The sequence below is a fragment of the Pseudomonas sp. JUb52 genome, from assembly GCF_004341115.1.
GTDB classification, from domain to species: domain Bacteria; phylum Pseudomonadota; class Gammaproteobacteria; order Pseudomonadales; family Pseudomonadaceae; genus Chryseomonas; species Chryseomonas oryzihabitans.
In genome coordinates, this window is record NZ_SLYS01000011.1 from 1 (window position 1) to 56,592 (window position 56,592).

The 56,592-nt window shown below is 68.0% G+C and carries 48 protein-coding genes and 2 pseudogenes; 23 read left to right on the top strand and 27 right to left on the bottom strand.

The features are described 5' to 3' along the window. Positions 1–177: 177 nt before the first annotated feature. Together EC839_RS17775 and quiC are read right to left on the bottom strand one after the other, a co-directional pair. Positions 178–834, bottom strand: coding sequence for a TetR/AcrR family transcriptional regulator (locus EC839_RS17775; protein ID WP_007160977.1), 657 nt, complete (start codon positions 832–834; stop codon positions 178–180). Between the two features lie 54 nt (positions 835–888). After that, positions 889–2,790, bottom strand: a complete 1,902-nt coding sequence (gene quiC / locus EC839_RS17780; RefSeq protein ID WP_007160978.1) for a 3-dehydroshikimate dehydratase QuiC — start codon at positions 2,788–2,790, stop codon at positions 889–891. Positions 2,791–3,236: 446 nt separating this feature from the next. On the opposite strand from quiC, the gene EC839_RS17785 reads away from it, so the two are divergent. The 5 genes from EC839_RS17785 (at position 3,237) to EC839_RS17805 (ending at position 10,156) form a co-directional block, all read left to right on the top strand. After that, on the top strand, positions 3,237–4,634 hold the full coding sequence (locus EC839_RS17785; protein WP_007160979.1) for an MFS transporter: 1,398 nt from the start codon (positions 3,237–3,239) through the stop codon (positions 4,632–4,634). A 252-nt stretch (positions 4,635–4,886) separates the two neighbouring features. Next, positions 4,887–6,152 (top strand): OprD family porin, encoded by a 1,266-nt coding sequence (locus EC839_RS17790; RefSeq protein WP_007160980.1) that lies wholly within the window; start codon positions 4,887–4,889, stop codon positions 6,150–6,152. 114 nt (positions 6,153–6,266) lie between these two features. Then, entirely contained in the window at positions 6,267–7,331 is a 1,065-nt protein-coding gene (locus tag EC839_RS17795; protein ID WP_007160981.1) for a PA0069 family radical SAM protein, read from the top strand. Between the two features lie 183 nt (positions 7,332–7,514). After that, entirely contained in the window at positions 7,515–9,332 is a 1,818-nt protein-coding gene (locus tag EC839_RS17800; RefSeq protein ID WP_007160982.1) for a S9 family peptidase, read from the top strand. A gap of 86 nt (positions 9,333–9,418) precedes the next feature. Next, complete coding sequence (locus EC839_RS17805) at positions 9,419–10,156, top strand: DUF502 domain-containing protein (protein WP_007160983.1); 738 nt, start codon at positions 9,419–9,421, stop codon at positions 10,154–10,156. A 134-nt stretch (positions 10,157–10,290) separates the two neighbouring features. On the opposite strand, the gene EC839_RS17810 is transcribed toward EC839_RS17805, so the two are convergent. After that, a complete protein-coding gene (locus EC839_RS17810; protein ID WP_007160984.1) occupies positions 10,291–11,088 on the bottom strand; it encodes an SDR family NAD(P)-dependent oxidoreductase in 798 nt (265 codons plus the stop codon). A 152-nt stretch (positions 11,089–11,240) separates the two neighbouring features. Here EC839_RS17810 and EC839_RS17815 point away from each other — a divergent pair, with 152 nt between their 5' ends. Both EC839_RS17815 and EC839_RS17820 read left to right on the top strand, forming a co-directional pair. After that, positions 11,241–11,684: a thiol-disulfide oxidoreductase DCC family protein gene (locus EC839_RS17815; RefSeq protein ID WP_132832944.1), complete on the top strand. Its 444-nt coding sequence runs from the start codon at positions 11,241–11,243 to the stop codon at positions 11,682–11,684. Between the two features lie 129 nt (positions 11,685–11,813). Further along, positions 11,814–13,079: an Hsp70 family protein gene (locus EC839_RS17820; protein WP_007160986.1), complete on the top strand. Its 1,266-nt coding sequence runs from the start codon at positions 11,814–11,816 to the stop codon at positions 13,077–13,079. A gap of 37 nt (positions 13,080–13,116) precedes the next feature. Here the strand turns inward: EC839_RS17820 and EC839_RS17825 are convergent, their stop codons facing one another. The 4 genes from EC839_RS17825 to EC839_RS17840 all read right to left on the bottom strand — a co-directional run bounded on the left by EC839_RS17825 (position 13,117) and on the right by EC839_RS17840 (position 17,089). Continuing rightward, the gene (locus EC839_RS17825; protein ID WP_007160987.1) at positions 13,117–13,695 is read right to left on the bottom strand and encodes a hypothetical protein; all 579 of its coding nucleotides are present in this window, start codon (positions 13,693–13,695) and stop codon (positions 13,117–13,119) included. A 191-nt stretch (positions 13,696–13,886) separates the two neighbouring features. Next, the gene (locus tag EC839_RS17830; RefSeq protein WP_039975910.1) at positions 13,887–14,717 is read right to left on the bottom strand and encodes an oxidoreductase; all 831 of its coding nucleotides are present in this window, start codon (positions 14,715–14,717) and stop codon (positions 13,887–13,889) included. A 31-nt stretch (positions 14,718–14,748) separates the two neighbouring features. Continuing rightward, positions 14,749–16,173: an MFS transporter gene (locus EC839_RS17835; protein ID WP_237709558.1), complete on the bottom strand. Its 1,425-nt coding sequence runs from the start codon at positions 16,171–16,173 to the stop codon at positions 14,749–14,751. Between the two features lie 169 nt (positions 16,174–16,342). Continuing rightward, positions 16,343–17,089: a glucose 1-dehydrogenase gene (locus tag EC839_RS17840; RefSeq protein WP_007160990.1), complete on the bottom strand. Its 747-nt coding sequence runs from the start codon at positions 17,087–17,089 to the stop codon at positions 16,343–16,345. Positions 17,090–17,239: 150 nt separating this feature from the next. On the opposite strand from EC839_RS17840, the gene EC839_RS17845 reads away from it, so the two are divergent. Further along, entirely contained in the window at positions 17,240–18,097 is an 858-nt protein-coding gene (locus EC839_RS17845; RefSeq protein ID WP_027600020.1) for a LysR family transcriptional regulator, read from the top strand. A 69-nt stretch (positions 18,098–18,166) separates the two neighbouring features. Here the strand turns inward: EC839_RS17845 and bdcA are convergent, their stop codons facing one another. Beyond that, positions 18,167–18,880, bottom strand: a complete 714-nt coding sequence (bdcA, locus tag EC839_RS17850) for an SDR family oxidoreductase (protein WP_007160992.1) — start codon at positions 18,878–18,880, stop codon at positions 18,167–18,169. Positions 18,881–18,952: 72 nt separating this feature from the next. On the opposite strand from bdcA, the gene EC839_RS17855 reads away from it, so the two are divergent. Next, positions 18,953–19,552 carry a TetR/AcrR family transcriptional regulator gene (locus EC839_RS17855; protein ID WP_007160993.1) on the top strand — a complete coding sequence of 200 codons (600 nt, stop codon included), beginning with the start codon at positions 18,953–18,955 and terminating at the stop codon, positions 19,550–19,552. Between the two features lie 15 nt (positions 19,553–19,567). Here the strand turns inward: EC839_RS17855 and fdhE are convergent, their stop codons facing one another. From fdhE to fdnG, 4 genes are read right to left on the bottom strand one after another with little or no spacing between them, the layout of a single operon-like run. Further along, on the bottom strand, positions 19,568–20,491 hold the full coding sequence (gene fdhE, locus EC839_RS17860; protein WP_007160994.1) for a formate dehydrogenase accessory protein FdhE: 924 nt from the start codon (positions 20,489–20,491) through the stop codon (positions 19,568–19,570). Further along, the gene (locus EC839_RS17865; RefSeq protein ID WP_007160995.1) at positions 20,491–21,198 is read right to left on the bottom strand and encodes a formate dehydrogenase subunit gamma; all 708 of its coding nucleotides are present in this window, start codon (positions 21,196–21,198) and stop codon (positions 20,491–20,493) included. Before EC839_RS17865 ends, fdhE begins: the two co-directional genes overlap by 1 nt. Continuing rightward, positions 21,195–22,115, bottom strand: coding sequence for a formate dehydrogenase subunit beta (gene fdxH / locus EC839_RS17870; protein ID WP_007160996.1), 921 nt, complete (start codon positions 22,113–22,115; stop codon positions 21,195–21,197). Before fdxH ends, EC839_RS17865 begins: the two co-directional genes overlap by 4 nt. Positions 22,116–22,125: 10 nt before the next feature. Beyond that, positions 22,126–25,191 carry a formate dehydrogenase-N subunit alpha gene (gene fdnG, locus EC839_RS17875; protein ID WP_138956550.1) on the bottom strand — a complete coding sequence of 1,022 codons (3,066 nt, stop codon included), beginning with the start codon at positions 25,189–25,191 and terminating at the stop codon, positions 22,126–22,128. Between the two features lie 264 nt (positions 25,192–25,455). On the opposite strand from fdnG, the gene EC839_RS17885 reads away from it, so the two are divergent. Beyond that, positions 25,456–25,905 (top strand): GyrI-like domain-containing protein, encoded by a 450-nt coding sequence (locus tag EC839_RS17885; protein WP_007160999.1) that lies wholly within the window; start codon positions 25,456–25,458, stop codon positions 25,903–25,905. Positions 25,906–26,008: 103 nt separating this feature from the next. Then, the gene (locus tag EC839_RS17890; RefSeq protein ID WP_007161000.1) at positions 26,009–26,911 is read left to right on the top strand and encodes an NAD-dependent protein deacetylase; all 903 of its coding nucleotides are present in this window, start codon (positions 26,009–26,011) and stop codon (positions 26,909–26,911) included. On the opposite strand, the gene EC839_RS17895 is transcribed toward EC839_RS17890, so the two are convergent. The 3 genes from EC839_RS17895 to EC839_RS17905 all read right to left on the bottom strand — a co-directional run bounded on the left by EC839_RS17895 (position 26,838) and on the right by EC839_RS17905 (position 33,056). After that, a complete protein-coding gene (locus EC839_RS17895; RefSeq protein WP_007161001.1) occupies positions 26,838–27,983 on the bottom strand; it encodes an acyltransferase in 1,146 nt (381 codons plus the stop codon). The genes EC839_RS17890 and EC839_RS17895 overlap by 74 nt on opposite strands. Before the next feature lie 307 nt (positions 27,984–28,290). Beyond that, positions 28,291–30,723, bottom strand: coding sequence for a glucan 1,4-alpha-glucosidase (locus EC839_RS17900; protein ID WP_007161002.1), 2,433 nt, complete (start codon positions 30,721–30,723; stop codon positions 28,291–28,293). Positions 30,724–30,824: 101 nt separating this feature from the next. Then, entirely contained in the window at positions 30,825–33,056 is a 2,232-nt protein-coding gene (locus EC839_RS17905) for an FUSC family protein (RefSeq protein WP_007161003.1), read from the bottom strand. 164 nt (positions 33,057–33,220) lie between these two features. Here EC839_RS17905 and EC839_RS17910 point away from each other — a divergent pair, with 164 nt between their 5' ends. Continuing rightward, positions 33,221–34,153 (top strand): LysR family transcriptional regulator, encoded by a 933-nt coding sequence (locus tag EC839_RS17910; protein ID WP_039975951.1) that lies wholly within the window; start codon positions 33,221–33,223, stop codon positions 34,151–34,153. A 171-nt stretch (positions 34,154–34,324) separates the two neighbouring features. Here the strand turns inward: EC839_RS17910 and EC839_RS17915 are convergent, their stop codons facing one another. The 7 genes and pseudogenes from EC839_RS17915 to EC839_RS25070 form a co-directional block, all read right to left on the bottom strand. Continuing rightward, entirely contained in the window at positions 34,325–34,861 is a 537-nt protein-coding gene (locus EC839_RS17915; protein ID WP_007161005.1) for a cytochrome b, read from the bottom strand. A 78-nt stretch (positions 34,862–34,939) separates the two neighbouring features. Beyond that, positions 34,940–36,208 carry an arsenic transporter gene (locus EC839_RS17920; protein WP_007161006.1) on the bottom strand — a complete coding sequence of 423 codons (1,269 nt, stop codon included), beginning with the start codon at positions 36,206–36,208 and terminating at the stop codon, positions 34,940–34,942. Between the two features lie 48 nt (positions 36,209–36,256). After that, positions 36,257–37,360 carry a metallophosphoesterase gene (locus EC839_RS17925; protein ID WP_007161007.1) on the bottom strand — a complete coding sequence of 368 codons (1,104 nt, stop codon included), beginning with the start codon at positions 37,358–37,360 and terminating at the stop codon, positions 36,257–36,259. Position 37,361: 1 nt separating this feature from the next. Beyond that, a complete protein-coding gene (locus EC839_RS17930; RefSeq protein WP_007161008.1) occupies positions 37,362–38,666 on the bottom strand; it encodes an MFS transporter in 1,305 nt (434 codons plus the stop codon). Positions 38,667–38,917: 251 nt separating this feature from the next. Beyond that, a complete protein-coding gene (locus EC839_RS17935; protein ID WP_007161009.1) occupies positions 38,918–39,871 on the bottom strand; it encodes a bestrophin family protein in 954 nt (317 codons plus the stop codon). A gap of 284 nt (positions 39,872–40,155) precedes the next feature. Continuing rightward, the gene (locus EC839_RS25065; RefSeq protein WP_372237671.1) at positions 40,156–40,869 is read right to left on the bottom strand and encodes a methyl-accepting chemotaxis protein; all 714 of its coding nucleotides are present in this window, start codon (positions 40,867–40,869) and stop codon (positions 40,156–40,158) included. Positions 40,870–41,025: 156 nt separating this feature from the next. Then, positions 41,026–41,778 (bottom strand): annotated as a pseudogene (locus tag EC839_RS25070) (HAMP domain-containing protein); the annotation flags it as partial. A gap of 237 nt (positions 41,779–42,015) precedes the next feature. Here EC839_RS25070 and EC839_RS17945 point away from each other — a divergent pair. From EC839_RS17945 to EC839_RS17955, 3 genes are read left to right on the top strand one after another with little or no spacing between them, the layout of a single operon-like run. Continuing rightward, on the top strand, positions 42,016–44,844 hold the full coding sequence (locus EC839_RS17945; protein ID WP_007161011.1) for a DUF748 domain-containing protein: 2,829 nt from the start codon (positions 42,016–42,018) through the stop codon (positions 44,842–44,844). Between the two features lie 17 nt (positions 44,845–44,861). Further along, positions 44,862–45,146, top strand: a complete 285-nt coding sequence (locus EC839_RS17950) for a DUF2845 domain-containing protein (protein WP_007161012.1) — start codon at positions 44,862–44,864, stop codon at positions 45,144–45,146. Continuing rightward, positions 45,143–45,442 carry a DUF2845 domain-containing protein gene (locus EC839_RS17955; protein WP_007161013.1) on the top strand — a complete coding sequence of 100 codons (300 nt, stop codon included), beginning with the start codon at positions 45,143–45,145 and terminating at the stop codon, positions 45,440–45,442. Before EC839_RS17950 ends, EC839_RS17955 begins: the two co-directional genes overlap by 4 nt. A gap of 190 nt (positions 45,443–45,632) precedes the next feature. On the opposite strand, the gene EC839_RS17960 is transcribed toward EC839_RS17955, so the two are convergent. Then, complete coding sequence (locus EC839_RS17960; RefSeq protein WP_007161014.1) at positions 45,633–46,142, bottom strand: nucleoside 2-deoxyribosyltransferase; 510 nt, start codon at positions 46,140–46,142, stop codon at positions 45,633–45,635. 246 nt (positions 46,143–46,388) lie between these two features. On the opposite strand from EC839_RS17960, the gene EC839_RS17965 reads away from it, so the two are divergent. Further along, positions 46,389–48,107, top strand: a complete 1,719-nt coding sequence (locus EC839_RS17965) for a diguanylate cyclase (protein ID WP_132832945.1) — start codon at positions 46,389–46,391, stop codon at positions 48,105–48,107. Here the strand turns inward: EC839_RS17965 and EC839_RS17970 are convergent. Next, a complete protein-coding gene (locus EC839_RS17970; protein ID WP_177416767.1) occupies positions 48,104–49,549 on the bottom strand; it encodes a PLP-dependent aminotransferase family protein in 1,446 nt (481 codons plus the stop codon). The genes EC839_RS17965 and EC839_RS17970 overlap by 4 nt on opposite strands. Positions 49,550–49,717: 168 nt before the next feature. Between EC839_RS17970 and EC839_RS25075 the strand changes: the two are divergent. Further along, positions 49,718–49,825 (top strand): annotated as a pseudogene (locus EC839_RS25075) (hypothetical protein); the annotation flags it as partial. Positions 49,826–49,911: 86 nt separating this feature from the next. Here the strand turns inward: EC839_RS25075 and EC839_RS17980 are convergent. After that, the gene (locus EC839_RS17980) at positions 49,912–50,958 is read right to left on the bottom strand and encodes a metal-dependent hydrolase (RefSeq protein ID WP_132832946.1); all 1,047 of its coding nucleotides are present in this window, start codon (positions 50,956–50,958) and stop codon (positions 49,912–49,914) included. A gap of 3 nt (positions 50,959–50,961) precedes the next feature. Beyond that, entirely contained in the window at positions 50,962–51,711 is a 750-nt protein-coding gene (locus tag EC839_RS17985; protein WP_007161018.1) for an alpha/beta fold hydrolase, read from the bottom strand. 142 nt (positions 51,712–51,853) lie between these two features. Between EC839_RS17985 and EC839_RS17990 the strand changes: the two genes are divergently transcribed. Beyond that, positions 51,854–52,558, top strand: coding sequence for a glutathione S-transferase N-terminal domain-containing protein (locus EC839_RS17990; protein WP_007161019.1), 705 nt, complete (start codon positions 51,854–51,856; stop codon positions 52,556–52,558). Between the two features lie 83 nt (positions 52,559–52,641). On the opposite strand, the gene EC839_RS17995 is transcribed toward EC839_RS17990, so the two are convergent. After that, positions 52,642–52,908 carry a DksA/TraR family C4-type zinc finger protein gene (locus EC839_RS17995; RefSeq protein ID WP_007161020.1) on the bottom strand — a complete coding sequence of 89 codons (267 nt, stop codon included), beginning with the start codon at positions 52,906–52,908 and terminating at the stop codon, positions 52,642–52,644. Between EC839_RS17995 and EC839_RS18000 the strand changes: the two genes are divergently transcribed. From EC839_RS18000 to EC839_RS18020, 5 genes are all read left to right on the top strand, one after another. Continuing rightward, positions 52,907–53,743: a CDP-diacylglycerol diphosphatase gene (locus EC839_RS18000; protein WP_237709559.1), complete on the top strand. Its 837-nt coding sequence runs from the start codon at positions 52,907–52,909 to the stop codon at positions 53,741–53,743. The genes EC839_RS17995 and EC839_RS18000 overlap by 2 nt on opposite strands. A 22-nt stretch (positions 53,744–53,765) precedes the next feature. Then, entirely contained in the window at positions 53,766–53,978 is a 213-nt protein-coding gene (locus EC839_RS18005; protein ID WP_007161022.1) for a hypothetical protein, read from the top strand. A gap of 235 nt (positions 53,979–54,213) precedes the next feature. Further along, positions 54,214–54,861 (top strand): TIGR04211 family SH3 domain-containing protein, encoded by a 648-nt coding sequence (locus EC839_RS18010; RefSeq protein WP_007161023.1) that lies wholly within the window; start codon positions 54,214–54,216, stop codon positions 54,859–54,861. 114 nt (positions 54,862–54,975) lie between these two features. Continuing rightward, the gene (locus EC839_RS18015; protein WP_007161024.1) at positions 54,976–55,563 is read left to right on the top strand and encodes an NUDIX domain-containing protein; all 588 of its coding nucleotides are present in this window, start codon (positions 54,976–54,978) and stop codon (positions 55,561–55,563) included. A 3-nt stretch (positions 55,564–55,566) separates the two neighbouring features. Then, positions 55,567–56,439 (top strand): oxygenase MpaB family protein, encoded by an 873-nt coding sequence (locus tag EC839_RS18020; protein ID WP_007161025.1) that lies wholly within the window; start codon positions 55,567–55,569, stop codon positions 56,437–56,439. The last annotated feature ends 153 nt before the right edge of the window (positions 56,440–56,592 follow it).

Genomic DNA, 56,592 nt, shown 5'->3' on the forward strand with positions numbered 1-56,592 from the left:
AAACTGCTGAGCATTGCCTATGGCGTGCTCAAATCGGGCAAGCCTTTCGATCCTGCCTTAGCAATTGCACACTGAGGTGGAAGACGGTATCTACGAATCCATGCCGGCGACTGGAAGCCTCGGTCAGACGCCCCCTCTCCCCTGGGAGAGGGCCGGGGTGAGGGTCGCCCGCCTCCCTTACGGCTGCAGGTAGCGCACCATGGCATCGCCGATCATGGTCTTGTGGCGGCGCAGCACCGCCGGTTCTTCCATGTCGATGTCGTGGATGCGGCCGAAGGTGTGGCGGTTGGAGACGCGGTAGAAGCAGAACGAACACATCAGCAGGTGCACGTCCACCGCGTCCAGCCCGCTGCGGATCTCGCCGCTGGCTTCGCCGCGGGCGAGGATGCGGCGCAGGGCCTCCAGCGCCGAGGAGTTGAGGCTGGAGATGGTCTCGGACTGCGCCAGGTGGCGACCGCGGTGGATGTTCTCGATGCTCACCACGCGGATGAAGTCGTCGTGACTGCGGTGATGCTCGAAGAGGAATTCCGCCAGGGTGCGGATCGCCTCCAGCGGCGGCAAGCGGTCCAGCGGCAGTTCGGCCTCGTTGCCGCGTACGTCGCTGTAGAGCTTTTCCAGCACCGTCAGGTAGAGCTGCTCCTTGCTGCCGAAGTAGTAGTAGATCATCCGCTTGGAGGTGTGGGTGCGCTCGGCGATAGCGTCCACCCGCGCGCCGCTCAGGCCCAGGTCGGCGAACTCGGCCACGGCGGCGGCGAGGATGGCCTGGCGGGTCTTTTCGGGATTGTTCTTGCGCGGGGTACGCAGCGTGGGCGCGAGCGCCGGGGTGTCCTGCATCGGGCTGACTCTTGTCGGAGGAGAGGCGCGGGCACCCCGGGGTGCCCGCCTGGCTCAGAATTCCAGGGGCGCCGGGCGACCCTGGCGCGCCTGAAGCATGGCCGCCAGGCGGACCGGGCTGTTGGCGGCGCCGTAGCCACTGTAATCCTTACGCTGGAGGATTTCGAAGAAGAAGCGGTCGGCGAAGGACTCGGTGTAGACGTGGAACAGCTCGCCGCCCTGGGCATCGCGGTCGTAGAGGACGTTGTAGTAGGCCAGCCGACTGAGGAAGTCGTCGTCGAAATCGAAGCGCGCACCCAGGTCGTCGTAGTAGTTCATCGGGATCTCCAGCAGGGGCACCCCGGCGGCCTTGGCCTGCTCCACCGCCTGGAAGATGTCCTGGCAGGCGAAGGCGATGTGGTGCACCCCCGAGCCGCGATAGCTGGACAGCGCCCGGGCGATGGCGGTGTTGCGATTCTCCGAGATGTTGAGCGCCAGGCGCACGCTGCTCTGGCGATTCTTCAGGGCGCGACTCTTGACCAGGCCATAGGGGTCCGGGACCACCACCTCGTCGTCGGCGCTGAAATCGAACAGGCTCTTGTAGAACAGCACCCAGCTGTCCAGGGCATCGGCCGGCAGGGCGATGGCCACGTGGTCGACGTGGGTCAGGCCGAGGCCGCCGCTTGCGCCGGCGCTGACGTCGAAGTCGGTGTCATAGAGACTGCGGCCGTCGGCGCCACGATCGGCGAGATAGATCAGACTGCCATCGGGCGCCCGCACCGCCGGGATCTCGCGCTCGTTGGGACCGACCAGGCCGCGATAGGGCTGCGCCCGGTACTGCTGGGCGCGCTCCAGTGCGGCCTGGCTGTCCGGCACGCGCAGGGCCATGGCGCACAGCGAGGGGCCGTGGGCTTCGAAGAAGTTGTGGCCGAAGGAATAGGGTTCGGCATTGAGCACCAGGTTGATCTCGCCCTGGCGCAGCAGGGTGACGTTCTTGGAGCGGTGCCGGCCGGCCCGGGCGAAGCCCAGCTTGCCCAGCCAGCGCGCCAGTTCGGCGCCATGGCCGTCGTCCACGGCGAATTCGAGGAATTCGGTCCCCTCCAGGCGCGGCGCCTCGGGCGGGGCGAACAGCGGCGCCGCCACCGGGGTCTCCTCGCGCTGCAGTCGCGCGGCGGTCTGCTCCTCCAGGTAGAGCAGGGACCTCAGGCCATCGGCAGCGGTGGCGCGGGTCTGGGCGGCGCGGAAACCGTCGTTGAAGATCTCCAGTGACAGCGGCCCCTGGTAGCCGGTCTGCAGGATGGGCGCGAGAAATCCGGCCAAGTCGAATTCGCCCTGCCCCGGGAAGCAGCGGAAATGCCGACTCCACTCCAGCACGTCCATCTGCAGCACGGGCGCATCGGCCATCTGCACGAAGAAGATCCTGTCCCCGGGAATCTGCGCGATGCCCGCCGGATCACCGCCGATGGACAGGGTGTGGAAGCTGTCGAGCAGCACGCCAAGATTGGGGTGATCGACCGCCTTCACCAGCCGCCAGACCTGCTGCCAGGTGTTGACGTGGCGCCCCCAGGCCAGGGCTTCGTAGCCGATGCGCAGGTCACGCGGGGCGGCGCGCTCGGCCAGCAGCTGCAGGTCGTCGGCGATCAGGCGCTCGTCGCCGAGGCTGTCGGCGGCGGTGTTGCTGCACACCAGGATGAGGTCGGTGCCCAGCTCCTGCATGAGGTCGAACTTGCGCTCGGCGCGGTCGAGATTGCGCTGCAGCCGCTCGCGGCGATTGCCCTCGAAGTCGCGAAAGGGCTGGAACAGGGTGATCGCCAGTCCCAGGTCCTGGGCGCGCTGGCGAATCTCCCGCGGACTGGCACCGGAATACAGCAGGTCGTTCTCGAAGATCTCCACGCCGTCGAAGCCCGCCGCGGCGATGGCCTCGAGCTTTTCGGTCAGGGTGCCGCTGATGGATACGGTCGCGATGGAACGCTGCATGCCGGTGCTCCTGTGTTGAACGGTCACTCCGCGGGCTGGGCCAGGGCGGGGTGACACGGATCTGTCGGGTCTGGTACCGATTATTCGTGGCGCCCGGCGACCCAACAATGGATTATGTACGAACCGGTTAGTTTCTGTTCGCTAATCGAACAGTTGGGCATCCGGCGAATTGACCAGTCCCGTTAGCGCCTCGCACTATGATCTCAGAGCCCAGCGCTCGTCGCTTCCGCGCGTCGACCATAACAAGACAAACAAGAGTGTGCGTCCATGCCCCAGCTATCCACGTTATCCTGCGTCCCCCGTCTCGTCTGCAGCCCTACCGCGCGCAGTCGGCGACGGCCAGGCTAGGCCCCCGTCCTTTCCATCTTCGGCTCCCGCGGTCCGAGCGAGTTCGTGCGCGGCGCTGAAACCCCTCCTGGCCTGACAATAAAATTCCGGAGACAACCATGGCCACTACCGCCTCCCCCACCCCCGGCTCCCAAGCCAAGAAAGCCACTGCCAGCGGCTGGATCGGCTCGGCGCTGGAGTACTACGACTTCTTCATCTACGCCCAGGCGGCGGCGCTGATCTTTCCGCAGATCTTCTTCCCCTCCAGCGACCCCAAGATGGCCATCGTCGCCTCCCTCGCCACCTATGGCGTGGGCTATCTGGCCCGTCCGGTCGGTGCCTTCGTGCTCGGTCACTGGGGCGATACCCGCGGTCGCAAGAACGTCCTGCTGCTGTGCATGTTCCTCATGGGCATCGCCACCATGGCCGTGGGCCTGCTGCCCACCTACCACCAGATCGGTATCCTCGCGCCCATCCTGCTGGTGGTGCTGCGCCTGATCCAGGGGTTCGCCGTGGCCGGCGAGATCTCCGGGGCCAGCTCCATGGTGCTCGAACACGCCCCCTTCGGCCGGCGTGGCTACTATGCGAGCTTTACCCTGCAGGGCGTCCAGGCCGGCCAGGTGATGGCCGCGGCGATCTTCCTGCCGCTGGCCTACTTCATGCCCGCCGACGCCTTCAACAGCTGGGGCTGGCGCATTCCCTTCCTGCTCAGCGCCTTCGTCCTGCTGGCCGGTTTCATCATCCGCCGCGAAGTCCATGAGACGCCCGCCTTCGTCAAGGAAGAAGCCAAGACCGAGACCGCCAGCGTGGCCCGGCGCTCGCCCATCGGCGAAGCCCTGAGCACCAGCTGGAAGGCCATGATCCTGGTCGCGCTGATGGCGCTGATGAACGTCATCCCGGTGGTGGCCACCATCTTCGGCGCCGCCTATGCGGTGCAGCCGGCCTACGGCATCGGCTTCGACAAGAGCGTTTACCTGTGGATACCGGTGGTGGGCAACATCGTCGCCGTGCTGGTGATCCCCTTCGTCGGCAACCTCTCCGATCGCATCGGCCGCCGGCCGACCATGATCGGCGGCGCTCTGGGTTCGGGTCTGCTGGCCTTCGGCTACCTCTATGCCATCAGCATCCACAACCTGCCGCTGGCCTTCGTCATGTCGCTGCTGATGTGGGGCGTGGTCTACCAGGGCTACAACGCCGTGTTCCCGAGCTTCTACCCGGAGCAGTTCCAGACCCGCTATCGCGTCTCGGCCATGGCCATCGCCCAGAACATCGGCACCATGTTCACCGCCATGCTGCCGGCGCTGTTCACCCTGGTCGCCCCGCCCGGCACCGAGAACATCTGGCTGGTGGTCGGCGGCCTGGCCTTCGGCGTGACCTGCCTGTCGGCCCTGGCGGCCTACCTGTCGCCGGAAACCTACCGGGTGCCCATGAGCGACCTGGGCAAGCCAGACGCCCTGCAGATGGACAAGCACTCCTACGACACGGCCCGCCAGGACAGCCTCAAGGCCAGCGTCTGACCCCTCGCGAGCCCTCGCCTGGCGAGGGCTCCGCCCTGCTACCTTGGTAGCCTTGCCGCAAGACATACGTTGTCATATAACTACCCAGCCGAACGCCTCGGTCGCTGCTTTCCGATAATTCAAATAAGAAAGGAATCCCCCATGTCGCCTGCACCCGCCTAGCCGTCCCTCGCCTCACCGCCCTACCCGCCCTCGTCAGATGCCGCCTCCGCGCCGGCAGGGCATCCCTTACCTAAAAGAACAAGGAACACCATGAGCACTCGACTCGCTTCCGGCCGGCTCGCCCGTGCCTGCGCCGCCTTCGCCGCCCTCGCCAGCACCACGCCGCTGTGGGCCGCGGACGGCTTCATCGAAGGCACCAAGGCCAATCTCAACCTGCGCAACTTCTACTTCAATCGCAACTTCGTCGATCCGGCCTACACCGCGCAGAACAAGGCCGAGGAATGGACCCAGAGCTTCATCTTCGGTCTGACCTCCGGCTACACCCAGGGGCCGGTGGGCTTCGGCATCGATGCCCTGGGGCTCTATTCGGTCAAGCTCGACGGTGGCGCCGGCACCTATGGCACCCAGCTGCTGCCGACCCATGCCGGCAACGAGCCGGCCAAGGATTTCGGGCGCCTGGCGGTGGCCGCCAAGGCCAAGGTCTCCAAGACCGATATCAAGGTCGGCGAGTGGTTCGCCGTACTGCCGATCCTCAGGTCCGACGATGGCCGCTCGCTGCCGCAGACCTTCCAGGGCGCGCAGATCCACTCCACCGAGATCCCGAACCTGGAGCTCTGGGGCGGCCAGATGCGGCAGAACAGCCCGCGCAACGATGCCAGCATGGAAGACATGTTCATGCAGGGCCGCGCCAATGCCACCTCCGACCGCTTCAACTTCGTTGGCGGCGAATACAAGTTCAACGAGAAGCGCACCCAGATCGGCCTCTGGTACGCCCAGCTCGAAGACATCTACCACCAGAAATTCATCAACCTGATCCACTACCAGCCGCTGGGCAGCTGGACCCTGGGCGCCAACCTCGGGTACTTCATCGGCGACGACGACGGCTCGGCCCGCGCCGGTGCCCTGGACAACCGCACCGCCTATGCGCTGCTCTCGGCCAAGCAGGGCGGCGGCACCTTCTATGTCGGCCTGCAGCGGGTCAGCGGCGACAGCGCCTGGATGAGGGTCAACGGCACCAGCGGCGGCACCCTGGCCAACGACAGCTACAACTCCAGCTATGACAACGCCCGGGAACGCTCCTGGCAGGTGCGCTACGACCACAACTTCGCCGCCTTCGGCGTGCCGGGTCTGACCCTGATGAATCGCTACCTCAGCGGCGACAACGTGCACACCGGCAGCATCACCGACGGCAAGGAATGGGGTCGGGAATCCGAGGTGCAATACGAAGTGCAGAGCGGCCCGCTGAAGAAGCTGCTGATCCGCTGGCGCAACTCCAGCATGAGACGCGACTACAGCGCCAGCGGCTCCTTCGACGAGAACCGCATCATCCTCAACTACCCGATCTCGGTGCTGTAGGGCGCCGGTTCGCGGCTGGGCGGGTGGCCGTTCCGCCCGCCCAGCCGACCGCTGTCGCTTGCCCGGATCGACCAGGCCTTATACTGTACAAAGATACAGCCAAGAGGCCTCGACATGACCCAGCCCCAGCGCCCGCCACGGGGTCGTGGCACCGCCAGCAATCCGCACAATCGCTTTGCCGCGACCCGCAGCGAGATCGAGCACGATGGCTGGTACGAGGACGCCACCCCGCTGACCTTCACCACCGCCGTCCGCCAGGAAACGGCCAAGACGGTGATCAGCCGCAACCAGTCGCCGGACGTCGGCTTCGATCGCTCGGTGAATCCCTATCGCGGCTGCGAGCATGGCTGCATCTATTGCTTCGCCCGCCCCTCCCACGCCTACTGGGACCTCTCGCCCGGCATCGATTTCGAGACCCAGCTGATCGCCAAGACCAATCTGGCGGAGCGGCTGGAGGCGGAGCTGAGCAAGCCGGGCTACCAGCCGCAACCCATCGCCCTGGGCATCAACACCGATGGCTACCAGCCCATCGAGCGGCAATACCAGCTGACGCGCCAGGCGCTGGAGATCCTGCTGCGCTATCGCCATCCGGTGACCCTCATCACCAAAAGCGCGCTGATCCTGCGCGACCTGGACCTGCTGGTGCAGCTGGCCGAGCGCAACCTGGTGCGGGTGGCCTTCAGCCTCACCACGCTGGATGATGACCTCAAGCGCATCCTCGAACCCCGCACCGCTGCGCCCCAGGCCCGGCTGCGCGCCATGCGCACCCTGCACGAGCACGGGGTGCCGGTGAGCGCCCTGCTGGCGCCGATGATTCCCATGATCAACGACCATGAACTCGAAGCCTTGCTGGAGGCGGCCCGCGACCACGGCGCCCGCTCGGCCGGCTACACGCTGTTGCGACTGCCGCTGGAGATCGTCGAGCTGTTCGAGGAATGGCTGCAGACGCACTTCCCCGAGCGTGCCGCCCATGTGATGAGCCTGATCCGGCAATCGCGCGGCGGGAAGAACTACGACAGTCGCTTCGGCATCCGCATGAAGGGCGAAGGCCAGTTCGCCGAGCTGCTGGCCCAGCGCTTTCGCCTGGCCCGCCGCCGCTTCGGCCTGGAGCGCCGCGAGGGCGAAGGCCTGGACTGCAGCCAGTTCGCCCCGCCGGGGGAGCAGCTGGGGTTGTTTTAGGACAGGCGCCGAACGGGCTTGCCCCTCACCCCAGCCCTCTCCCAAGGGGAGAGGGGGAAAAGCGGCGGCGCACGCTTCATAGGTTGGGTTGAGCGCAGCGAAGCCCAACGGCGTGGCCTCCCTCACCCAGCCCTCGCCATCCAGCTGCTAGGCTAAACGGCTGTGCCTATCTCTGGAGTCGCCATGACCGCCCCTACCCCGCTCACGCCGGCCCAGGCCGTTGCCGCCGGTATCGACTTTGCCGAACTCAAGGTCGATGCCAGCGGCCTCTACTGGAGTCAGTACGATCCCACCGATGGCGCCACCCGCCTCTGGGTCCGCGAGGCCGGCGCCGCGCCGCGCTGCCTCACGCCGGCGGGGTTCAGCCTGCGCAGCAAGGTCTACGAATACGGCGGCGGCGCCCTCTGCCTGGGCGATCAGGGACCGCTGTTCGTCAATGAAGCCGACCAGGCGGTCTATCGCCAGCCGCGTGACGGCGGCGCGCCCGAATGGCTGGCCGGAGGCGAGGCCTGGCGCTACGGCGATCTGCACTGGGATGGTGTCCGGCAGCAGGTGCTGGCGGTCGAGGAGGATCGCCGCGAGCAGTCGCCGCGCCATCGCCTGGTCGCCCTGAGTGCCGGTGGCGCACGCCAGGTGCTGGCCGAGGGTGCGGATTTCTATGCCGCACCGCGCACCAGCGCCGACGGGAGCCGCCTGGCCTGGATCGAGTGGGACAGGCCCCACCAGCCCTGGACCTGCACCCGGCTGCTGACGGCGACGCTGGACGCCGCGGGACGTCCCGGTGCGCCCAGCGTGGTATCGGCCGATCCCGAGGAATCGCTGCAACAGCCGCTGTTCGATAGCGAGCAGCGGCTCTGGGCGCTGAGCGATCGCCAGGGCTGGTGGCAGCCCTGGTGCAAGTCCGCGGCGGGCTTCGCGCCCCAGGAGGCGCCTGCGGCGGATCATGCCGCCGCACCCTGGCAACTGGGCGGCGCCAGCTGGCTGCCGACCGCGGAAGGCTGGCTGGCGACCTGGCAGGAAGGCGGCTTCGGCGTGCTCGGCGAGCGCCGGGCAGCGGGCGAGACCCGCCGCCTGGCCGCGGACTTCAGCCGTTTCCGCGGGCTGGCCCTGGACGACAGCCATTGCTACTGCATCGCCGCGGCGCCCACGCGCCCCTCGGCGGTGCTGGCCATCGATCGCCGGAGCGGCGCGGTGGAGATCGTCACCGGCGGCGTCGCGCCCCTGGGCGACAGCGCCATCGTCGCCCCCCGGCCGCTGAGCTATCCCAGTGGCGACGGCCAGGCCCAGGGCTTTCTCTATCTGCCGGAACGGCACGGCGAGGGTCCGCCGCCGCTGCTGGTCAGCATCCACGGCGGCCCCACCTCCTGCACCTATCCGGTGTTCGATGCGCGCATCCAGTTCTGGGTGCGCCAGGGCTTCGCCGTGGCCGATCTCAACTATCGCGGCAGCAGCGGCCATGGCCGGGCCTACCGCCAGGCGCTGCACCTGCGCTGGGGCGAGGTGGACGTCGAGGACGCCTGCGCGGTGGTCGACCACTTGGGCGCCCAGGGCCTGGTGGATCCGACACGGGCCTTTATCCGTGGCGGCAGTGCCGGTGGCTACACGGTGCTCTGCGCCCTGGCCTTCCGCGACGTCTTTCGCGCCGGCGCCAGCCTCTATGGCGTCAGCGATCCCCTGGCGCTAGCCAAGGTCACCCACAAGTTCGAGGCCGATTACCTGGACTGGCTGATCGGCGATCCCGAGGCCGATCGCGCGCGCTACGAGGCGCGGACGCCGCTGCTGCATGCCGAGGGCATCCAGGCGCCGGTGATCTTTCTGCAGGGCCTCAAGGACGCCGTGGTGGTGCCCGCCCAGACCGACGCCATGGCCGCGGCTTTGGAAGCGCGTGGCATACCGGTGGTGGTCAGGCGCTATCCCGACGAAGGCCATGGCTTTCGCCGAGCGGCCAACCAGGCGGACGCCCTGGAACAGGAAGCCGCCTTCTATCGCCGCTGGCTATAACGGCGGCGCACTCAGAAAGTCGGGCCAGGCCGACGCTGAGCGCGCCTGGCCCGTATAGAATGGCGCTTTAGCCGTCGAGTTCTTGCATGCCCTTCGTTCGCCGCGGTATCGAAAGCATCGTCTCCACCTGGCTGGCCGGCCTGCTGCTGCTCCTGCCACTGGTGCTGACCCTGGCGCTGATCGGCTGGATCGTCAGTTTCCTCAATGGCCTGATCGGCCCCAACACCACCCTGGGCCGGTTGTTCGTGGCGGTCGGTCACCCCTTCGTCGGCAATTCCATGGCGGCCTATGGCCTCGGCACCCTGCTGCTGCTGGTGCTGCTCTATCCGCTGGGGCTGGCGGTCAAGCTGGGCCTGCGCCGGCCGCTGGGCTGGTTCGCCGACATGACCTTTCGCCGCATTCCGGTGGTGGGCAAGCTCTATGGCCTGGCCGAGCGCTTCGTTGAGTTGCTCGATCGCAAGGAAGGCGGGGCGGACATCCGCGCCATGAGTCCGGTGTGGTGCTTCTTCGGGGGTCAGGGCGTGGCGGTGTTGGCGCTGCTGCCCAATCCGGCGGTAATCGACATCGAGGGTCGTCACTATCACGCCGTGCTGGTGCCTTCGGCGCCGGTCCCCGTGGGGGGCGGCCTGCTCTATGTCCCGGTGGACTGGGTGAAACCGGCGGACATGGGCATCGACATGTTCACCAGCATCTATGTCTCCATGGGCATCACCCTGCCGCCAGTGGTCAAGGATCGCCAGGTGGAATTCATTCCCTTGGAAGAGGCCGTGCGCCGCCAGCAGGAAAACGGGACGGCCGAGGAGCCGCCCCGCCAGCCTCGATAAGGATTTGCTAAAAGGTCGCCGAGCGAAGGTCAGGCAAGGCAAAAACCAGCGAGGAAGCGGAGTTTACAAATAGTAAATGAGCATTCCGAGCTGGTTTTTAACGCAGCATCACCGAGCGCAGGCACTTTTTAACCTTAGTTCTGCACCGCCTGGACCGAGCCCCCATCGACACGCAGGTTGCTGCCGTTGATGAAGGAAGCACGCTCGGACACCAGCAGGGCGATGGCCGCGGCCACCTCCTCCACCTTGCCGCGACGCTTCTGCACGATGCCGGGCCGTTCTTCGTCGAGGAAGCTTTCGATGGCTTCTTCGAAGGAGACGCCCTTTTCCTCGGCGCGCTTTTCCATCATGCCGTCGGTCATGCCGGTCTCGATGAAGGCGGGGGACACGGTGTTGCACAGCACGCCGTGGGCCGCTTCCCTGTACGACAGGTTCTTGATGAAGGCGGCCAGGGCCGCCTTGGCCACGTTGTAGACGGCCTCTTCCCAATAGGGCTGGACGGCGTTTTCCGAGGTGATGCACACGAAGCGACCCCAGCCGCGCTTGCGCATGCGCGGAATGGCGGCGCGACCGACGCGCACGGCGGAAAAGAAGTCGGTGGCCCAGGCTTCCTCGTAGTCGGCATCGGCCAGTTCCAGGGGATCGCCCTTGGCGCCGGTGACGCCGGCGGTGTGCACCACGATGTCGATCTGGCCGAAGCGAGACTCGCCCTGTTCCACCAGCCGGTCCACCGCGGCCTGGTCGGTCATGTCGGCGGCGATCAGCAGCGTATCGCTCGGTAGGCCCTTGGCCGCCTCTTCCAGCTTGCCCTGCTCCAGGTCGGAGAGCACCAGCTTGACGCCTTCCTCGGCCAGCAGCTTCGCCGTGGCCAGACCCATGCCACCGCTGGCACCCGTAATGAGGGCGACGCGCCCCTTGATTCCCAGATCCATACCGACCTCGCTCGCAGATTTTTTCAATGCCGTGATCCGGCGTCTCTGATTCCGACTCGCCACGAGGCGCCGTTGCGCTTACCGTTCGGCGGAAAGCGCAACGGCAGCCCCGTCTGCCGGTCCAGATAGGCAAGACTCCTGGGAAGTTCACGATGCACGCACCCCGCCTGCCCCTGACCCTCTTTCACGACGGCGCCTGCCCGCTGTGCGCCCGCGAGATCGCCTGGCTGCGGCGCCACGCCGACCCCAGCCAACTGCAGCTGGTGGACCTGGCCGCGCCGGACTACCCGACCCAGGCGCCGGTCGATGCGCCACCGCGCCAGGCCATGCTCGATCTGCTGCACGCCCGGGATGCCGACGGCCGCTGGTTCAAGGGCCTGGACGCCACCTACTGGAGCTGGCGCACCGCCGGCCTCGGCCACTGGGCGCGACCGCTGGCCTGGCGGCCATTGCGGCCCCTGCTGGAACTGGGCTATCGCCTGTTCCTCAAGCTGCGCCCGGGTCTGACCTGGCTGCCCCATCCCGAGGGCAGTCGGCGGTGCCAGGATGACGTCTGCACCCTGGACGAGCCGCGCGACCGCTCGCGCCGGGGCTGACGCCGCCACTCGCTCGCACCCGCTTCAGTCCCGCAGACGCGCAGGCCCACCCTGCTGGCATCCGGCCAGGGTTCGCCTGCAGGCGCGTCTCGGCTAAACTGCGCGGCTGCTCGCGTTACGGATCCTGACATGTCTGCTGCTCTACCCGCCCGCGCCCTGGGCCTCGACTTCGGTACCTCCAACTCCACCGCCGGCTGGTTCAGGCCCTCGGGCGAGGTCCTGCTGCCCCTCGAAGAGGGCAAGGCCACCCTGCCCTCGGTGATCTTCTTCAACGCCGAGGAGCGCCGTCCGGCCTATGGCCGCCAGGCGCTGCACGAATACCTGGAAGGCTACGAGGGGCGTCTGCTGCGCTCGCTCAAGAGTCTGCTCGGCTCCAACCTGCTCAAGGGCGAGACCAGCATCCTCGGCAGTGCCCTGCCCTTCACCGAGGTGCTCGGCCTGTTTCTCGGCACCCTCAAGCAGCGCGCCGAACAGCAGGCCGATCGCCCCTTCGACGCCGTGGTGCTGGGCCGTCCAGTACACTTCGTCGATGACGATCCGGTCGCCGACCAGGAAGCCGAGGACACCCTGGCCGCCGTGGCGCGCCAGGTGGGCTTCAGCGACATCTCCTTCCAGTTCGAACCCCTCGCCGCCGCCTTCGACTACGAGCGCAGCATCGAACGCGAGGAACTGGTGCTGATCGTCGACATCGGCGGTGGTACCTCGGACTTCTCCCTGGTGCGCCTGGCACCGGAGCGCCGTGCCCTGGCCGATCGCGCCGGCGACATCCTCGCCACCGGCGGCGTGCACGTCGGCGGTACCGACTTCGACCGCCAGCTGAGTCTGGAAGGGGTCATGCCGCTGCTGGGCTACGGCAGCGCCATGAAGAGCGGCGCCACCATGCCCACCAGCCACTACATCAACCTGGCGACCTGGCACACCATCAACGCCGTCTATGCCAAGAAGAGCGTGCTGGCCCTGCGCGACATGAGATACGACGCCCAGGACACCCGCTGCATGGATCGCCTGTTCAAGCTGATCGAACAGCGCGCCGGCCACTGGCTGGCGATCCAGGTGGAAGACGCCAAGATCGCCCTGACCGACGACTGGCGCCGCACCCTGCGCCTGGATCGCATCGAGACCGGCCTGGCCGCGGATCTGGAACGCCCGCTGTTCGACGCCGCCATCGCCCTGCAACTGGAACGCCTGAGCCGTGGCGTGGACGACCTGCTGGCCCGCGCCGATCTGGATCCGGCGCGGGTCGACAGCCTGTTCTTCACCGGCGGCTCCAGCGGCATCCCGGCGCTGCGCCAGGCCCTCGCCAGGCGCTTCCCCGGCGCCCGTCTGGTGGACGGCGATCGCTTCGGCAACATCGGCAACGGCCTGGCCATCGAGGCGTTCAAGCGCTACGGCTGAGTCCTTCGATACTGTTGGGGCCGGCGTCGACTCCTCATCAGGCTCGCTTGCCGGCCGCGCTCCGCCGCGATCTCGCTACCGCGAGCCAAGCCGCCGAGACCCCGAAGTAGCAGGCACCGAAAGCCACATAAGGCGTCACGCTGGAAACATCCAGCGGGACGCCTTCAGTCGCCTGCTTCACGAAGAATCCACCCGCCAGGGCGGATTGAGCGCCACTCAGGATCATCGCCCACTGACCAGCGGACGTCCGCCAGCGTCGTACCGCCACCGCCAGCTGGAAAAGCCCAGCGGCCATGGCCCAGACCCCGAACACCCCGATCGCGGCGCCCATGCCAGACGTCAGTGCCAGCCCTATCGCCACCGCGACGCCCAGACTGACGACGGCGTTGAGCCGCTGCCCAGCGTTGTGCCGCAGTCCGCCGCTCTGGCGGGCATCGAGGACGTTCGCCAGGGCATCCCACGCAGGGTAGAGGACGAGCAGGAGCGGCCCCGCCCAAGCCGTCGCGTGGCCAAGGGCGAGGGCCAGCGCGATCCACAGCAGCGCAACCGCCGCCCTGAGCAGATAGTAGCGTTGCAGCCAGGGGCTGCCGGTCGAAGCGCCTAAGGCATGACTCATGGAGTACTCCAGCGGTGTTCATCCAAGGAACGGCAAAAAGGCTTGCCGAGAAAAGCAGCCACTCACCGGGCGAAACGGCCCCGGCCCCCAGCGATGAGCATGCCGCCCAGGCGGGTCGGGCAACGGGGGGATCGAGATGATCCGCGCGGTGCGTGGAAGGGGCGGGGGCCACGCAACCCCGCCTGGATCTATCAGTCGAAGTCGGTAGGCAGGGCGATGTCGCGCCAGGTCGCCATATCAGCGCGCAGCGCCTGCGACTTGCGCTCCGCGATGTCGTAGGCGACCGGTCCGAGCGGCAGATGCAAGAGTGGCTCGGTCGCCATGACGGCCTGCACTATCACCGCGGCAGCCTTGCGCGGATCGCCGGCCTGTTTGCCGTCGTTGCTGTCCCGGTAGGCACGTCGTCGCCCCGCCGTGTCGGCATAGGCCGGGATCACCCGGTTCGCCATGGCGATGGAGCGCCCGAGAAAATCGGTGCGAAACGGCCCGGGCTCGACGATGGTCACGCGGATTCCGAAGGGTTCCACTTCCTTGGCCAGCGACTCGGAAAATCCCTCGACAGCAAACTTGCTCGCGCTGTAGTAGCCGGAACCCGGTCCTCCCGAGAGCCCTGCCCCGGATGACAGGTTGACGATACGGCCGCCGCCGCGTCGCCGCAGGGCAGGCAATGCCAGGCGGGTCGTTTCGATCAGACCGAATACATTCACCTCGAATACCGGTCGGTATTCGCTGGGCTCGGCCTCCTCCACGGCACCGATGAAGCCTATCCCGGCGTTGTTCACCAAGACATCGAGACCGCCGAATTCCTGCTCTGAAAAGGCAATCGCGGCAGCCACCGAAGCGGGATTGGTGACGTCCAGCTGCACGGCCCTCAGGTTCTCCGGGAATTGCCGAACCAGGGGTTGCAACAGGGCGGCATCGCGAGCCGTTGCGACGACCCTGTCGCCACGCGCGGCGGCCATGGCCGCAATATGGCCGCCAAGACCGCTCGAGCAACCGGTAATAAGCCAGGTCTTTCTCATGCTGTTCTCCTCGCGCGGTGAAAGGCGCTGTTCAGTCTGCATCGCAGGCCCCTCGCGTGGCGGTCGCCGGAGCGTTCGGCCAGCTCAAAACGGCCGCTAGCGCCAAGGCCCCGCCCATCGTCAGGGCAGCAGCGGAAAAGGCGGTCTGCACCTCTCTTCCGCCAGCACCATCGGGGGCGAGGGCGAAAAACAGGCCGCCGATGAGCGCCACCGCCAGGGCTGCGCTGATCTGCAGGGTGGCATTCGTCAAGCCGGCGGCGAGTCCGGCCAGGCTCGGCGCCACCTGATCCGCGTTGACTCTCACTAGGGCCGGAAGCGCTATGCCCTGCCCCAGGCCGATCAACAGCAACGGCACCGGCAGCCAGGAGGGCAGGCCCGCCAGCGCGGCCGCCAACAGCAGGCCCATGACCTCTAGGGCCATGCCGACGGCGGCGGTGCGTGCCCCCAGCCGCTGGGCAAGATGCGGACTGCAGAGGGGCCCGAGGAGAAAGCCGATCCCCAGCGGCAGGATCGCCCACCCCGCGGCCAGGGCTCCATGCCCCAGAGCGGCCTGCTGGTAGACGGCGAAAACGAGAAAGAAAGGCGCCAGGGCATAGAACAGGAAGGTCGCCAGGAGGCTGCGTCTCAGCCGGGGGGCGGCAAGCAGGGAAGGCAGCACAAGGGGCGTCTCGCCGGCCGCCTCCTTGCGTTGTTCGTAGCGCCAGAAGGTGATCAGCAATCCGCCACTGACGACGAGCAGGGGGAGCGACCACCAGGGCCAGTGCAGGCGTGGCCCCTCGACCAGGGGCACCACCAGCGCCAACAGCCCCGCCGCGAGCAGGCCGGCACCCATGACATCCAGCCGGCCCGGTTGCGGGGCCCGGCTCTCGCGCAGCGCGACCAGCGCGGCTGGCAGGGCGCAGAGAATGACGGGAAGATTGATGAGGAAGATGCTGCGCCAGCCCAGTCCGAAGGGATTGGCCTCGATCAGCACCCCGCTCAGGACCTGGCCCAGCACAGCGGCGAGTCCGAAGGTCGCGCCGTACAGGCCGAGCGCCCGATTCTTCTCTTCTGCCGGAAAGGTCGCATGGATCAGGGCCATGGACTGCGGCGCCATGATGGCCGCCGCCACCCCCTGCAGCAGCCGCCCGGCGATCAGCACAGCTGGCGTTGGCGCGAACCCGCATAGCGCGGAGGCGAAACCGAAGCCGAGCATGCCGCCCAGATAGACACGCTTGCGGCCGAACATGTCACCCAGGCGACCGCCCAGGATCAGAGTGACTGCATAGGCCGTCGCATAGACGGATACCACCAGCTGGGCCAGATCCGACGAGGTAGCGAAGTCGTGACGGATCACCGGAAGCGCCACATTGACGATGAAGAAGTCGAGCGGTGGCAGTAGCGTACCTACCAGCAGCACGCCCAGCGCGAACCAGCGACGGCTATCGGGCTGGGCCATGGGAAGGGATGAGCTCATGACTTTTACCTTTAATCGGGCCGCATCCTGATCCGCGCGCGCGTTTCCGGCGCGCGGCGGGTTGATGCAGCGATTTCTCGAAAAGCGCGGCCACAGCTGGCAGGAGCGTGCCCGCGAGCAGTTGGCAAGCGGCCGACCGCTGTCGGCGCGGCAAGGGCCACCGCCTGATCTAGCGCATGCCGCCGGAGCCGAAGAGAGTTTCGCCGATCACCCAGCGGGCATCGTCGGACGCCAGGAAGGCGACGATGGGGGCGATATCCCCTACCTGGCCGATACGGCCGAGCGGGGTGCGGGCCTCGTTCCAGGCCTGGAATTCCGCGCCGAGGGCGCCGGCGGTCTGGGTGCCCTCGGTGTCGATGAGGCCAGGATTGACGGCATTCACGCGGATACCACGAGGGCCCAGCTCGCGGGCGAGCACACCCGTGATCGCATCGAGCGCACCCTTGGTGCCACTGTAGACGGCGCTTTCCGCCGGCAGGACGCTGGTGACATTCGAGCTGACGTTGATGATGCTGCTGCCGGCGCCCAGGTAGGGGCTGGCGGCGCTTATCAGCTGCAAGGGCCCGAGCACATTGATGTCGAATTGCAGCCGATACAGGTCTACGGTGGTGTCTTCGATCCTGGCGAATTGATAGACGCCGGCATTGTTCACCAGGATATCCAGGCGCCCGAAGTGTTCGCGGGCCGCCTCTACCAAGGCCTCCATATCGGCCCGCTGGCGGACGTCGGCGCGTAGCGCGATAGCGGTACCCCCTGCGGTCTCGATGTCCGCCAGGATGGCGTCCGCCCCGTCCTTGCTGGACGCATAGCTGATGACAACCTTGGCACCGTCCGCCGCCAGTTGCCGGGCAATACCCGCGCCGATGCCTTTGGAGGCACCCGTTACAATCGCAACCCTATCTAGCAATCTGCTCATATCTGCTCACCTGCACAGCGCCAGTTCGTACATGCCTGGCTGAAGCCGACGGATCTACGTCGATGTGAGCTGTCATGGTCACCCCTACGATATTGTTTGGGGACTGCCTTTCCTGCATATTGAATGTTCATTTTTGTACGCAGGTACGCCATGGAATGGAGCGATGTACGGATCTTTCTGGCAGTCGCCCGGGGCGGATCCTATGGCTCGGCCGCGCGAGCCTTGGGAATCAGCCACCCGACGGTAGGTCGACGGATCAAAACGCTCGAAGATGAAGCCGGACAGGCGCTGCTACGGCGCACCCGCGAGGGCCTGATCCTGACGAATTCGGGAGATGCCGTATTCGCCCTGGCCGAGTCCATGGAAGCCTCGGCCCTGGCGATGGAGCGGCGCCTGGCAGGTAATCACCAGCGCCTGGAGGGAATCCTGCGCATCTCTTCGGCGGACTGGTTCGCCGGCTATGTGCTGGCGCCGGTCCTGGCCGACCTGACCCGGCGGCACCCTGCCGTGGTACCCGAGGTCATTGCCAGCTATCGACTGCTGGATCTCTCCCGACGCGATGCGGACGTGGCCTTTCGCCTGGTGCCCTTCAGCGAACCGGATATCGTGCAGCGCCGTTTCCTGAGGATGCCCTACGGCCTCTATGGCTCCGCAGAGACGGCGCTAGCGGTGCAGGAGGATACGGCTGCGGTCGGGCTGATCCTCATGAACAGCGCGCAATCGCATTTTCCCGATGTCGCCTGGTTGCTCGAGCGGCTGCCGGACTCGCCACGGGCCTTCACCAGTACCAGTCGAACCGTTCAGGCGCAGATGTGCCGGCGTGGCCTGGGGGTGGCCGTCCTGCCCCGCCCGCTCGGCGATGCGACCGCCGGACTGCAGCTCATCGAGCGCTTCGGCAGTCCTCCATCACGGGATATCTGGGTGGGCTATCACCAGGACCTGCGCCACATGGACAGGCTGCGGGCGTTGCTGGATATCGCCGAGGAGGTATTGGGACCGGCGTACTAGGCTGGCCTGCCGGATAGCCGACCGTCGCCCCTATCGCCTGGGCCCTGGGCGATAGGGGGACGCACTCGATCAGGCGCCGAAGGCGCCGTCGATGGTGTGCATGGCGCCGGTGACGAAGCCGGCCTCGGGGCCGGCCAGCCAGGCGACCATGCCGGCCACCTCGTCGGCGCTGCCGTGGCGCTTGATCGCCAGGAAGCTGTGCATCAGCTCCTTCATGGGGCCATCGGCCGGATTCATCTCGGTATCGATGGGACCCGGTTGCACCACGTTGACGGTGATGCCGCGCGGACCAAGGTCCCGCGCCAGACCGCGGGCGAGCCCCTGCAGGGCCGACTTGCTCACGGCATAGGCGGCCAGGCCGGGCAACGGCATGCGATCGCCATTCACCGAGCCGATGACAATGATCCGCCCGCCTGCCGGCATCTGCCGCGCGGCTTCCACGGCCGCGTGATAGGGCGCCTGCACATTGATGCTGAACAGGCGATCGACGGCGTCCGGATCCTGTTCCAGGGCATCGCCGAACAGCGCCACGCCGGAATTCACCACCAGCACGTCCAGCGGACCACAGGCGCGCACCCGGGCGATCACCGCGTCGCGGTCGGCGCTGTCGGTCAGCTCGGCGGTGCTACCGGTTTCCGCGGCCAGGGCCTGGGCGGCATCCCTAGAGCTGGCATAGGTGAAGGTCACCCGGGCGCCATCGGTGGCGAAGCGCCGCACGATGGCCGCGCCTATGCCGCGACTGCCGCCCAGCACCAACACCTTTTTGCCTGCGAAGTTGCTCATGAGTCAGCCTCCTGATTAATGTAGTGAGTGCTACAATAATCGTCTCCCGTCCGCTGTCAAAGTATTTTTGTAATGAGCACTACAAATAAACCCGCAACCCGTGGGCGGCCCCGCCGCTTCGATCCGGACGAGGCCATCGTCCAGGCCCAGCGCCTGTTCCATGAAAAGGGCTATGACGGGGTGAGCGTCGCCGACCTGACCCAGGCGCTCGGCATCAGGCCGCCGAGCTTCTATGCGGCCTTCGGCAGCAAGCTGGAGCTGTACCAGCGGGTGCTCGAGCGCTACATCTCGACGGGCGCCGTGCTCCTGCACGAGATCCTGGACGGCGAACAGTCCCTGGCGGTAGCGCTCACCCGAGTGCTGGAAGAGGCGGCGCGCAGCTATGTAGCCGACCCCAGCTCGACCGGCTGCCTGGTGCTGGAGGGCACCCATTCCGACGATCCCCAGGCCCGTGCGGCAGCCGACCGGCACCACCAGACGGCCCAGACGCTTATCCGCACCCATATCGCCGGTCGCCAGCCGCAGCGTGCGCAGGAGCTGGCCGACTTCGTCATCACCACCATGGCCGGGCTCTCCGCCAGCGCGCGGCATGGGCAGAGCCTGGAGCGGTTGCTGGCCAGCGCGCGCCTGGCGGGCCTGGCGTTGACCCAGGCCCTGGCCGCGGAGGCGTGACGCGGCGCTGGCGCCCTAGTCCCCGGCGATGAACAGCGGATTGAAGCCGCTGCGGGCATAGCGCCCTTCTTCGGCCAGGGCGAAGTCCAGCGGCAGGCTGGCGAGGTCGTCGGCCAGGGGCTCGGCGCCCAGGTTGAAGCTCTTGCTGACCAGTTTGAGATAGCTGTCGCAGCTGTCGCAGGTCTCGGCCTGGGCGGCCAGGGGCGTCTTGCCGGCGTCGTCTTCCAGGGCTAGGTAGCGCACCTTGGCGCTGGTGTTGCAGCAGCTGCACTTGCTGCGCTCCAGGTGCCACTCGGTGGCGCAGAGGCTGCAATGCAGGTAGCGCACGTTGTCGCGATCGCGGTCGGCGTGGACGATGCTGGCCAACGGTGGCGCCGCGCAGGTCGGGCACAGCACCCGGCTGGCATCGCCATGGCGCTGGGGCGGTTGCGGCAGGCCTAGGGCCAGGCGCACCCAGGCCACCTGCAGGGCAGCGCCCACCAGCGGCAGCAGCGCCCGGACCTCTGGGGCGCCGGGCTCCTGAGCGAGCAACTGCTCGGCGAGCCGTTGACGCTCGGTCGCCGGCAAGGCGGCCAGTTGTTCGAGCACCGGCCGCTGACGCGCGGCGATGCGCAGCTCCAGGTTGGCCAGCAGCGCCTGCAGATCGCCCTGCCAGTCCAGATCCCGCAGCAGGGCCTGCCCCTGCAGCGGCGGCATGCCGTGCTCCAGGGCCAGGCTGAAGGCATCCGGCGCCGGTTGCCAGCTGGGCTGGCGCTCCTGCAGGACGGCCTCCTGGGCCTGGACCAGCAGGGCCATGAAGCCGAGGAAATCGCCCAGCTCGGCGCTGCGCTCGGCCAGTTCGCGCAGGCGGCGGGCGCGACGGGCGAACAGCTGGCGATCGGGCAGGACCACCGGTGGCGGATTGAGGATGCCGGTGGGCGAGGTGCCGTACTGATGCATCAGGGGGTCCCCTTGTCGGGCATGCGGTGTTCATCCAGGGGGCGCTCGCCCCGCTCGCCGCCTTCGCGGCGTTCCTGCTCGACGATCTCGTCGTACCACAGCCGGTGATGGTGCTTGGCCCAGGCACGGCTGACGCGGCCCTGGGTCATGGCGCGGAAGGAGCCCTTCACCCAGATCGCCGAATAGACGTGGATGATCAGGGTGACGATGGCGACGAAGGCGACATAGGCGTGCACCAGGCTGGAAAAGCGCAGCCAGCCACGCGGCAGAATGTCGGCGAAATACGGGCGCCAGATGAAGAAGCCGCTGAGCAGCAGCGCCGGCACCGACAGCAGCATGACCCAGTACACCAGCTTCTGCCCCGGGTTGTTGGCGCCGATGGGCGGCGCCAGCTCGTCGCGGTTGGCGAGGACGTCGCCGATGCGCCGCACCCAGGCCACGTCGTGGCGCTTGAACAGGTTGACCTTGAAGAAGCGCACCGCCATGACCACGAAGCCCAGGCTCATGGCCACCCCGATGAAGGGGTGCAGGATGCGCGTCATGGTCGGCCCGCCGAACAGCGCCGTGAGGTCGAAGAAGAACGGGTGGAAGAAGGCCAGGCCGCTCAGGGTCAGGCAGACGAAGGTGAAGGCGATGAACCAGTGGTTCAGCCGGCTGAAGGTGGTGTAGCGCAGGATGCCGCGCTTGTTGTCCGACGGCGTGGTCATGGCCGATCCTCCTCGCGCGCGGCGTGGCGCTCTGCCTCGTCCGGGGATTCCTCGGGTTCTTCCTTGGGTCCCTTGGTCAGGTAGTGGGCAATGCCGGCGATGGCGGTGACGCCCAGCAGCGCCGACATGATCGGCTTGGTCACGCCCTTCCACAGGCTGACCATGGGGCTGATCTGCGGATCGGCCGGCAGATGGGTATAGAGCTCCGGCTTGTCGGCATGCTGCAGCACGTACATCACATGGGTGCCGCCCACCCCGGCCGGATCGTAGAGACCGGCGCCGGGAAAGCCGCGGTCATGCAGCTGGCCGACGCGCATCTGGGCGTGTTCGGTCATGTCCTCCTTGGTACCGAACATGATCGCCCCGGTCGGGCAGGACTTGACGCAGGCCGGCTCCAGGCCGTGGTAGACGCGGTCGGAACAGAGGGTGCACTTGTAGGCCTTCTGGTCCTTCTTGGAGATGCGCGGCACGTCGAAGGGGCAGCCCGAGACGCAATAGCCGCAGCCGATACAGTGCTCGGAATTGAAGTCGACGATGCCGTTGGCGTACTGCACGATGGCCCCCGGCGCCGGGCAGGCCTTGAGGCAGCCCGGCTCGGCGCAATGCATGCAGTTGTCCTTGCGGATCAGCCACTCCAGGTTGCCCTTCTCGTTGACGTATTCGTCGAATCTCATCACCTGGAAGGTCTCCGGGGTGAGGTCCGGCGGGTTGTTGTAGGTACCGTTGCAATGCCCGACCTCGTCGCGCAGGTCGTTCCATTCCGAACAGGCCACCTGGCAGGCCTTGCAGCCGATGCAGCGCGACACGTCGATCAGCTTGGCCACCGCCTCCACCCCGCCGATGCGGGTGTGGGGCGACTCCTCGGAGGTGGCCGAGCGTGCGACGATGTTCTGGAAGTTGACTTGATCGCCTCTCATAGAACCTCCCTCAGACCTTTTCCACGTTCACCAGGAACGACTTGAATTCCGGTGTCTGGGTATTGGCGTCGCCCACGTAGGGGGTCAGGGTGTTGGTGAGGAATCCGGGGCGGGTGACGCCCTTGAAGCCCCAGTGGATGGGGATGCCGATGTGGTGCACGGTGCGCCCCTCCACCTGCAGCCCGTGCATGCGCTTGGTCACCACCGCCACCGCCTTGATGTAGCCGCGCTTGGAGCTGACCTTGACCCAGTCGCCGGCCTTGATGCCGAGTTCGGTCGCCAGGTCCTCGCCGATCTCGACGAACTTCTCCGGCTGGGCGATGGCGTTGAGCCGCGCATGGGTGGTCCAGAAGTGGAAGTGCTCGGTCAGCCGGTAGGTGGTGGCCGCATAGGGGAATTCCTCGCGGGTACCCAGCCGCGCCCGATCGCCCGGGAAGATCCGCGCCGCCGGGTTGTTCTTGGCGCGCGGGTTGTCCGGGTGCAGCGGGTTGTGGTCCAGCGGCGACTCGAAGGGCTCGTAGTGCTCCGGGAAGGGCCCTTCGGCCAGCAGGCTGCCACCGAAGAAGTGCGCGACGCCCTCCTGGTTGAGGATGAAGGGCCCGGCCTTGGCCGAGGGCGGCGAGGTCCAGGGGAAGTCGGGAATGTCGGCGCCCGCCCAGCGTTCGCCGTTCCACCAGATCAGCCGCTTCTCCGGCGCCCAGGAGGTGCCGTCCGGCCGGGCGCCGGCGCGGTTGTAGAGGATGCGGCGGTTGAGCGGCCAGGACCAGGCCCAGCCCAGGGTCATGCCGATGTTGTAGGGATCGGCATTGTCGCGCCGATCCATGTTGTTGCCCTGGCGGTTGTAGGAGCCCGAATAGATCCAGCAGCCGCAGGTTGTGCTGCCGTCGTCGGCGAGGAAGCCAAAGTCGTCGAGCAGTTCGCCGCGCTTGTGGGAAATGGTCCCGTTCGGCCCGGGCAGGTCGGCCAGGGCGCGGCCGTTGTATTCCTGGGCGATGTCCTCGGGATTGGGCTCCTCCGGATTGCTGTAGGGCCAGGTCAGGTTGAGGATGGGATCGGGGAAGGCGCCGCCCTCGTCGCGATACATCTGCTGCAGGCGATGGAACAGCCCGGCGAGGATGGCCACGTCCGGCCGCGACTCGCCCGGCGGCGGCGCGGCGCGCCAGTGCCATTGCAGCCAGCGCGAGCTGTTGACGATGGCGCCGTTCTCCTCGGCGAAGCAGGTGGTGGGCAGGCGGAACACCTCGGTCTGGATCTGGCTCGGGTCCACGTCGTTGAGTTCGCCGTGGTTCTGCCAGAATTCGGCGGTCTCGATGGCCAGCGGATCCATCACCACCAGGTACTTGAGCTTGCTCAGCGCCTGGCTGACCTTGTTCTTGTCCGGGAAGGAGGCCAGCGGATTGAAGCCCTGGCAGAAATAGCCGGTGATCTCGCCGTGGTGCATGCGCTCGAAGGTGTGCAGGACGTCGTAGAGCGGCTCGCTGAGCTTGGGCAGCCAGTCGTAGCACCAGTCGTTGTCCTTGGTCGCCGCCTCGGAGAACCAGGCCTTCATCAGGCTGACGTGGAAGCGCTCGTAGTACTTCCAGTAGGAGACCTCGCCCTCGCGCAGCGGCTGCTTGGCCCGCCGCTTGATGTAGTCGCGGTATTCCTGTTCCTCGTGGGAGGCCAGGTAGAGATAGCCCGGCAGCTGGTTGGAGAGCAGGCCCAGGTCGGTCAGCCCCTGGATGTTGGAGTGACCGCGCAGGGCGTTGACCCCGCCGCCGAGCATGCCGATGTTGCCCAGCAGCAGCTGCACCATGGAGGCGGTGCGGATGATCTGGGCGCCGATGGAATGCTGGGTCCAGCCCAGGGCGTAGAGGATGCTCATGGTGCGCTCGGGGCGCGCCGTCTCGGCGATCATGTCCCAGGTGGTCTGGATCTGCTCGCGCGGCATGCCGCAGACGCGCTCCACCAGCTCGATGGTGTAGCGGCTGTAGTGCGCCTTCATCAACTGGTAGACGCAGCGCGGGTGCTGCAGGGTCGGGTCTTCCTTCACCATGCCGCGCTCGTCGAATTCGTAGCTCCAGCTGGATTTCTCGTAGGCGCGACGCTTGTCTTCGCCGAAGCCGGAGAAGAGGCCGTCGTGGAAGCCGAAGTCCTCCTTCACGATGAGGGCGACGTCGGTGTAGGCCCTTACGTACTCATGCTGGATCTGGTCCGTGGTGAGCAGGAAGTTGATCAGCCCGCCCAGGTAGACGATGTCGGTCCCGGTGCGGATATAGGCGTGGTAGTCCGCCACCGCCGAGGTACGGGTAAAGCGCGGATCGATGGTGATCAGCTTGGCGTTGTTCTTTTCCTTGGCCTCCACCATCCAGCGAAAGCCCACCGGGTGCGCCTCGGCCGAGTTGCCGCCCATGGACAGGATGAGATTGGCGTTGCGGATGTCGACCCAGTGATTGGTCATGGCACCGCGGCCGAACGAAGGGGCAAGACCTGCCACCGTCGGTCCGTGTCACACGCGCGCCTGGTTGTCGATCGCCAGCATGCCGAGGCTGCGGATCACCTTCTGGGTGAGGTACGCGGTCTCGTTGGAACAGGCCGAGGCCGCCAGGAAGCCGGTGGTGATCCAGTGATTGACCAGGTGGCCATCGGCATCATGGGTGACGAAGTTCTTGTCCCTGTCCTCCTTCATGTAGCGGGCGATGCGGTCCAGCGCCTCGTTCCAGCTGATGCGCTTCCACTCGTTGCTGCCCGGCTCACGCACCTCGGGATGGGAGAGGCGCGATTCGCTCTTGATGAAGTCCAGCACCCCGGCGCCCTTGGGGCAGAGGGAACCGCGACTGACCGGATGATCCGGATCGCCTTCGACGTGGTAGATGTCGCTGACGGTATTGATGCCGCCATCGCCGCGGCTGTAGAGCAGCATGCCGCAACCCACCGAGCAGTAGGTGCAGGTGTTGCGCGTCACCTTGGCGGCAGCGAGCTTGTAGTAGCGGATGGACGCCAGTGCCGGTTCCGGGGCGAAGCCGAGCATGGCCATGCTCGAGGTGGCGACCCCCGCCGTACTGAGTTTGAGGAAGTTGCGGCGCGATACCTTGATCGACATTTCTTGGGTAACTCCAGGCACATCACGGTAGGACTTCGTCCTGACCCGGGCCTGGCAGTTCGAGCGAAGCGTCGTCTTTCTTCGTCAAAAAATCATTCAAAATCAGTATTTTAGCGAAGCGGCAAGAGGACCTGGCAGGGTCTGCGGCAGGGCCTGGCGGCGGCTGCGACCTTTCGTCCGATGGCCGCCCCGGCTGACCGCCGCGCGCCGCTGGAGTAAGGTGACGGCCTTCATCGCATCTTCGAGAGAGTCTGTCCCATGTCGCTGGAAATCGTCGACCATCCCGCCCTGGAAGTGACCGGTCTGCTGTTCGAGCCTGGCCAGGGCGAAGACATCGCCGCCCTCTGGCGGCGCTTCGCCGACCGCGCCGGGGAGATCACCGGGCGCGAGGGCGCGGCCGAATGGTATGGCCTGAGCTGGCGCCAGGCCGGCGCCATGCACTACCTGGCCGCGGTGGCTACCACCCCGGGCGCCCCCCTGCCCGCCGGCATGGTGCGTCAGGAACTGCCGGAAGGCCGCTACGCCCGCTACGTGCACCTGGGCACCGCGCCCAGCGTGGCCAAGAGCCTCGGCCGCCTGTTCGCCGAACTGCTGCCGGCGCGCGGCCTGCAACCCCGTCCCGGCGCCTGCTTCGAGCACTACACCGAAGCCTTCACCGGGGTGGATGCCCAGGATTCGCAGATCTACATCTACGTGCCGGTTTTCTGAAGGCCACTCGCCGCAGCGCGGACAGGACGTTCGTCAGCTGCGGCTTGCCTCCCGGCATAACCCTTTCCAAGCTGGGGATATCGCCCGCAACTCCAGGTGCACGATGTCCCTGCCCGAGCTCCAGTCCTTTATCGCCCGGCACGAGCGGATCTTTCTGCTCACCGGTGCCGGTTGCAGCACCGATTCCGGCATTCCCGACTACCGCGACCGCGACGGCGCCTGGAAGCGCCCGCAACCGGTCACCCTGCAGGCCTTCGTTGGCGACGAATTGTTGCGCCGGCGCTACTGGGCACGCAGCCTGATCGGCTGGCCGCGTTTCTGCCAGGCGCGGCCCAACGCCACCCACCAGGCCCTGGCGGCCCTGGAGCGGCGCGGCCAGGTGGAGATGCTGCTGACCCAGAACGTCGATCGGCTGCACCAGGCCGCCGGCAGCGAGGCGGTGATCGACCTGCACGGGCGCCTCGACCAGATCCGCTGCCTGGGTTGCGAGCTGCGCCTGCCGCGCCAGGAATTCCAGCAGTGGCTGGGCGAACTCAATGGCGACTGGCTGCAGCTGGACGCGGCTACCGCGCCGGATGGCGATGCCGATCTGGAAGGCGCGGATTTCATGAGTTTCCGCGTGCCCGACTGCCCGCGCTGCGGCGCCCTGCTCAAGCCGGACGTGGTGTTCTTTGGCGAACACGTGCCCGGTGCGCGGGTGGAGCGCGCCTTCGCCCACCTGGGCCGCGCCGATGCGCTGCTGGTGGTGGGCTCGTCGCTGATGGTCTATTCCGGCTTTCGCTTCGCCCAGGCCGCGGCTCGCGCCGGCCTGCCCATCGCCGCCCTGGGCTATGGCCGCACCCGCGCGGACGACCTGCTCGCGCTCAAGGTGGAAGCCTCCTGCGCCCAGGCACTGGCCTTTCTGCTGGAGTATCCCGGGGCGGCGCCGGCGCTTACGCCGGCACTTGCCGAGGCCGTGGCGCCCGGCCCAGGTGCATCAGCGGACGCTCGATCCAGCGGTAGCTGAGCATCGACAGCAGGCAGGCGAGCACCAGCACCGGTGGCAGCAGGGCCATGAAGCCGACCGTACCCAGGACCTCGACCGACCCCAGGTTGAGCAGGGTGAAGAGGCCGTAGAGCAGCAGGCCATGGGTGAGATAGAGGCTGTAGCTGATCTCGCCCAGCACCTTGAGGCCGCGACTGCGCAGGAGGCCGAGGAGGTCGTTGCCGGCGGCCATGGCGGCGAAGGGCAAGGCCAGCGCCAGCATCTGCTTGAGGTTGTAGTCCGGCTGGGTCATGGCATAGGCCACCAGCGCCAGCGACAGCGCGGCCACCAGGGGCGTGCGCAAACGTGCCAGCAACGCCGGCCGATGGACCTTGACGAACACCGGCAGGAATCCCAGCAGGAACAGCAGGCCGAAGCGCGCGCCCAGCACGTGGTAGTGATAGCCGGCGGCGACCAGGCCGCCCACCAGCAGCGCCGAGACCAGCAACGGCAGGCCGAAGCCACGACGATTGAACAGCGCGGCGATGAGCGGAAGGGCCAGGTAGAACAGCGCCTCGTAGCGCAGCGTCCAATGGGCGCCGGCGGTCATCCAGCCGCTCTCCTCCAGGCCGTTGAGACTGAAGCCGGAAAACAGCTCCCAGCTGAGCAGCTCGAGCATGAAGCGCTGGCCGTCGGCGATGACGAAGTGGGTGCGGATCAGGGTGAAGAGCACCACCACGGCCACCACGCAGAGATACAGCGGCATCACCCGCAGCACCCGCGAACGGAGCAGCTCGCCCCAGTCCGGCGTGCGGCGATAGACCTTTCCGAAGAACAGGTAGCCGGTGATCATGAAGAACAGCGAGACCGGTACCACGCCCATGTTGTAGAGCAGGTCGCTGTCGGGTTCGCGCCACTGGCCCTCGGCCTTGAGGTGATAGGTCAGCACGAAATGCAGGCAGACCACGGCGGTGGCGAGGATGCCGCGCAGGGCATCCAGCGGCGAGGAGCGCGCCAGGGTCTCCTCGGTGAGCAGCGGACTGCGGCGCAGGGCGAAGGCCAGCAGCACCAGGGTGCCCAGGTAGAGGGCGATGGGGAGAGCGACGTCAGTCATATCCGTGACCTTCTTGATAGGAACCGGCAAAGACCCGCCCCCAGACCACCGGAGCGGTCGCCGGAGCGAGCGAGAGAAAAGCGCGACAGCCGGGCACGCTACCGCGCGGTACGCGACCGAGGGCAGAGGGACCGGAAAGGGAGGAGAACAGCGGCGAGCGGAAGGATCCGCTGCCTCAGGAAAGCGCGAGAACGCCAATCAGACAAGTCTTGTTACAGGCGTTCCCTTGGGTTCGACGTTTCGTTGCCCTGGCTCAGCGGCCCTGGCACGCGGCCCGCAGGCCGCCTGCCATTCGTCGGATCCGCCCTCAGGGCGCCAGTGCCCGCGCCACCACCGGGTAGTGATCCCACACCTGGCCGTCCGCCATCGAGCGCAGCAGCTTGACGTATTCGGCGTGGGACCAGGCCAGCGGCGTCGCCGAATCGGTGCCCTGCCCCTTGGTGTAGCCATGACGCCGGTTGTCGCCCACGCCGTCCCAGACCTGCTCGGGCAGCATCAGGCCGGCGTTGGCGAACAGTTCCAGGCCACGGACGTAGGTGTCGCGCAGCTTGCCGAGCGCCGCCGCATCCGGCTTGCCCTGCAGGACCAGGCGGGCCAGCTCGTAGTGGCCGCGTTCGCCGGTGAAGATCGGCCAGACCCGGCCGCGCAAGCCGGAGTTGGGCACCGGCTGCTCGGTGGCCGGGAAATTGATGCCGGAGCTTTCGCTCTCGCCATAGCCGTCGTTGCCGTAGCGGCGCCAGCCGGGGAAGGTGCCCTGCACTCCCGGGTACTGGAAGCTGTACTTGACCCGCAGATTTTCCGGCAGGCCCTCGTCGTCCAGCACCGCCAGGCTCTTCTGCACCAGGGGATCACCGGCCGGACGCACGCCGTAGCGCACCAGTTCGAGGAAGCCGGCGTCCAGCACCTGGTCTTCCGGCAGGCCCGGGCGGCTGTTGTTGTCCACCAGCTTGCCCTTGTCGTTGGGATCCTCGTTCTGGGTGATGCGCAGGTAGTAGTTGCCGGCGCCCAGGCTGCCCTGGGTGGTGGCCATGGTCTTTTCCACCTGGCTCGAATAGCGCCGCGCGGTGTCGCGGTAGCGGCTGGCATTGGCTTCGTCGCCGGCGTGGCGCGCCAGTTCGCTCGCCGTGGCGAGACCGGCGATCACCGCCGCGGTGGTGGACGGCGAATAGCCCCACTGCTCTTCCCAGCGCTCCTGCTGGGTCTGCGGCGGCTTGACCTGCCAGGTGTTCCAGCCCAGGTTGACCTGGCTGTCGCGGGCGAGGAAATCCGCCGCGGGCCGGAGCATGTCGCGATACCAGCGATCGATCTCGGCATCGCCCAGCAGGCCGCCTTGCCAGAGGCGATAGCCGAGCATGATCGGCATGGCGGTCTGGTCCAGTTGGACGCCCACCCATTCGATGGTGCCGTCGACGTGGGTCTTCTGCAGGAACCAGCCGGTGGCCCCCGGCGCGCGGACCTCGTCGCCCTGCTTCTGCTGGTGGATGAAGGCCGAGCTGTCGGCCGGCTTGTGGGCGGTGTTGGCGTCCACCTGCACCTGCTTGAGGTAGCTGAAGGCGACCTTGGGCGTCTGCCGATCGCCCAGCGCCAGCAGCGCCATGGCGCACTGGTAGAAGTCCCGCGGCCAGACCGCCTTGTAGCCGGTGGTGCCCTTGGCCGCCGGCACCGTTTCGCCCCAGGGATTGGACAGCGAGGCGATCAGGGCGCCGGCGTGGGTCTTGTCTTCCTGGGCCTTGAGCACCAGGGCGCTGGCGTTGACCAGCTTGCCGCCGTCGCCGGCCTGGGCCTGCAGGCGCGGCAGCTGATCGAGGCTGGCCAGGTAGTCCTGCCAGCCGATGGCGTCGCCCTCGCCGTTGTAGTGGGCCAGCACCTTCTGGTAGCCGCGGGCCAGGGTGGCATCGGCCGCCGCCTCGGCCTGGCGCGGATTGGCGCCAAAGCCCACCACCACGTCCAGGGTGGTCTCGGCGCCCTTGAGCGGCAGCTTGGCCAGCATGGCGACGTTGCCGGCCTGGTCGCCGGTGCTGCTGTAGAGCTGGGTCAGCTTGCCGTTGCGGCGCAGGTCGTCGAGGCCGTCGGAGCTGCCGACGAAACCCACGGTGGGCGTCTGCAGGGGCTGGCTGGCCTTGACCACCAGGGCGTGCTCGCCTTCGCTGGCGTAGAGCACCGCGCCCTTCACCGCCGCGCGATCATGGCTGCCGCTGTTGGCCAGCGCCGGATCGACATAGAGATAGGGCTGGATGCGCGGATCCTGGCTGCGAAAGATGACGCGCATGACCAGGGTGTCCTGGTCCGGGTCGGTGAAAACGTGCTTCTCGATCTCGTAGCGGCCCTGGCGGTCGCGATTGACGATCCGGTAGGCCAGGGAAGTCGGCCGGCCGGCGCTATCGGTGGCCAGGTATTCGATGCGGCTGTCGGTGTCGTCGCGCTCCAAGTGGGTGAAGTCGGGGCCGCGGATCACCAGTTGCATCTCGCGCAGCTGCGCCTCGTGGATGAGGCCCTGCATGGTCTCGGTGACCACGCCCTGGGCCAGGGAGAACCAGACCCGCGAGACGCGTCCGGTGCTGGCCTGGTCGCTGTAGGCGCCATCACGATAGGCCTCGTAGCTGGTGCCGATGCCGGTCTTGCCGGAATAGGACCAGAAGGGTGCGGCGCCGGGGGCGCCCGGGGCTTCCAGGGCAGACGCCAGGGGCGTCAGGAGAAAACTGGCGGAACAGAGCAGCGGACGGACGAAGCGGACGGGCATGGGCAGGCGGGCCTTGTTCTGGTTGTGCCGAAAGTCGCATGGCAGAGGGCCTGCTGGCCCTCCCCGTCCGTAAGCCTAGTCGGATTTTGGCCGGCTGCTGGCTAGCCTTCGTCGCGCGCCGGTGGCCGGGGCTGCGGCAGGTACCCGGCCAGGGGCGAATCCGGCGCCAGCAGCGAGGTGCGGATGACGTGCAGGTAGCTGGCGATGCGCCGCAGCGGCGAGCGATCAAAGTCGCCCGGCGTCGGCTCCAGGTGGCGCTGGGCCTGGTGCGCCAGCAGGATGGCCTGGTCCACGGCGCCCAGGGCGCGGGCCAGGTTGGCGGCATCGGGCTGGCGAGCCAGCCGCACCAGCGCCCGGCCCAGGGCGCGGATCGCCAGGCGCCAGGCGCGCTGTTCGCGATACCAGGGCAAGGGCGGCAGCGCGGCCTGTTCCAGGCGCAACTCGATGATGGCGTGGCCCAGTTCCAGACTGAGAAAGGTCCAGCGCAGCAGCTGCCGCTGCACCAGCGGCTGGCCCACGGTGAGCACCTGCACCTGGTTGAGCAGATCGCGCAGGCCGGAATCGAAGCGGCCACTCAGGCCGGCCAGGGGCGCGCCTATGGCGTGGACCAGGCGCTCGCGCAAGGCAGCCTCCAGCCGCCGCCAGACCCAGGGCTGACTGGGCGGCAGCAGCACGCTGACGGCCACCGCTGCCACGCCGCAGGCCACGAGGTAAGCCAGGTAGGTGTTGCAGAAGAGGTCGGCGTCGTAGCGCGGCAGATTGCCCGGCAGCGCCGCCGAGCAGAACCAGACCATCAGCCCGGTGCCATAGCCGGCCAGGCGTGGCCGGGTGATCAGCCAGGCGCCGGCGGTGAATACCGGCGCCAGCACCAGCAGCAACAGCGCGAAGCCGTCGATCCAGGGCAGCACCTGGAATTGCAGCAGCCCGCCGGCCAGGGCCCCGACCAGGGTGCCACCGGCCAGTTGCAGGCAATAGCGGCGCGGATCGGCCGAGGTGGAGGCCAGCGCCGAGATCAGCGCCGCCGCCAGGGTGCAGGCCGCGCCGCTCGGCCAGGCGGTCTCGATCCAGAACAGCCCTACGCCCAGCACCACCAGGGCGCTGCGCACCCCGGCCATCCAGGCCACCGCGCGACTGGCGAGCGGCGTGAAGGTCTCGCGCGTCTTGGGCGCGGTGCTGGTCGGCAGGTCCAGCTCCAGCTGGGTATTCAGCAGCAGGTGCAGGTCCTCGGCGAAGCGATAGAGCAATTCGGCGGCGGTGTCGTAGTCGAGCCGGTCGACCTCGGCCGCAGGCGCCGTGCGAGCCAATTGCTGACGACCGGCGCGGATCGCCGCCATCAAGGTTTCGCGCTCCGCGGCCAGGCGCTCGTTGAGCCGGCGCAGATCCCGCTCTTCCGGTAGTCGGCCCAGGCTCGGTGCCAGGGCGGCGGCGATCAGTTCCAGGGCAGGCGCCAGGGCCTGACGCACCGCCGGCGGCCGCTCGGCCAGGCGCGCCAGCAACTGGTAAAGGGCATGAAAGCGGGTGTTGAGCAGCATGAGGCGATTGCCCAGGGCGGCCAGGCGCCCGCTGCGCCGCCGCAGATAGGGCTCTTCGAAGACGCTGGCGCTGCGCAGGCTCTCGAAGCCCACGGAATCGGCGGCGAAGCGGGCGCTGAGTGCGGCGAAGCGTTCGGCCTCGAGGCGGCCGAGCAGGCCGTCATGGGCCATGGCGAGGAAATCGCGCAGGCGCTGAGCCAGGGTGCGGCGCAGCACGCCGCGGGTGGTCTGCGGCAGGATCGACACGCTCACCACCCCGGCGCAGCAGATGCCCAGGGCGATCTCCAACAGACGCCAGATCGCCTGGAGAAAGGCGCCCTGGGGCTCGGCCACCGCCGGCAGCCCGAGCAGGCAGGCGGTATAGCCGGCCAGCAGGAAGGCATAGCTGCGAAAGTCGCGATAGCGCGCCGCCCCGCGGGTGCAATAGCCGATCCACAGCACCAGGGCGCCGAGCAGCAGCACCCGCTCCTGGGCGAACAGGGCGATGGCGGCCACGGTAAAGCTCAGGCCGGCCAGGCTGCCGAGGATGCGATAGAAACTCTTGGCCAGCACCTGGCCGCTCTGCGGCTGCAGGACGATGAAGACGGTGACCAGCACGGTGCTCGGTTGCGGCAGCTCCAGGCGATAGGCCAGCCACAGGGCCAGGGCCGCGGCCAACAGCGCCTTCGCGATGAAGGCCCAGGTCTGGCCATCGGTACGCGCCCATTCGCGGCCGGCGCGGCGCCAGGCATTCAGGCTGGGCCAGCGTTGGCGCGGAACGGAGCGGGCGGGCCGCAGGGGCAACGGCGAAGCGAGGGGCATGCTGGGCAACGACGGGATCGACGGGAGGGGGCGAGACGCGGCGCCTCGGCGACCATTCTAGGAAGCCGGGTCCACCCCGATTAAGCCGGGTGCGACAGCAAAGAGCGTTAACCAACGGGCGGGTAATGGCCCACAATGGCCCTTTCCACCGCCCTGCCCCGCCCATGGATCATCTCTTCAATCTGCGCGCCTTCGCCTGCGTGGCCCAGACCGGCAGCTTCACCGCCGCCGCGCGCCAGTTGGAACTCACCACCGCCTATGTCTCCCGGGCGGTCAGCCAGCTGGAGCAGCACCTGCAGACCCGGCTGCTGCACCGCACCACCCGCCAGTTGCGCCTGACCGAGGCCGGCGAACGCTACCTGGTGCGCTGCCAGCGCATCCTCGCCGACCTCGACGAAGCCGACGCCGAGGCCCGCCATGCCCTGGCCGTGCCGCGCGGGCGGCTGCGCATCCACACCATGACCGGCCTCGGCCAGCACTACCTGATCCAGAGTCTGGCCAGCTATGGCGAGCGCTATCCCGAGGTCGACCTGGATCTGCAACTGACCAACACCTTCACCGACATCCTCAAGGAAGGCTACGACCTGTCGCTGATCCTCGCCGACGGCCTGCCGGACTCGGCCTTCCATTCGGCGCGCCTGGGCAGCACCCACAGCGTGCTCTGCGCGGCGCCCGCCTACCTGGAACGCCAGGGCCGGCCGACCACCCCGGCGGAGCTGGTCGGGCACCGCTGCCTGCGGCTGGTCAATCGCGCCATGGCGCCGGATCGCTGGTTGCTGGAAGGACCCGAGGGCCTGGCCGAGGTGGCGGTGGATCGACCGCCCTTCCAGGTCAACACCGCCGACGCCCTGGCCGAGGCCGTGGCCAGCGGCCTGGGCATCGGCGCGCTACCGCTGTACGCCGCGGTCGAGGGTCTGACCAGTGGCCGCCTGCAACGGGTGCTGCCCGGGCACCGGCTCTATGCCCTGGACATCCATGCGCTCTATCCCTCGCGGCGCTTTCTCGACGCCAAGATCCGCACCCTGGTGGACCACCTGCGCGAGACCCTGCCGGCGCTGCTGGAGCGTGACCGGCAGCGGGTGGAAGGCGGCGCCTAGGTTCTGTACGAAAAGTCGCCGAGCGAAGGTCAGGCAAGGCGAAAAACGCTGAGGAAGCGGATCGGACTCGCGCTCGAGTTTACGCGTGGTAAATGAGCATTCCGACGGGGCTGGCCATCCAGGCGGTTTTCAACGACGCATCACCGAGTGCAGGCAGTTTTCGTACAGAACCTAGAGGCGCTGCTCGGGGAGCATCCGCTCCAGCGTCCCGTCCCGACGGATCGCCACGTGCCAGACCACCGCCGCCACGTGCAGCAGCACCAGGCCATAGACGGCGAACTGACCGGCCACATGGATGCGATTGGCGAGGATGCCGAGGGCTTCATGGCGGGGAAAACCCGGCAGGGAAAACAACCCGAACACCGGCACCGGCTGCCCCTGGCCGGCCATCAGGTAGCCGGTCACCGGCATCAGCAGCAGCAGCACGGCATAGAGCAGGCCGTGATTGAGACCGGCGAGCAGCCGCAGCAGGCGCCCGTCGCGGGGATTGGCCGGCGGCGCCGGATGCCGCCAGCGCCAGGTCAGGCGGATCAGCACCAGCAGGAACACCGAGATCCCGGTGGATTCGTGCAGCAGGTACCAGAGCGTACGCACCGGACCGGGCGGAAAGTTTTCCGCCACCCAGACGAAGGGCAAGAGCAGGCACAGCAGGGCGACGGTCAGCCAGTGCAGCGCCTGGGCGAAGCCGGTATAGCGGGCGATGGCCATGGGCGATGCTCCGTAGCGGACGAACCCCGATAGTGCCCCAGGCGCAGCGGCAGCGCCGCTACGCCTGGAGACCGTCCGTCAGAGATGGATCAAGGCAGCCAGCGCCAGCAGCAGCGCCGGGATCATCACCACGGCGCCCAGCTTGAGGAATTGCCAGAAGCTCACCGACAGCCCTTCGCGGCGCAGCGCGGCCAGCCATAGCAGGGTCGCCAGGGAACCGGTGATGGACAGGTTGGGGCCGAGGTCGATGCCGATCAACACGGCGCCGGCGATCTTTTCCGAGACATGGGCGGCCTGCACCGCCGCCCCGGCCAGCAGCCCGGCCGGCAGGTTGTTGACCAGGTTGCTGCCAAAGGCCACCAGCAGCCCGGCGCCCCAGGCGGCGCGCTCCGGGGTCGCCTGGGCGGCGGCCTGCAGCTGATTGGCCAGCGCCTGCAGCACCCCGGTGGTCTCCAGGGCCTCCACCAGCACGAATAGCCCGGCCACCAGCGGCAGCACGCCCCAGGAGATGTGCTTGAGCAACTCCAGGCCGCCGCCGCGCTTGCAGGCCACCACCACCAGGAAGGTGGCGAAGCCGGCCAGGAAGGTCGGCAGACCCAGCTCCAGATCCAGCGCCGAGGCGCCGAGCAGCACCAGGATGGTCAGGATCAGGCCGCAGCCGGCGATGCGTCCGGTGGTGGGCAGCGCGTCCACCGCGCCCCCCTCGGACAGCCGCTCGGCGCGCAGGACCTTGGCCTGGGTCGCCCAGAGGGTGAGGAAGGTCGCGGCGATGGCCAGGATCGACGGCACCGTGAACAGCGCCAGCCAGCGGCTCAGCTCGGGCATGTGCTCGGCGAAGACCACCAGGTTGGCCGGGTTGGAGATCGGCAGCACGAAACTCGCCGCGTTGGCGATGAAGGCGCAGGAAAACAGATAGGGCAGCGGATTCTTCACCTTCGCCGCGCGGGTGGCGTAGTAGACCGCCGGGGTCAGCACCACGGCGCAGGCGTCGTTGGAAAGAAACACCGTGACCAGGATACCGACGCCATAGACCAGCGCGAACAGCCGCAGCGCCGAGCCCTTCGCCGCGCGCACCGCGTGGCCGGCGACCCAGTCGAACAGCCCTTCCTTGCGGGCGATCTCGGCCAGCAGCATCATGCCGATAAGGAACAGATAGACGTCGGTGCCCTTGGCGATGCCGTGCCAGACGCCGTCCAGCGGCAACAGGCCGAACAGCGCCAGCAGCACGGCACCGGCCACGGCGAACAGCGCCTCCGGCAGACCGAAGGGCCGCGAGACCACCCCGAGGGTGGCCAGGGCGGCGATGACCCACGTCAGGACGTGGGGAGTGGTGACGATGGACCCCATGAAAGCGCTGTTCCTTCTAGTCGAGTCGCGAGACCGGCGCTGCCGACCTCACCATTTGCGGCCATTGCGGTTGGGTCCCAGCTGGGTCCCCAGCACGCCCTTGGCCTGCCATTCACCCAGCTGGGTGCGATCCGAACCCCGGTCGGCCGGCGCCGCCAGCGGCCGGTGACTGCCGTCCAGGTCGAGCCGGTCGATATCTTCGCCGCCGCGGGAATCCCTGACCCGCACCTGCAACCGCCGCGCTCCTTCCGGCACCGGCCGATCGCCCTGGTAGCGACCCTTGCCCAACGGCTGCAGCGGCCACCAGGGGCCGCCGTCGCACTGCCATTCGCAGGCGGAGAGGTCGGCGTCGCCCAGCACCAGCACCCGGCACTCGTGACCCTCGGCCACGCCAGCGCCATTCAGGCGGGGATCGCCAGGCGCGGTGATCTGCACCCAGGGCCAGGTGTCGGGCAATTCGCGAAAGCGCCAGCTCACCACCGGACCGTCCAGGGTGACCAGCGCGAATCCTACACCGCCTTCCTCGATCTGGCCGGTGGATCTGCAGGCGGCATAGAGCACGCCGCCATCGTGGGCCAGTTCGTTGTAGTGGGTATGGCCGATCTCCACCAGGCGCACCGGGCCCTCGTGCAGCAGCCGCGCCACCCGCTCGGCTTCGCCGGGCCCCTGCAGGTCCGCCGGATAGCTGTGCATGAAGACCACGCAGCGCTGCTCCCGCCGGGTCGCCTCGTGCAACTCCTGCTCCAGCCACTGCAGCTGCTCGCTACCAAGGCGGAAATCCGGCCCGCCGGTGCCCGGTCCGCACATGTCGAGGAACAGGCAACGCACCCCGCCCACCTCCCTGGAATAAGGCAGTTGCGGCACCTGCAACTCGGCATAGAAGGGGTCGAGATCGCCGCCCTCCATGTCGTGGTCGCCGGTGATCACCGTTACCGGCAGCGGAAAGCCGTCCAGCAGCCGCTTGAGCAGCCGGTACTGCTCCGCGGTGCCGTTGTCGGCGTTGTCCCCGGGCAGATAGACGAAATCCAGTTCGGTGCGCTCGCGCAGCTGCTGCAGGAGGGTCTGCAGGTCCCGGGCGTTGCCGGCCTCGGCGGTGGTCAGGTGCAGATCGCCGATATGGGCGAAGGCGAGAAAGTCATCCTGGCGTGCCATCTCAGCCTCCCACCACCGAACCGGTGGAACGCGCCGCCTCTCCGGCGACGTGCTCGTCGCGGGTCTCCGGCATCAGCAGCAGATAGAGCACGAAGCCCACCGCGGCGATGGCCGCCAGGGTGGTGAAGGCCGCCGCATAGCCGAAGCGGACGATGATGATCCCGGCGATGGTGGCACTGATGGCCGCGCCCAGCCCCTGGGCGGTGGCGATGGCGCCCTGGCTGACGTTGAAGCGTCCGCTGCCGCGGGTCAGGTCGGCGACGATCACCGGCATCAGGGCGCCATAGATCCCCGCGCCGATGCCATCGAGCAGCTGCACCGCTACCAGGTAGTAGGGGCTGTCGGAAAAGGTGTAGAGCACACCGCGGATCGCCAGCACGGCGAAGGCGAAGAGAAAGATCGGCTTGCGCCCGAAGACGTCGGCCTTGCGCCCCACCAGGATGGCCACCGGCACCATCACGCACTGGGCGGCGACGATGCAGACGGCCACCAGCGAAGTGGCGCTGTCCTTGCCGACGATATGGGTCAGCTGCTGGCCGACCGAGGTCAACATGGCGGCATTGGCCAGGTGGAAGATGGCGGCCAGCAGCGCCAGCAGTTGCAGCTTGCGATTGGCCAGCAGCGCCTGCCAGGCCGACACCGGCTTGGCATCGCGGGCGCCGTTTTCCTCGCCCAGCCCCTGGGCCAGGTCATCGTCGATCTCGTCCTGGGGTACGCGGACGATGGCGACGATGGAGGCCGCCGCGAGCAACGCCATCAGCCAGAACACCACGGTGGGACCGAAGAAATAGGCCAGGCCACCGGCCAGGGCCGCCGAGACGGCGTTACCGGCGTGGTTGAAGCCTTCGTTGCGGCCGATGTGCTTGGTGAAGGCCTTGGGTCCGACGATGCCCAGGGTGATGGCTGCCAGTGCCGGGGCGAAGATGGCCGCCGCGGCGTGGGCCAGCGACTGGGTGGCCGCCACCACGTAGAAGTTGGAGACGAAGGGCAGCAGCACGCTGCAGAGGGTCACTACCAGGGCGGCGACGCCGACCATGAGGCGCTTGTGGCGGGTGCGGTCGATCAGGGCGCCGGCGGGGGTCTGGGCGATCAGCCCGGCGATGCCGGCCAGGGTCATGATGAAACCGGCGGTGGCCTCGTTCCAACCCTCCCCCGGACCGCGCACGGCGATCAGATAGATGGCGAGATAGGGGCCCAGGCCGTCGCGGACGTCGGCCAGGGTGAAATTGAGGGCATCCAGGGCATGGCGCGCGCGGCGAGAGGGTTCGGCGCTGGCCCCGGCGGTCGGGAGACGGGTTTCGGACATGAGCGGGCATCCGTAGCGAGATATAGGTCGCGGGACGCAGGTCCCACGGCACCTCTCGCCCCGGCCCGCCAGCGACCCACGGCAAGCGCCGCTGGGCCCCAGCCAACCACCGCTGCCAGGGGAGATTGCAAAATGTGACCGGAACGAAGCGGCGCTAGTGCCGTGCCCTCACGAAAGAAATGCCTCTGGCGCGGGACTTTCCGCACGTTTTCCGTCCCACCTGCCCCGCTCTCCCCGGCTGACGCCGCCGGTCAGGCCACCCGTCGGCTCGGTGCGGCGTCGACCTCGGGCTGGGCCAGGGCCACCGCACTGCCCTCTTCGCTGCGCGGCCGCAGCATCGACAGCAGGTTGGCCTCGATAGTGGCGCACAGCCTGTCCATGGTGATCTGGTGCTGGCTGTCGGCGAAGGGCGCCTGCAGATCGCTGCCGATGCGCTCCAGGGCCAGCAGCATGAAGCCGACCACGGTGGACACCAGCGGAGTGAACCAGCCGAGGGTGGAGACCAGGCCCAGCGGCATGGCGATGCAGAATAGGAAGCTGAACAGCTGCGGAAAGCAGACGTAGGGATAGGGCAAGGGGGTGTTGGCGATACGCTCCATGCCGCCCTGCCAGTTGGACATGTCCACCAGGGTCTCTTCCAACCGCGCCAGGCGGATGCTGTCCAGCCGGCCCTGGCGGTATTCGCTGGCGATCAGCTCGGCGGTGCCGGCAAGGATGTCATTCGCGAAGTTGAGGCTGCCTTCGGCCAGCGCCAGTTCATGACGGGCCAGATAGGGCGCGGCCGCCTGGGCCGGATCCTGGCGCTTGAGCTGGGCGCGCAGGGCATGCAGATAGCCCATGTGCCGACGCAGGAGCACCGCCTTGACCCGGTTCTGCGCCTTGCCCTGGTCGTCGATCAGGGTCAATACCTGGCGGCCGAAGCTGCGCGAGCTGTTGACCATGGCGCCCCACAGGGTACGGGCCTCCCACCAGCGGGCGTAGGCGCTGCTGTTGCGAAAGCTGATCAGCACCACCAGCGCCGAGCACAGCAGGGTCAGGGGCGTCAGCGGCAGGTCGAAGCGATCCTCGACGAACAGCATGGCGTCCACCGTCACCGCCACATCCCACAGCAGCAGACCGAACAGCGACCAGCCGACATAGCTGAAGGTGGTGCGCAGAAACTGGATCTTCTTCTGGATGGAATGGAGCTGGATCGGACTGGACATCTGCTACTCCCGGCGACGCGGATTCTCGATTCGCGGTTGCCCTGGCCGTCCTGTCGTCACGCCGCGAGCCGTCGAGCCCGTCACCGTTCCCCCTCCCTGAGAATGCAACCTGTTCGCGAGACTAGTCGGCGGTCCTTAAGTCAAACTTAATCTGGAGCGACGGGCGGATCATGGCAAAGTGCCGTGTTAGAGAGCTTCGCCTCCGCCCTAATGCCTCTAGCCAGCGTCTTGACGACCGCCCAACCGCCGATCGGCCAATGGCCCGAGCCATCGTGCGATACCACTCAGTCCTGCAGCCGACCAGCCAGCCGGGACAGGTCCTGGGAGACGCCGTGCAGGCGTTCGCTGGCGCTCTGGGTACGTTGCAGGTCCTCTTCGTTGTGACGGGCCACGGTGACGATCTCCGCCAGGTTGCGGGCGATGTCCTCGGCCACCGAGGTCTGCTCCTCGGCAGCCGTGGCGATCTGCCGGTTCATGTCGCGAATGGCTTCCACGGCCAGGGTGATGCTGCGCAGCCGCTCGCCCGAGGCCACCACCTGATCGCGTCCGGCACTGCTTTCGGCGGCGCCCGCACGTACCGCTTCGGCGGCTTCATGGGCGGCGCCCTGCAGCGTCGCGATCAGCTGATGGATCTCGCTGATGGAACTGGCCGTGCGCACCGCCAGACTGCGCACCTCATCGGCCACCACGGCGAAGCCACGCCCGGCGTCCCCGGCCCGAGCGGCCTCGATGGCGGCATTGAGCGCCAGCAGGTTGGTCTGGTCGGCGATGCCGCGAATGACCTCCAGCACACTGCCGATACGTTCGCTGTCGTGTTCCAGGCGGGCGATGACGGCGGCGGTGCGGGTGATCTCGGCATGCATCCGCTCGATGGTGGCGATGGTCTGGGTCATGCTCGTCTCGCCTTCGTGGGCCGCACGATCCGCGTCGTTGGCTGCCGTGGCGGCGCTGCCGGAGTGGCGGGCCACCTCTTCTGCCGTGGCGCTCATCTCGTGCATGGCGGTCGCCACCTGATCGGTACGGGAAAACTGGTCACGAATGCCCTCGCCGCTGCGCTGGGCGATGGCGCCCAGTTCCTGGGTGGTGGCATCGAGCGCCCCGGTGCCCTGGCGCAACTGGCCGGCCAGATCGACGAAAAAGTCGCGCAGGTGATTGGCGGCGCGGGCCAGCCGACCCACCTCGTCGCGCCGCGACTCGGCCAGGGGCTGCCCCAGGCGCCCCTCGCTGAGCTGGACCAGCTGCTCGGTGACCCGCGCCAACGGCCCGACGATGCGGCGATTGACCAGCCAGGCACTGAGCAGGGCGATCAGGGCGGCGAAGGCGAGCATGGCGCCCACCGCCAGCAGCACGGTGCGCCGCGCCTCGCCGCTCAGGGCCTCGGCCTGGCTGTTGGCGCGCGCGTGCAACGCGATGACCAGGCCGGACAGCTGCTCGCTGGTGGCCCGGTCGATGCCCTTGACCGCGGCATCGCCCTGGGCCGCGGCATAGTCCGCTGCGACATAGGCCGCCAGGCCGCGTCGATAGGCTTCGCCCATCTCCCGGTGGCTCTGGGCGAGTTGCTGCAGGCGCTGGCGCAGTTCGGATTCATCGGCCCGCCGCTGCAACTGTTCCAGTGCGGTCTGGACCCGCGTCTCTTCTTCCTGGAATTGCTTCCAGTAGCGCTCGCGCTGGTCGGCGGCACCGCCACGCAGCAGCACGTTCTTCCACTCCTGCACCTGGGACTTGAAGGCCAGGTTGGTGGCGTCCACCAGCCGCGCTTCCTCCAGCGGGCCGGTGAGCAGTCTTTGATAGCCATCCAGTTGGCGGGACAGCAGGCCGAAACCGGCGAGAGCCAGGGCCAGCAACAGAACCAGGCCGCCGCCGATGAGCAGCAGCAATTGAGCATGCAGGGAACGAGAGGGATTCATGGAAAGGGACCGAGAGGATGGTGCGGCTGGTCACTTCACTGCACTTTTATTGCAATAAGGTTTCAAGTAGTTGAAAGCCTGACTATTGCCGCCATACGGTCATCAGACGCCCCCAGAAGGTCGGTCCCACCGCTTTTGGGACGGCCAGCGCCCTCGTCGCCGGGGGCGCCGTGCCATAATCCGGGCACCTTCGCCGTCCCAGATGCCTGCATGTCCAGAATTGTGAAAGCGAGCCTCGTGCTGCTCGTGCTCTTGGCCCTCTACAGTCTGCTCGGATTCCTGGTCGGACCGCGCCTCGCCCTGCACTACCTCAACCAGACGCTGACCGAGCGCCTCACCCAGCCGGCCAGTCTGCAGGCGCTGAGGTTCAGTCCCTTCACCCTGCAGCTGCACGCCGAAAAGCTGCTGATCGGTCCGGCGGAGCATCCTGTAATCGCCGCCGAAGGCTTCTCGGCCGACCTGCAGTGGGACAGTCTCTGGCGGCGCACCCTGCACCTGACCGAGGTGCGCCTCGACCAGCCCCAGGTCGATCTGCGCATCGCCAAGGGCGGCCAGGTCAATCTGGCCCAGCTCTGGCGCAGCGAGCCCGCCCCCTCCGCCACGCCGACGGCGGCCGCCGCGGAGCCGGGCCAGCCCTTTCCGGTACACATCGAGCGCATCGCCCTGGTCGGGGGCCGGCTGCACTTCCTCGACGCCCAGGGCGCCCAGCCGGTGGAAGCCACCTTCACCCCCCTGGATGCCACCCTGCAGGAGTTCCGCACCCGCAGCGGCGACGCCCCCGGCCAGCTGGCGCTGACCGCCACCACCGCCCAGGGCGGCCAGCTCACCTGGAAGGGCAGCCTGGATCTCCTGCCGCTGCGCAGCGAAGGTGACCTGACCCTCAAGGGCGTCAGCCTCGCGCCCTGGTGGCCCTATGTACGCAACCAGTTGCCCCTGGCGCTGGGCAAGGGGCGGCTGGAAGCCAGCGCCCACTACCGCCTGGACCTGAGCAAGACCCTGCAACTGCACCTCAGCCAGGGCCGCCTGGCGCTGGACGACGTCGCCGTGCAGGCGGTGAACGCCGAACCCAAGGCCAGCTTCAAGCGCCTGGCCGCCGAGGGCATCGCCCTGGATCTGCAGCAGCGCGAGGTCAGCATCGCCCGCCTGCGCGGCAATGGCCTGGATGCCTGGGGCAATCGCGAGCAGGACGGCACGCTCGACTGGCAGAAGCTGTTCCACGCCAGCGACGCCCCGAGCAGCGGCGGCCCGGGCTGGCGCGTGCGCCTCGACGACGCCCAGCTCAGCGACAATCAGCTGCACCTGGTGGACCGCGTACCCCAGGAGCCGGCCAGTCTCTACTTCAGCGGCCTGGACCTGGCCGTGAAAGGCTTCGACAGCGTCGGCAACAAGCCCTTCGACCTGGCGCTCAAGACCACCCTGGGTGATCGCGGGCGCATCACCGCCGATGGCCAGCTGGCGCTGACACCGCTGCAGGGCAGCTTCGACATCGGCATCGACGAACTCAACCTGCGCCAGGCCCAGCCCTATCTCAGCCCCTACGTGCGCCTGGAGATCCGCAGCGGCCAGCTGGCCAGCCGGCTCAAGGTGGCCCTGGCCCCGGGCGAACCCCTGGGCCTCACCGTCAGCGGCGCGGCGCAGGTCACCCAGGTGCATGTGCTCGACACCCTGCACCAGCAGGACTTCATGCGCTGGCAGCGGCTGGACGTGCAGGGCATCGCCTTCGAACTGGGCAAGCGGCTGGTGATCGACAGGATCGACCTGGAAAAGCCCTATGGCACCCTGGTGATCAACGAGGACCTCAGCAACAACTTCAGCGCCCTGCTGGTCCCCCAGCCGAAAACCGAGTCGAAGGACAGCTCGCCACCGCTGCAGATCCGCATCGGCGGGGTGAGCATCAGGGACGGCAGCGCCGACTTCGCCGACAACAGCCTCAAGCCCGGCTTCGCCACCAACATCCAGTCCCTGGAAGGCGGCATCGGCACCCTGGACACCGCCGCCTCCAAGCCGGCCGACATCCACCTCGCCGGCAAGGTCGATCGCTTCGCCCCGGTGGAGATCAAGGGCCGCCTCGATCCCCTCGATCCCCTGCAGCAGCTGGACGTGACCGCCTATTTCCGCCAGGTCGAACTCACCACCCTGTCGCCCTATACCGGCAAGTTCGCCGGCTACGCGGTGCGCAAGGGGCGCCTCGACCTGGATCTGCAATACCGCATTGACGACGGCAAACTGCAGGCGCAGAACCACGTGGTGCTCGACCAGCTGGAACTGGGTGAGCGGGTGGACAGCAAGGACGCCGTGGACCTGCCGGTGCGCCTGGCGGTGGCCCTGCTCAAGGACAGCCACGGTCGCATCGACCTGCGCCTGCCGGTGGCGGGCAATCTCGCCGACCCCAACTTCAGCGTCATGCCGGTGGTCTGGCAGACCCTGCGCAATGTGCTCAGCCGCGCAGTCCAGGCGCCCTTCCGCATGCTGGCGGGCCTGGTCGGCGGGCACGAGGCGGATCTCAGCGCCATCGACTTCGCCCCCGGCAGCACCAGCCTCTCGGCCCAGGCCCGCGGCGAGCTGGACAAGCTGGCCGCGGCCCTGCGCCAGCGGCCGCAGCTGACGGTGGAGGTCAAGGGGCACGCCGGCGCCGCCAGCGACGGGCGCGCCCTGGCCGCCAGCCAGCTGGAAAAGGACTTCCAGACCCAGTACTTCAACCTGCTTCAGCGCCGTGGCGACAAGGTCCCGGCCGATCCCAGCCAGTTGCAGGTACCCGCCGACATGCGCGCGCCCCTGCTGGAAGGCCTGTACCGCCTGCGACTGCAGGCGCAACCGCCGCAGGAATGGGATAGTCTTGATGATGCCACCCGCACGGCGCGCCTGCGCCAGGCGGTGCTCGAAGCCTGGAGCGGCAACGACGGCCTCCTGCGCAGCCTGGCCCAGCAGCGCGCGGGCGCCATCAAGACCTACCTGGTGGACACGGCGAAACTGGACGCCCAGCGGGTCTATCTGCTGGACGTCAGCACTCAAGCCCAATCCGGCGAATCGCCCACGGCCGCGCAGTTGCAGCTCGGGGTGCTCTGACCGGTCAGGAGACCCCCATGCGTTGCCTGCTCGCCGCCTTCACCCTGCTGGTCGCCACCGGCGCCGCCGCCGATTCCATGAGGTGCGGCAACGCCCTGGTCAGCCGGGGTGATCGCGCCTTCGAAGTGCTGCAGAAATGCGGCGAACCCGCCCATCGCGACCTGGTGGGCTACGAACTGGGCCGCAACGAACGCCGCGAGGCGGTGATCGAAGAATGGGTGTACGGCCCGAAGAACGGCGCCAACTACATCCTTACCTTCGAAGCCAACCGCCTCTCTCGCATCGAGTTCCAGCGCCAATGAACCTGCGCCCCCTGCTGTTGCTGCTCCTGCTCGCCACCGGCACCAGCCAGGCCGCGTCGCTGCGCTGCGGCAGCGCCCTGGTCTCCACCGGCTCCACTACCCACGAGGTCCGCGGCAAGTGCGGCGATCCGCTGAGCGTCACGCCCCTGGGCGAACGCCAGGTCACAGATGGCTACGGCTATCGCCAGGTGGAATTCGTCGAGGAATGGGCCTACGGCCCCTGGAACGGCATGCTGTATTTCCTCACCTTCCGCGGCGGCCGCCTGGACCAGGTGGACAGCAAGAGAGCGAACTGAGGTTTGCCTTGTGAGGTTCGCGTGGACGAGGCGGCGCCGTCGTCCACCCTACAGCCCATAGCGTGGAAAACCGCGCAGCCTTTTCCACTGTCTCGACCAGGCCAACTTCGCTGCAGTCCATGCACTGCACGTAACCGCCCCCTCTCCCCCTGGGAGAGGGCCGGGGTGAGGGTCGCACGCCCCCGCCCCGCTAGCCCAGCCGCTCGCGCAATACCACCAGGGCCTCCTCCGGGCCCCCGACGACGATGCTGGCTGGCACCGCCAGCATCAGATTGAGCGGTAGGCCGAATTCCTCCAGCGTCCAGCCGTCACGGTCCAGCAGCCCCTTGCCCACCCACTCGGGATGGCGGGCGCGAATCCGCTCGGCCAGGCTGCCCGCTTCCGGCACATGGCCGACCACCGGCTTGCCCAGGGCGACGGCGTAGCCCACCTCGAAACAGGTGCCGCTGTCGGGCTCGGCGCCGCGAAAGAAGTCCAGGCTGGCCAGGACGCCATCCGCCTGCCTGATCAGCGCCAGATTCGCCCGATAGATCCAGGTGGCCTGCGCCCCCGGCTCGGTCAGCTCCGGGGGAATGGCATTGTCCAGTGGAAACAGGCCCGTGCAGCCGTGACGGGCGCACAGTGCCTTGAGCGCCTCGCCCTGGGCGACGGCGTCAGGACGAAAGACCTCGGGGCCGGCAAGATAGATACGGGGTGGCATGGCAGGACCTCGCGGAAAGAGCCAGTGTAGAGGGTGGGTACTACCTCGTCTGCCTGACAAGGTTTCGTGATCGCCATGCCACTCGTGCTCCCGGCACGACCGTTTACGCAATAACCAATCCGCCCGCCCCCGCCTGTATACGTTTTGAAAGCTAGACCTTTTAAGATCGGCGCACCTTGAGAGCCTGACTCCCCCGCTGTCCGGAATCGGCTCGCCTCCTGGGCATGCTCGCTTCGGTGTCGCCTGATGTCTGGCCGTTTTCTGCTGACCGTTCACCTCAATCGACTGATCAATGCCTTGCTGGTGGTGACCTCGCTCGCCACTGCCTGCGGCATGGCCCTGCTCGTGCGGCAGGCCCATGAGAATTCGACAGGCATGCGCCTGACCCGGGATCAGTTGCCGGTCTACGCAGAGGCGCTGCGGCTGGTGGAAGCCGTCTCCGCCGAGCGCGGCCCGACCAATGCCCTGCTCGGCGGTCGCGGCGGCGATAGCCGTGAGCTGGCGCGCGCCCGAGCCCTGAGCGATCAGCGCTTCGCCCGCCTGCAAGACCTGCTGCAGGGATGCCAGCAATGCAGCGTGACCGCCGAGCAGGCGGCAAACGGCTATCAGGCGCTGCTGCAGGCGCGTGCCCGGGTCGACCAGCGCCTCCAGGCCACGCCCGACGATCCCGCGCCCCAGGACATCGCCACCGTGGTCCAGGGCATGTTCCGCGCCCTCGACAGCAACTTCATCACCGCCGACCTCACCCTGCACGACCTCATCCAGCGCAGCCCGGCCGTGGCCATCTACCTGGTCAATGCCAAGCTGGCCGCGCGCCTGCGCGACACCGCCGGACGCCTGGGCTCGCTGCTGACCCCGGCGCTGCAGGCGCAGCGCCTGCCCAGCGGCGCGGAACAGGTCCAGTTGCTGCAGACCCAGGGCCGCATCAACCAGCTGATGGACCTCCTGCGCAGCAATCTCAATCTGGCCCCCGGTCGCCCCGAACGTGATCGTTTCGTGCAGGTGCAGGAGCGCTACCTGGGCGAAGGCCTGGACTGGTACCACCAGACCCTCGCCGCCCTGGCGACCGGCACGGCGCCCAGTGCGGCCAGCTTCGCCCAGGGCTATGTCCCGACCATGGTCAGCATCCTGGAGTTGCGTGACGAAGCCCTGAGCCTGGCCCGCGAGGAAGCCGATGCCCTGGCGCGCGAGGCCCAGCTGCGGCTGCTGCTGACCATCGCCGCGGCGGTGGGCATCCTGCTGGCACTGGGCACCGGCCTGCTGTTGCTCAAGCTGCGCCTGCTGACGCCGCTGCTGGCCAATACCCAGCGGCTGCTCAGCCTCAGCCGGCGCGCCCGACCGCTCGGGACGGTGGCCGAAGACGATCCGCGCACCCTGTTCGCCGCCTTCGCCCAGTTGGAGGACGAACTGCTGCAGGCCGACCGACTCCGCCAGGAGCGTGACGCCCTGATCGCCGAACTGGGCATCCGCGCGGAGACCGACTACCTCACCGGTCTGGCCAATCGCCGCGCCTTCGAACGCGAGCTGGCGCAGGGGGTGACCAGCACGCCCGGGCAGTTGGCGGCGATCGCCTTCGATGTCGATCACTTCAAGCGCATCAACGACACCTACGGCCATGCCGCCGGCGATCTGCTGCTGCAGCAGCTGGCGCAGCGCTGCCGCGAGCTCTTGCGCCCTGGCGATCGCATCGCCCGGATCGGTGGCGAGGAGTTCGCCGTGCTCGCCGACGTGGCCCAGCCGGCGGATGCCCTGGCACTGGCCGAGCGCCTGCGCCAGGGCATCGCCGAGACGCCCTTCGCCGTCGGCCCGACCGAGGCGTTGCCGGTCACCGCCAGCTTCGGCGTGGCGGTGACGCCGCGCCTGGCGGAAGGCGTCCAGGTCCGCTTGCTGGCGCAAGCCGATGCCGCCCTCTACCGGGCCAAGCATCGCGGGCGCAATTGCAGCGAGATCGCCGAACTCGGCTAAGCCAGCATCGCCAGCGACCGCGGCAGCGCTTCGTCGAGCAGTCGGCAGGCGGCTTCGCCCACGCGCCGCACACCCTCCTCGATCCCTGGACGCTGGGCCTGGGCATAGTTCAGGCGCAGACAGTTACGGTACTTGCCCGAGGCGGAAAAGATGCTGCCGCAGGCGATCTGCACGCTCTGGGCGAGCAACTCGCGATTGAGTCGATGGCTGTCGCAGGCCTCGGGCAACTCGACCCATAGCAGGAAGCTGCCCTGGGGCTGGCTGACCCGGGTACCGGCAGGAAAGTAGCGCTGCACCCAGGCGCTCATCAGGTCGCGATTGCGCTGGTACTGGGCGCGCATGCGCCGGACGTGCACGGTGTAGTGACCGGCGGCGATGAATTCGGCGATGGCCAGTTGCGGCTGGGGCGCGGTGCAGCCGGTGCCTATGTACTTGAGGTGCAGGATGCGCTCGGCATAGCGCCCGGGCGCCACCCAGCCGACCCTCAGACCCGGCGCCAGGGTCTTGGAAAAGGAACTGCAGAGCACCACCCGGTCGTCTTCGTCGAAGGCCTTGAGCGCCCGGCCCCGGGGATAGCTGTAGAGCAGGTCGCCGTAGACATCGTCCTCGATTACCGCTAGGTCATGCTTGCGCGCCAGGGCCACCAGCTGGCGCTTGTTCGCCTCGGGCATGCAGTAGCCCAGGGGGTTGTTGCAGCTGGGGGTGAGCTGGATGGCCCGCACCGGCCACTGCTCCAGGGCCAGCTCCAGCGCCGGCAGGCTGATGCCGGTACGCGGATCGGTAGGAATTTCCAGCGCCTTGAGCCCCTGGCCCTTGAGGGTCTGCATCACCCCGTGAAAGGTCGGCGAATCCACCGCGACGATGTCGCCCTCCTGGCAGGTGGCGCGCAGGGCGATGGCCAGCGCCTCGTGGGCGCCGCTGGTGATGACGATGTCATCGGCGGTGAGCACGCAGCCGGCGTCCAGCTGCAGCCGCGCCACCTGTTCGCGCAGCGCCGCCACGCCCTGGATGCTGTCGTAGGATAGCCCGGCATTGCCCGGCCGCCGCGCCAGGCGTGCCATGCCGGCGAGCAAGGGGGCCAGGGTCGGCGCCTCGGTATCCGGCAGGCCGCGGCCGAGTTGCACCCGCACCGAATCCGGGGTGGAGGTCATCAGCTCCCGCACCGGTTCCCAGCCGGATACCTCCACCGGCCAGCGCGCCGGCCGGGTCACCCGCGGCAATTCGATGGCGCGTCGCTCCAGGCGGACGAAATAGCCGGACTTGGGCCGGGGCTCCACCAGGCCGCGGTCTTCCAGCAGCCGATAGGCCTGCTGCACCGTGGCCAGACTGACCCCGTGCTCCTGGGCCAGGACGCGCACCGACGGCAGGCGTTCGCCCGGTCGATAGAGGCCCTGCTCGATACGGCGGCCGAGGGCATCGGCCAACAGCTGATAGCGATTCATGCCCGGACTATAGCGGCGCAGACAGGCAGCGCGCGCCATACAGATGGCCACGCCGTGCACCATACAGCTGAGCGCTGTAAGGCAGCTGTATGGCGGACAACCCGCCGGCCTGGACCTGCCCCTGAAGCGGCCGGCGGCGGAGCATGGAGACAGCCCAGGAGAGACGCCATGCCCAGAGACCCCAGCCTTCACGACCAGACGCGCGCCAGCGGCTGCTGGCTACTGTTCCAGCGCCAGCTGACTACCCGCCGCGTCCTACCGGAGCTTACCGACCGGGAACTGGCCGATGTCGGCCTGGACCGCCATACCGCCCTGCGCGAGGCCCAGCGCCCCTGGTGGCGACTGCTGCTGGAGGCCTGGCGTCAGTCCGGCAGGCGCGACAGTCGCGCGGCCCAGTCCGCCACTGGCGATGGCAGCTCCGGATGCCAGAGTCTGCGCCAGACCACCGCCAGCTGTTCGCGGCCCCCTCGCTCGCGCGGCCACAACGACGGCTCGGCGACCAGTCGCCAACCGCTCGCCTCGCGCTGAGCCAGGACGAAACGAAAACTGTGGTAGCCGGTGGCGCCCAGGCGCAGATCGGTCACCACCAGGTCGTTGCCCAGGCGGTCGTAACGCAGCCAGTCATCGGTGAACCAGCGCAGCCGCTGCTCGGCCGACGAATCGGCGAGGATCGGCGCCAGTTCGCCACCCCGTGGCAGCGGGATCAAGGCGGGTGGGCGATCGTCGAACAGTCCCACCCAGGTCTCCCGGTAGCGCTCGGGTCCGTCATCCACCATGACCCGCCAGAGCAGGCTGGTGAACGGCAGCGGCGCGCTGAACAGGCGGGCATCCGCCTGCCCCTGGGCCGCCAGTACCTGGCGCACCTGGCGCTCGGCGGCGTACTTGGCCACCAGGGTCCAACCCAGATAGACGGTGGACAACGCCAGCGCCGCCACGGTCAGTCGCGGCGAGCGTCCGCGCGGGCCGACCAGCAGCCCAGCCAGCACCGCCACCAGCAGCGGCAGGGTATAGAGCGGATCGATGATAAAGACGCTGGACCAGGCCACCGGGGTCGTCGGCAGCGGCCAAAACAACTGGGTGCCATAGGTGGTGAAGGCATCCAGCAAGGGATGGGTGACCAGCACCAGCCAGAGCGTCAGGAACAGGCGTCCCTGGCTGCAACCGGGATCGCGCCAGCGACCGCAGATCCCCGTCAGCAACAGCGCCAGTCCGGTCAGCACGAACAGCGAATGGCTGAAGCCGCGGTGATAGGTCATCTCCTTGACCGCATCGCCGTAGTCGATGACCACATCGAGATCCGGCAGGGTGGCCAGGGCGGCGCCATAGAGGATGGCGCGCCGCCCCTGCCAGCGACCCAGGAGTGCGGTCTGGACGGTGGCGCCGAGCACGGCCTGGGTCAGCGAATCCACCGGTCAGAGCTCCCGGGCGAAGTCGAGCATCAGCCGCGCCAGGGCCTGGGGCGTCTGCAGCGGCATCAGGTGGCCGGCGCCGGGAATGACCTCCAGGCGGCTGTTGGGAAAGGCCGCCAGGGTGGTGCGGCGCTGCTCGTCCGGCCCCGGCACCTGCTGGTCGTCGGCGCCGCAGACCAGCAGCACCGGATAGTCCAGGGTGTCGATCCGATCGCTCCAGTCCTCACGACTGCCGTGATCGACCCAGGCGCGCCAGGCCTGCAGATTCAGCCGCTGGGCATCGGCGATCACCACCTCGCGGATGGCATCGGGCAGGCGGTGGGCGCTGGATTCGTCGACGAAGGCCTCGGCTTCCGCCCGGCTCTTGCCATAGGCGCGCTGGGCATCGCGATCCGCCTCGCTCATGGGCTGCGGTCCGGGCGGCGAAGGCGCTACCAGGATCAGCCCGACCAGATATTCCGGTCGCCGCGCCGCCAGCACCACGGCCACCTTGCCGGTCATCGAATGGCCGACCAGGATGCAACGCGTAAGACCCAGGGCGCGGATGCTGGCATCCACCTGATCGGCCATCTCGGCCACGCTGTAGCCCTCGACCTTAGCGGCATCGCCGAAGCCCGGCGTATTGAGCGCCACGCAGCGGTGTTCGCCATCCAGGTAGGGGGCGGTGGGAAACCAGGTACGGTGCGAGCCACCGAGAAAGTGCATGAGCACGAAGGTGGGCGAACCGCTGCCCTGCTGGCTGTGGGGAAGCATGGGAAATCCTCGGTGCGGGGCGGAAGGCACTCCTCAGATGGAGAGGTGGGCATCGCGCTAAGTTCCGCTTCGCTCGAGGCCTGGCAACCCGGGCCGCGCCGGCCGGTCTCACCCAGAACCGCCCCCTTGCCAGGAGTCCACCATGGCCGATCTGTCGCACTTTCCCATCACCCACCGCTGGCCCGCCCGGCATCCCGAGCGCCTACAACTCTATTCGCTGCCCACGCCCAACGGCGTCAAGGTCGCCATCCTGCTGGAAGAACTCGGCCTGCCCTACGAGGTGCATCGCATCGACTTCGGCCAGAACGACCAGCACACCGCGGAATTCCTCTCCCTGAGCCCCAACAACAAGATCCCCGCCCTCCTCGACCCCGACGGCCCTGGCGGCGAACCCCTGGGGCTGTTCGAATCCGGCGCCATCCTGCTCTATCTCGCGGAAAAGACCGGGCGCCTGCTGCCGGAGGATCCGGCGCGGCGCTACCAGGCCATCCAGTGGCTAATGTTCCAGATGGGCGGCATCGGCCCCATGTTCGGCCAGCTCGGTTTCTTCACCAAGTTCGCCGGCAGGGAGATCGAAGATCCGCGACCGCGCGAGCGCTATGTGGCCGAAGCCCGGCGCCTGCTCGGCGTACTGGATGGCCAGCTCAAGGGCCGTGCCTGGATGCTGGGCCAGGACTACAGCCTCGTCGACATCGCCACCTTCCCCTGGGTCCGCGCCCTGCTGGAGGTCTATGGAGTGGCCGATCTGGTCGGCTTCCAGGATTTCCCCGAAGTCCGGCGCGTCTTGGAGGTCTTTCTCGCCCGTCCGGCGGTGCAACGCGGCCTGCAGATTCCGGCAGCACCCTGATGCCTGCTGATGACCGACGGCAACTGCACTGGCAATGGCTGGAGAACGGTGCGGTCTTCATACCGATGCAGACCGCTCTGCCCCTAGCGCAACTGACTGTCCTTGCTCGCCCGCCGGTTGTAGCCGCCGGCGCGCTGATCTTCGGCATCCTGCTCGGACTGGCAGCGGATGCACAGGCGCACGCCCAGCACCACCTGACGGCGTGCTTCGGGGATGGCGTCGCCGCACTCCTCGCAATGGGTGAGGCTCGCGCCCCGATGCAGACGGCTGCGGGCGCGCTGCACCGCATCGTCCACCGTGCTGTCGATCTGTTCCTGAACCGCGCCGTCTCCGGCCCACCCATTGGCCATGGCTGATCTCCCGCTGCATTGCTCTGATACCCATTGGAAGCGCAGCTCACGGAGTTGTTCGCTGCCGACCAACGCCCGCTCGTCGTGGCGGCGTCTGCTGTCGCTGCTGATGCTGGGCATGGCGCTGACGGGCTGTGCCAGCCGCGACCTGCTGCGCCAGGTCACGACCGGGCTCTGCGTGCCCAATGCCCGGCTCACCGGGCTCGTGGCGCCCTGTCGCCAGGTGGTGGAGGATCCCGGCTTCGCCGTGCTGCGCGCGCCGGGTGAGCGACAGCATTTCATCCTGGTGCCCCTGCGCCCGCTGCGCGGATTGGAGAGTCCGGCGCTGTGGCAGCCCGGCCAACCCAACTGGTTCGGCCTGGCCTGGCGCCAGCGCTGGTACCTGAGCGCCTGGAGCCGGGCACCGGTGGCGGACGAGCGGATCGCCCTGGCCCTCAATGCCCCCAGTGGGCGCAGCCAGGATCAGCTGCATGTGCACCTGGCCTGCCTGCGGCCCGAGGTGCGCGCGCAGCTCTGGCGGCTGGCGCCCGCTCTGGACGAACACTGGCGCGCGCTGCCCGAGGCGCTGGCGGGCAGTCGCTATCAGGCGCGGCGGCTGAGCGAGACCCAGTTGATGGCCGCGGATTTCTTCCAGGCCCTGGCCAGCCGGCCGCCCTATCCGCTGCCGGATCCACGGCTGTCACTGGCGGTGGTGGCCTTGCCGAGCCGGGACGCCAGCCGCCAGTTCCTGCTGCTGGCCGGTCGCGCAGGCAGCCAGCCAGGCGACCAGGGCTCTGCGGAACGGCTGTTGGCAGCAGACTGCCAGGGAACGACCGCGGCCCCGGCGACTCAATAGCGCCAGCGCGCCAGGAGGCCTGATGCCGCAGGAATTCCAAGACCTCTTCGACTTCATCGATCAGCTGCTCGCCTGGTCCGACTTCTATCTCAAGTCCGGCCTGCTCCTCTGCGGGGTGGGCATGGTGGCCGGCGCGATCGCCTGGAAACGCTGGTGGGGCAAGGCCCTGGCCTTCGGCTGCGCCGGCCTGGGTGCGCTCGCGGCCTTGAGTCTGGATCTGCTCCATCGGCTCTGAACCGCCGCCGCAAGATCCTGAACGGCTTTGCCGCTTTTACCGCCTGCCGCATGGCGGCAAGATGACACTGGCCGTCGCTTTCCGCCGCCAAAGCTTGAACTGCTTCACCGTCTCGAACAGAGGGCGCTACGGGTTGGCGGATAGATCGCGGCGGCTTGCTAGGGTACTGCCCCACAATAATCCGGCTTGTTCATCACGGCCTTCATCTTTTCAGCTCATGCATACAGACCCGATCATGCCCATATCCCCATCTCGCCTGCTGTCCCGCCTACCGCATCTCGGCCTCTGCCTGGCCGCCTCCCTCGCTTCCCTGGCCGGCACCGCCATGGCCCAGGAAGGCACTGCCCGCTGGGTCAGCGACAGCCTGACCACCTATGTCCGCAGTGGCCCCACCGATGGCTACCGTATCGTCGGCACCCTCAAGTCCGGGCAGAAGGTCGAGCTGATCAGCACCCAGGGCGACTACAGCCAGGTGCGCGGCGAAGGCGGCAGCACTGTGTGGATTCCCAGCAGCGACCTGCAGGACAAACCCGGCCAGGCCGAGCGCATGCCGCAACTGGAACAGCAGGTGGCCGAATTGAGCGGGCAGCTCAAGACCATCGATGACAGCTGGAAGAATCGCGTCCAGGGCATGCAGGAGACCCTGGATTCGCGCAAGAAGCAGATCGACGAACTGGAGAGCCGCCGCAAGGACCTCGACGCCCAGCTCACCCAGGCCCAGTCCGAACTGCGCAGCACCCAGGCCAAGCTCGGCAACGAGAACAAGCAGGCGCTGATGCAGTACATGGTCTATGGCGGCAGCATCGCCGGCGCGGGCCTGCTGGCCGGCCTGATCCTGCCGTCCATGACCCGGGGTCGCAAGAAGAACGACCGCTGGTTCTAAAGGTCGGGGCCAGCCCTTCTCGCGGCTGGACGGAACCCGGGGTCACGGCGCCTGCCTCAAGGAGGCAGCGCTTCTGCTACCGTGACCCGACGCCTCCTGTCCAGACGAGCCCCCATGCCTGACACCTCCCGCATTCGCATCCAGCAGGTCGAGACCCTTTCCCAGGACTGGGGCCTGCTGAAGAAGACCACCTTCGACTACCTGCGCCGCGACGGCAGCTGGCAACGCCAGACCCGGGAGACCTACGACCGCGGCAACGGCGCCACCATCCTATTGTACGACCGCGAGCGGCGTACCGTGCTGCTGATTCGCCAGTTCCGCCTGCCGACCCTGGGCAACGGCCTGGACGACGGCCTGCTGGTGGAGACCCCCGCCGGCCTGCTCGACGCGGCCGCCCCCGAAGCGCGCATCAAGGCCGAGGTCGAGGAAGAGACCGGCTACCGCCTGGACAACGTCCAGCACCTGTTCGACGCCTTCATGAGTCCCGGCTCGGTGACCGAGTTGCTGCACTTCTTCGCCGGTGAATACCGCGCCGACCAGCGCATCGCCGACGGTGGTGGACTGCACGAGGAAGGCGAGGACATCGAGCTGCTGGAATTGCCCTTCGACGAGGCCCTGGCCATGGCGCGCGACGGCCGGCTGCTGGATGGCAAGACCATCATGCTGCTGCAGTACGCGGCGCTCTATCTGCTGCCGCGCTAGTCCATGGAGCGGATCCGCAGCCGTATCGAGCAGCAGGTGATGAGCCTTACCGGACTGGCCCTGGGCGAGGTCGACTATGAGCAGCCGCCGGGCGACCCCGGGTTGTTCGGGCCTGGCAGCGTACCCTGGCGGGTCCACAGCGACTTCACCTGCATGCTGATCGGCGGTATCGCCGCGCTGCTGATGCAGACCTTGCACCCGCTGGCCCTGGCCGGGGTCTGGGACCATTCGAAATTTCGCGAAGACATGCTCGGCCGCCTGAGACGCACCGGTCAGTTCATCGCCGCCACCACCTTTGGCAGCCGTGGCGATGCCGAGCGACTGATCGCCCGGGTCAAGGCCATCCACCGGCATATCCAGGGCCAGGCCGCCGACGGCCGCCCCTACAGCGCCGAAGACCCGGCGCTGCTGACCTGGGTCCATGTGGCCGAGGTCAGTCACTTCCTGGCGGCCTATCTGCGCTATTTCGATCCCCGGTTGCCGGGGGCCGAACAGGATCGCTACTACGCCGAGATCGCCCTTGTCGCCGAACGCCTGGGCGCGACGGACGTGCCCCGTTCGCGGGCGGAGATAGCCGCCTACTACCAGGCGATCCGTCCGCAGCTGGTGTGCGACGCGCGCAGCCGCGAGGTCTGCCGGGTATTGCTGCAGGCGCCCGCGCCCAGCGCCCTGGCCAAGCCCTTTGGAGCCCTGATGATGCAGGCCGGCATCGACCTCTTGCCCGACTGGGCCAGCGCGGAGCTGGGTTTCCACCAGGGCCCGCTGCAACGGCAGCTGATTCGCACGGGCATAGGCGCTACCGCCCCGGTGCTGCGCTGGGCCGTGCGCAACGGCTCTTCCCATCGCGCCAGACGGCGGATGGGGATCGAGGGCTGAAGCAGGTGTGGTCGAGACGGCTCCACCGTCGAAGCCCAACAGCCCGAGGTACACCTAGGCATTCGGACGACCCCCTCTCCCCTTGGGAGAGGGTTTGGGGTGAGTGCGCGCCTCGCGACGCAGTCCCAATGGAAAAGGCTGCGCCGTTTTCCA

Bases quoted from the DNA above. Each gene is read 5' to 3' on its own strand.
- EC839_RS18000 (WP_237709559.1), top strand. From the start codon at position 52,907: ATGGCTGATCTCCCGCTGCATTGCTCTGATACCCATTGGAAGCGCAGC.
- EC839_RS17785 (WP_007160979.1), top strand. From the start codon at position 3,237: ATGGCCACTACCGCCTCCCCCACCCCCGGCTCCCAAGCCAAGAAAGCC.
- EC839_RS17845 (WP_027600020.1), top strand. From the start codon at position 17,240: ATGGAATGGAGCGATGTACGGATCTTTCTGGCAGTCGCCCGGGGCGGA.
- EC839_RS17790 (WP_007160980.1), top strand. From the start codon at position 4,887: ATGAGCACTCGACTCGCTTCCGGCCGGCTCGCCCGTGCCTGCGCCGCC.
- EC839_RS17805 (WP_007160983.1), top strand. From the start codon at position 9,419: ATGCCCTTCGTTCGCCGCGGTATCGAAAGCATCGTCTCCACCTGGCTG.
- EC839_RS17855 (WP_007160993.1), top strand. From the start codon at position 18,953: ATGAGCACTACAAATAAACCCGCAACCCGTGGGCGGCCCCGCCGCTTC.
- EC839_RS17935 (WP_007161009.1), bottom strand. From the start codon at position 39,871: ATGTCCAGTCCGATCCAGCTCCATTCCATCCAGAAGAAGATCCAGTTT.
- EC839_RS17795 (WP_007160981.1), top strand. From the start codon at position 6,267: ATGACCCAGCCCCAGCGCCCGCCACGGGGTCGTGGCACCGCCAGCAAT.
- EC839_RS17910 (WP_039975951.1), top strand. From the start codon at position 33,221: ATGGATCATCTCTTCAATCTGCGCGCCTTCGCCTGCGTGGCCCAGACC.
- fdxH (WP_007160996.1), bottom strand. From the start codon at position 22,115: ATGAGAGGCGATCAAGTCAACTTCCAGAACATCGTCGCACGCTCGGCC.
- fdhE (WP_007160994.1), bottom strand. From the start codon at position 20,491: ATGCATCAGTACGGCACCTCGCCCACCGGCATCCTCAATCCGCCACCG.
- EC839_RS17995 (WP_007161020.1), bottom strand. From the start codon at position 52,908: ATGGCCAATGGGTGGGCCGGAGACGGCGCGGTTCAGGAACAGATCGAC.
- quiC (WP_007160978.1), bottom strand. From the start codon at position 2,790: ATGCAGCGTTCCATCGCGACCGTATCCATCAGCGGCACCCTGACCGAA.
- EC839_RS17905 (WP_007161003.1), bottom strand. From the start codon at position 33,056: ATGCCCCTCGCTTCGCCGTTGCCCCTGCGGCCCGCCCGCTCCGTTCCG.
- EC839_RS17825 (WP_007160987.1), bottom strand. From the start codon at position 13,695: ATGAGTCATGCCTTAGGCGCTTCGACCGGCAGCCCCTGGCTGCAACGC.
- EC839_RS17885 (WP_007160999.1), top strand. From the start codon at position 25,456: ATGTCGCTGGAAATCGTCGACCATCCCGCCCTGGAAGTGACCGGTCTG.
- EC839_RS17960 (WP_007161014.1), bottom strand. From the start codon at position 46,142: ATGCCACCCCGTATCTATCTTGCCGGCCCCGAGGTCTTTCGTCCTGAC.
- EC839_RS17830 (WP_039975910.1), bottom strand. From the start codon at position 14,717: ATGAGAAAGACCTGGCTTATTACCGGTTGCTCGAGCGGTCTTGGCGGC.
- EC839_RS17840 (WP_007160990.1), bottom strand. From the start codon at position 17,089: ATGAGCAGATTGCTAGATAGGGTTGCGATTGTAACGGGTGCCTCCAAA.
- EC839_RS17920 (WP_007161006.1), bottom strand. From the start codon at position 36,208: ATGGGGTCCATCGTCACCACTCCCCACGTCCTGACGTGGGTCATCGCC.
- EC839_RS17950 (WP_007161012.1), top strand. From the start codon at position 44,862: ATGCGTTGCCTGCTCGCCGCCTTCACCCTGCTGGTCGCCACCGGCGCC.
- EC839_RS18015 (WP_007161024.1), top strand. From the start codon at position 54,976: ATGCCTGACACCTCCCGCATTCGCATCCAGCAGGTCGAGACCCTTTCC.
- EC839_RS18020 (WP_007161025.1), top strand. From the start codon at position 55,567: ATGGAGCGGATCCGCAGCCGTATCGAGCAGCAGGTGATGAGCCTTACC.
- EC839_RS17775 (WP_007160977.1), bottom strand. From the start codon at position 834: ATGCAGGACACCCCGGCGCTCGCGCCCACGCTGCGTACCCCGCGCAAG.
- EC839_RS17990 (WP_007161019.1), top strand. From the start codon at position 51,854: ATGGCCGATCTGTCGCACTTTCCCATCACCCACCGCTGGCCCGCCCGG.
- EC839_RS17820 (WP_007160986.1), top strand. From the start codon at position 11,814: ATGTCTGCTGCTCTACCCGCCCGCGCCCTGGGCCTCGACTTCGGTACC.
- EC839_RS17930 (WP_007161008.1), bottom strand. From the start codon at position 38,666: ATGTCCGAAACCCGTCTCCCGACCGCCGGGGCCAGCGCCGAACCCTCT.
- bdcA (WP_007160992.1), bottom strand. From the start codon at position 18,880: ATGAGCAACTTCGCAGGCAAAAAGGTGTTGGTGCTGGGCGGCAGTCGC.
- EC839_RS17970 (WP_177416767.1), bottom strand. From the start codon at position 49,549: ATGAATCGCTATCAGCTGTTGGCCGATGCCCTCGGCCGCCGTATCGAG.
- EC839_RS17810 (WP_007160984.1), bottom strand. From the start codon at position 11,088: ATGGATCTGGGAATCAAGGGGCGCGTCGCCCTCATTACGGGTGCCAGC.
- EC839_RS17895 (WP_007161001.1), bottom strand. From the start codon at position 27,983: ATGACTGACGTCGCTCTCCCCATCGCCCTCTACCTGGGCACCCTGGTG.
- EC839_RS17900 (WP_007161002.1), bottom strand. From the start codon at position 30,723: ATGCCCGTCCGCTTCGTCCGTCCGCTGCTCTGTTCCGCCAGTTTTCTC.
- EC839_RS17800 (WP_007160982.1), top strand. From the start codon at position 7,515: ATGACCGCCCCTACCCCGCTCACGCCGGCCCAGGCCGTTGCCGCCGGT.
- EC839_RS17815 (WP_132832944.1), top strand. From the start codon at position 11,241: ATGCACGCACCCCGCCTGCCCCTGACCCTCTTTCACGACGGCGCCTGC.
- EC839_RS17965 (WP_132832945.1), top strand. From the start codon at position 46,389: ATGTCTGGCCGTTTTCTGCTGACCGTTCACCTCAATCGACTGATCAAT.
- EC839_RS17925 (WP_007161007.1), bottom strand. From the start codon at position 37,360: ATGGCACGCCAGGATGACTTTCTCGCCTTCGCCCATATCGGCGATCTG.
- EC839_RS17865 (WP_007160995.1), bottom strand. From the start codon at position 21,198: ATGACCACGCCGTCGGACAACAAGCGCGGCATCCTGCGCTACACCACC.
- EC839_RS17985 (WP_007161018.1), bottom strand. From the start codon at position 51,711: ATGCTTCCCCACAGCCAGCAGGGCAGCGGTTCGCCCACCTTCGTGCTC.
- EC839_RS17835 (WP_237709558.1), bottom strand. From the start codon at position 16,173: ATGAGCTCATCCCTTCCCATGGCCCAGCCCGATAGCCGTCGCTGGTTC.
- EC839_RS17915 (WP_007161005.1), bottom strand. From the start codon at position 34,861: ATGGCCATCGCCCGCTATACCGGCTTCGCCCAGGCGCTGCACTGGCTG.
- EC839_RS18005 (WP_007161022.1), top strand. From the start codon at position 53,766: ATGCCGCAGGAATTCCAAGACCTCTTCGACTTCATCGATCAGCTGCTC.
- EC839_RS18010 (WP_007161023.1), top strand. From the start codon at position 54,214: ATGCCCATATCCCCATCTCGCCTGCTGTCCCGCCTACCGCATCTCGGC.
- EC839_RS17890 (WP_007161000.1), top strand. From the start codon at position 26,009: ATGTCCCTGCCCGAGCTCCAGTCCTTTATCGCCCGGCACGAGCGGATC.
- EC839_RS25065 (WP_372237671.1), bottom strand. From the start codon at position 40,869: ATGCACGAGATGAGCGCCACGGCAGAAGAGGTGGCCCGCCACTCCGGC.
- EC839_RS17955 (WP_007161013.1), top strand. From the start codon at position 45,143: ATGAACCTGCGCCCCCTGCTGTTGCTGCTCCTGCTCGCCACCGGCACC.